The organism is Brucella sp. NBRC 12953, from assembly GCF_040369775.1.
In the GTDB taxonomy this organism is placed as follows: Bacteria; Pseudomonadota; Alphaproteobacteria; order Rhizobiales; family Rhizobiaceae; genus Brucella; species Brucella pseudogrignonensis.
Genome location: NZ_BAABSV010000001.1, coordinates 225,665 through 281,275 on the forward strand (window position 1 = coordinate 225,665; position 55,611 = coordinate 281,275).

A 55,611-nucleotide genomic window follows, 5' to 3' on the forward strand; every position below is an offset into this window, starting at 1 on the left:
TTCGTCCAGTGCGCGTAAAGGTGAGAGGCTCTCACCGGATCGTCAGGAGCGGGGAGTGGAACCATCATGCATGAAGCCGCGATAAGACGATATGCGGCGCTTGCCGTTCCCCGCTATACATCGTTCCCAACTGCTGTGGATTTCACGCCTATCACACCTGACAGCACAAAGCGCTGGCTGCGTCAGATCGGTCCGGAAGAAAGCGTCTCGCTTTATATCCATGTGCCGTACTGCAAAGAGATCTGCCACTATTGCGGTTGTCATTCCAAGATGGCGATCCGCGAAGACGTCATCGAAAATTTCGTCGTAGCTCTGTTGAGCGAGATTGAAACTGTAAGCGCAAGTCTGACGGCTTGTCCGCAAGTCGTGCATCTGCATTGGGGCGGGGGCACCCCTTCTATTCTGCATGCCACGCAGTTCAAGCGTATCATGGCGGCTCTTCGCCTGTCGTTTGATTTCCATCCGGACATGGAACACGCCATTGAGCTTGATCCACGCACGGTCAATCCAATTCTGGCAAAGACCTTGTCGTTGATGGGCGTGAACCGTGCAAGCCTTGGTGTTCAGGATGTGGATGCTGATGTGCAGAAAGCAATTGGTCGCGTTCAGCCGATTGAAACGGTTATTCGTGCGGCAACTCTGCTGCGAGAAGTCGGCATAGATAAGCTAAACTTTGACCTTATCTATGGTCTGCCGCTGCAAACGATTGAGACGCTGCGTGAGACCTGCAAGCGGGTCGCTGAGCTTAAGCCTGATCGCGTTGCCTGCTTCGGTTATGCACACCTGCCGCAGCGTCGTGCCAATCAGCGGTTGATCGACGAGGACAGCCTGCCGGATGCCGACGAGCGTTTTGCGCAGGCAAGCACAGTTGCGGATAGTTTCATCGGCTTCGGCTATCAACCTGTTGGCATTGATCATTTCGCTCTACCTGACGACGCACTCGCTATTGCTGCGCGTGAAGGAGCGCTGCATCGCAACTTCCAGGGCTACACGACGGATCGCTGCCATACACTGATCGGCTTTGGGCCGTCATCGATTTCACAATATCCGGGTGGATACGCGCAGAATATTTCCGATGTTGGACAATATAGCAAGCGGGCAGTAGCGGGCGATCTTGCAACCGTGCGTGGTTATACAATGCGCGATACGGATCGCGTGCGGGCAGGGATCATTACCGCCCTCATGTGCAACTTCCGTGTCGATCTGAATCATGCCGCGCCGGATATGGAATTTTCCGATGAGATGGCACTGCTTCGTCCGCTGGTCGCTGATGGGCTGGTCGAGGTGGATAACGGGATAATTACTGCGACTGAAGATGGCAAGCCACTCATCCGCTTGGTGGCGGCAACATTCGACGAGTTTCGCAGGGAAAGTATGCACGGCTTCAGTTTCGCCGTGTAGCCAGAGCTACAATTTGCGCATTGCTGAAATATCATTCGCAATGTGCGCCAGAGCAAAGAAGTAGGGTGGTTTTCACTCTATTTTAGAGCTGCCGCTGCACCGGGCCGTCAAAAGGTCAGTGGCATTAGGGGCACCGTTCGTTGGGGGATGAACGGTGCCCCACTATTTTCAAACCATAAGCTGGTTTGGCTTATCGTGCCTTTTCCATCTTAGGGAGGAAGATCGTCAACAGGCCGAGAAGCGGAAGATACGAGCAGATCTGATAGACGAACTCGATGCTTGTGCGGTCGGCGACGATGCCGAGCGCTGCTGCTGCAATACCCGCAATGCCGAATGCGAGGCCGAAGAACAGGCCTGAAACCATGCCCACACGTCCCGGAAGCAGTTCTTGTGCGAACACGATGATGGCAGGGAAGGCAGATGCCAGCACGAAACCGATGATCACGGTGAGAACAGCTGTTACTTCAAGGTTTGCATAAGGCAAGGCGAGAGTGAAAGGAACGATACCGAGGATCGATACCCAGATCACAGTGCGCGTACCGATCTTGTCGCCGATAGGACCTCCGACGATCGTACCTGCTGCAACTGCACCGAGGAACACGAACAGCAGCAACTGCGATGCCTGTACGGTCACGCCGAAATGACTGATCGTATAGAAGGTGTAGTAGCTCGTAAGGCTGGCCATATAGACGTATTTGGTGAAGATCAGCATGGCGAGCACGGAGATCGACGCAATAACCTTCTTACGTGGCAGCGGCAGGGTTTTGTCGGGCTTTGGCTTGCTCTTATTGGCAAGATTATGCTGGTTGTACCAATTGCCAACATACCACAACAGAGCCATGCCGATCAGGGCTGCTATAGAGAACCACGACACGCTGGCTTGACCAAACGGCAGCACGATGAAAGCTGCAAGCAGCGGTCCAATCGATGAGCCGAAATTACCGCCTACCTGAAACAGCGACTGTGCAAAGCCGTGGCGGCCACCCGATGCAAGACGTGCAACGCGCGCGGCTTCCGGATGAAATACCGAAGAGCCGAAGCCGATGAAGGCCGCACCCAAAAGCAGGACCGAATAATGATGAGCCGTTGCAAGCAGGATCAGGCCGATCAGCGTGCAACCCATGCCGAAGGGTAGCGAGTAAGGCATCGGACGACGGTCGGTATAGATGCCGACGATCGGCTGTAGGATCGAAGCCGTTACCTGAAATGTGAAGGTTAGCAAGCCGATCTGCCAGAAAGACAGGCTGTAGTTGTCCTTGAGCATCGGATAGATGGCCGGAAGGAGCGACTGCATCATGTCGTTCAGGAAGTGGCCCATACTCGTGGCCAGAATAATGGCGAGAACCGTATTGTTCGCGCTACTGCTTGTTGGCTGCTCGGCAGCACTCATGCTCATAGTCCTACTCCGAAGATAATTTGGAACGGGATTTTCCCGCAAAGTGGTGAGGTCGGTCCGGAAACCCAATTCGTACGTTTACGAATATTTCTAACCTGACCATTTCATAATCATATTGTTTCGCGCCTGCTTTCGTGATTTGGTCCATTACCTTCGAGAGTGGGCCAAAGCCAATGAAGCCAAAATCGCCACCGGGGCTTTTATTACCAGGCAGTGAGGACCTGCAAAAGTTCCACGAACAACGCATCGCCATGTTGGAAAACATGGGCGGACCAGTCATTGCACTTCCAACAAAATATCCTGATGGCTATTTTGTTCCTCGACATAGTCATAGCCGTGCGCAGCTTTTATGCGCGTCACAGGGGGTGGTGCTGGTTACAACCGACGCAGGACGCTGGATGATCCCCGGTGATCACGCGATGTGGATTCCTGCAGGTGTCAAACATTCCGTCGAAATCGTTGGCGATGTGTTCATGCGCTCCATCTATATCGCTCTTGATGCAATTTCCGGTGTGCCAGACTATCTGCATGTGGTGGGGCTGACCGACCTGATGCGCTGTCTGATTATCGATGCAACCTCTGTCGATAGCATTCCCGAACCGGGAAGCCGCGATGCTTTGGTAATCGATCTCATTCTGAAAGACCTACACACCTTGCCGCAAAGGCCGCTGGGATTGCCATTTCCGGCAGACATACGCTTGCAAAAGCTGTGTCGGGAGTTCGTGACGAAGCCCTCGGCCCGCGCAACGATTGACGAATGGGCTGACCGTATGGCGATGAGTAGACGCTCATTTACCCGTCATTTTCAGCGAGAAACTGGTGTTAGCCTATCTGTCTGGCGGCAGCAGGCTTGCCTTTTTGCCGCTGTCCCACGCCTTACCGAAGGCGAAGCGGTTACAAGCGTGGCGCTTGATTTGGGCTACGATAGCGTTTCCGCCTTCACGACAATGTTTCGCCGTATGCTGGGTGTATCTCCGAAGTTCTATTTACCTCGTATGCAAACAGCCAACATCGAGGGCCACGAGAAGCTGTTATCGGGATTGGTAGCTCAATAATAACAATTGTCTCGGTGAGCAGAGAGCAGTATTAGAAGCCCATGTTGTTCCAACGTCGAAATCCGCCGAGCCGAAAAGAGCGCCTGAGGCTGCTCGTCTGGCCGCGCCGTTCCTTTGCTCGCTCATTCAAATATGGCGGCAAGCGAGTGCTGCGCATCACCGCCTCTCCACATGCGGTGGCTGCAGGCTTGGCCGTTGGCGTTTTTTCAGCTTTCACACCGTTTTTCGGATTTCACCTGATTATCGCAATCGTCCTGGCCTATTTTTTGGCTGGTAATATTGCCGCTGCAGCTCTTGGCACTACGCTTGCCAATCCGTTGACGCTTCCGTTTATCTGGGGAAGCACCTATGAGTTGGGCCGCTTTGTCATAAGCGGAGACCTGGAAAGCGCGCCGCCTTTACACCTGGGACATGCGCTTCAGACGATGAAATTCGGTGAAGTCTGGACGCCTCTGCTTAAGCCTATGTTGTTCGGATCGACGATTCTCGGTGCGGCTTTTGCGGTAGTCGCCTATTTCGTCACACGCTTTGCGGTAACTGCCTTTCGTCGGCGCCGGCTCGAGCGCCTTGCTGAGAAGCACAGTCTCTATCGGTCGCGGGAGCCGAAAAACATATGATCATTGGCATTGGCAGCGATCTGATTGATATACGCCGTATAGAGAAAACACTTGAAAAGCACGGCGATCGCTTCACCCAACGAGTATTTACCGAGATTGAACAGGCAAAATCCGACGGTCGTAAACAGCGTGCAGCCTCTTATGCAAAGCGTTTCGCTGCAAAAGAAGCCTGTTCAAAGGCGCTTGGTACCGGGCTTTCGAACGGTGTGTTCTGGCGGGATATGGGTGTCGTCAATACGCCTTCGGGCAAGCCGACGATGAAGCTTACGGGCGGAGCAGCAGAACAGTTGAAACGTATGCTGCCACAAGGCACGCGTGCTGCCATACATCTGACAATTACAGATGATTTTCCTCTCGCTCAGGCCTTCGTCATTATCGAAGCTCTTCCTTTAGCGGAATAATTGACGTTGCGGAAATGGTGAAAACTGGTTCCCCGACAAGGATATGAACGAAACAATTGCGATTGTGACAGGTAAACTCCTGCTCATAATCGTGCGAGAAACCGGTGATTGGATTGCCTCGGGCAATCTAAGCCGTTATTAGATCGCACATCGGCAAGCGGAGATACAATGAGCGTGTCCAGCAAAAGTGAGACTAAAAAATCGGGTGGCTTTGGCGAAACCATCAGCGTTATCGTGCAAGCACTGTTGCTGGCGCTGGTTATCCGTAGCCTGCTTTTCCAACCATTCAGTATTCCATCCGGCTCCATGCGCCCCACTTTGCTGGAAGGTGATTATCTGTTTGTGTCGAAATATGCCTACGGTTATTCGCGCTATTCGCTGCCTTTTGGTCTCGACCTTTTCTCAGGTCGTATCTGGGCCGCTGAGCCAAAACGTGGTGACGTTGTCGTCTTCAAGCTGCCAAGTGATACGAATGTCGATTACATCAAACGTGTGATCGGTCTGCCAGGTGATCGTGTGCAGATGCGAGGTGGTGTGCTTTACATCAACGATGTTGCGGTAAAGCGCGAACGCGTTGGCACCATCGATAATCCCGACGTGACGGAGGTCAATCGCCCGGTTGAAGTCTATCGCGAAACGCTGCCAAATGGTGTGACCTACGACACGCTTGATCTGGCGCCAAATTCCATTGGCGACGATACGCGCGTATTTGAGGTGCCAGCTGGCCATTATTTCATGATGGGTGACAACCGCGATAACTCGCTCGATAGCCGCTTTGGCGTCGGCTATGTGCCTTTTGAAAACCTTGTCGGTCGTGCAAACATCATCTTTTTTTCAATCGCCGATAAGTCAAGCCCGCTTGAAATCTGGAAATGGCCGTCTGATGTTCGTTTCAGCCGACTTATTTCATGGGTAAGTGGCGAGCCGCATACAGCTGTAACCGGAAACTAAAATGGTCTCCGCGAATAAAGCAGCAGAAATTCTGGAGGCGCGCACAGGATACCGTTTTCAAAATCTGAAACGGCTTGAACGTGCGCTCACCCATTCAAGTGTCCAGGCACCATCCCGTGCCAATTATGAACGCCTTGAGTTTCTTGGCGACCGCGTGCTTGGTCTCGTGGTAGCCGAAATGCTTTTTGAAGCATTTCCAGAGGCTCCAGAAGGCGAATTGTCGGTGCGCCTCAATGCGCTGGTCAATGCGGAAACCTGTGCCGCGATTGCGGACGAAATCGGGCTTGCCGATCTCATCCACACAGGTTCCGACATTAAATCGCTCAATGATAAGCGCTTGTTGAATGTGCGAGCGGATGTTGTCGAAGCGCTGATCGCCACGATGTATCTTGATGGTGGGCTGGAGGCTGCGCGCGGCTTCATAAAGCGCTACTGGCAGGAGCGTTCGCTTGAGACCGGAGCAGCTCGCCGTGATGCCAAGACTGAGTTGCAGGAATGGGCGCATCAGCAGGGCAATGTACATCCATCTTACAGCATTTTGAGCCGCAGTGGGCCGGACCACGACCCGCTTTTCACCGTTGAAGTGACAGTGAAAGGATTCGCACCCGAAACGGGTGAAGGTAGATCCAAGCGGATTGCCGAGCAAAGCGCTGCAGAAGCGATGCTTTATAGGGAATCTGTCTGGAAACGCGACACTTCCGGCTAATGCGGAAATCTGCATTCTTTTAAGCGAAATTCGGCTATAATCGGATCAATAGCGACAGTGGTGGGCTTGTCGCATGGGGCAGATTGGTTTTGGGCGAGGAGCCAGTCTCTGCCATCAATTTGAAATCGAGCAATTCCAGCGAAAGTGGGGACGGGACCGCGTCGGGAATTGCGCAAAACAAAATTGGAGTGCTTCCCACTTCTTGTGAAGTGGGTTGCTCCTAAAAGGATAAGCAATGAATAATCCGACGACGCCGACTTCCGGCGAAATTGAAACCGGGCAGACACGTTCTGGCTTTGTAGCGCTGATTGGGGCGCCAAACGCCGGAAAGTCCACGCTGGTTAACCAGTTGGTGGGAACCAAGGTTTCAATCGTCACGCATAAGGTACAGACCACGCGCGCGCTGGTTCGTGGTATCTTCATCGAGAACAATGCGCAGATCGTACTTGTCGATACACCCGGTATTTTCCGTCCAAAGCGCAGGCTGGACCGTGCGATGGTCACGACCGCATGGGGCGGCGCGAAAGATGCCGACATCATCCTCGTTCTACTGGATGCACAGGGTGGTCTCAACGAGAATGCAGAAGCGCTTCTGGAAAGCATGAAAAACGTGCGCCAGAAGAAGGTGCTGGTGCTCAACAAAGTTGATCGCGTTGATCCCCCGGTTCTGCTGGATCTGGCAAAGAAGGCCAATGAGCTTGTCACCTTTGATCAGACTTTCATGATCTCTGCGCTGAACGGTTCGGGCTGCAAGGATCTCGCAAAATTCCTGGCGGAAACCGTTCCAAATGGCCCTTGGTATTATCCGGAAGATCAGATTTCCGACATGCCGATGCGGCAGCTTGCAGCGGAAATCACCCGTGAAAAGCTGTATCTGCGCCTGCATGAAGAACTGCCTTATTCCTCGACGGTAGAAACCGAGCGCTGGGAAGAGCGTAAGGACGGCTCGGTACGTATCGAGCAGGTCATTTATGTCGAGCGCGAAAGCCAGAAGAAGATCGTACTTGGCCATAAGGGCGAAACGATCAAGGCTATCGGTCAGGCTGCGCGTAAAGAGATCAGCGAAATTCTTGAACAGAACGCGCATCTCTTTCTGTTTGTAAAAGTTCGCGAAAACTGGGGCAACGATCCTGAGCGTTATCGTGAAATGGGTCTGGACTTCCCGACTTAAGGTACATCTGGCTGCTCCATGGAATGGCGCGATGAAGGCATAGTTCTCGGCACACGACGACATGGCGAAACAAGCGCCATTGTCGAAGTGATGACCCGTGAACATGGGCGTCATATGGGCATGGTACGCGGCGGGCGCTCCCGCCGCATGCAGCCTCTCCTTCAGCCGGGCAATCATGTCGATCTATCATGGTGGGCAAGGCTTGATGAGCATATGGGCAGCTTTACCATTGAGCCGCTTGGCTTTGCGGCGGCGCGGCTCATTGAAACGCCCGTGGCGCTTTACGGTATTCAGCTTGCTGCCGCCCATCTGCGCTTATTGCCAGAGCGTGATTCCCATCGTGGCTTATACGAAACGCTCCGCCTCATTATCGAGCATTTTGACGATCCGCTCGCCTCAGGTGAACTATTGCTTCGGTTTGAAGTGATGATGCTTGAAGAACTCGGCTTTGGCCTGGACCTGAAAGAATGTGCCGCAACAGGTGTCCGTGAAAACCTGATCTATGTATCGCCCAAGTCAGGACGTGCGGTCTGCGGCGATGCCGGCGCTCCCTGGGCCGATAAAATGTTGCCGTTGCCTGCATTCGTCAACAGCACATCAGTGCGTCCGTCCTGCTATGACGACCTCAATGATGCATTCAGAATGACGGGCTTCTTCTTTTTGCGACATGTGTGGGAACCGCGCGCGCAAACGCCTCCCGATGCACGCGGGGGCTTTCTGAATGCGGTATCGCGAAGCATCAACCTGCAACAGGTAAGCTAAAGACTTCGCCCTCAAAAGTATCTTTTCCGCGCTCGATTGCCCTGATCGCTTCAATCATGCGACCGTTTCTCGTCAATATCTGATCCGCAAGTGCGATGAGTCGAATATTCGGGGTAGCTGATGGTGAAAGCTTTCGCAGCTTTTGTGCAAGAGCTACTTCATCCAGTGCCGGATTGAGCGCAAGTGCTATAATGTAAGCGCTTGCGGTAGAGCGTGAGACGCCAGCATAGCAGTGAATGAGCATTGGCCTGGAGCGCTCCCAATCCCTTGCGAAGGCCAGTATCTGGTGAACATGACTATCGTCAGGCATGATCAGCCCTTCGCGCGGCTCAACGATATCGTTGAAGGTAAGGCTAAGCCTCTTGGCTTGACTCGGCATCGATGGAAGATCGCTGCTGCTCAATGACAAGATGTGACTTGGGCGATGCAGAGCTATTTGGGCTTCAAGCTTCGAAAGCGGGCTGACCACAATATGCGTCATGGCTTATTTCTTTCGCGCCTGTTCCAATGTTGCAAAGCGCGCCAGAAAATCATTTTGAACGCTTTGTGTCGGACGGGGCGTCAGGTCTAGCCCTGACGGATCGAAACTGCGCGGACGGCCAAAATATTTGGTCGCTTCTGTTTCGCTGAAACCGGCAAGTCGTGTTGCCTCAAAAAAAGCTGCGACCTGATCGGCACGCTTGATCAGTTTTTTTAGAGACACGGAAATGGAAGCTGGCAGCGAAAACCGAACGTGAACTGCACTCTCAAGACGCGCTTCGATCAGTTTGTAATTCCCGCCCATCACAGCTTTGAAGGGCGAAATCATGTCGCCAATGACATATTCAGGCGCATCGTGCAGGAGCGTCAACATTTGCCATTCGATGCTCGCATCAGGCACAAGCCGGTTGAAAATCTGTTCAACCAGCAACGAGTGCTGGGCAACCGAATAGGCGTGTTCGCAGATGGTCTGCCCATTCCAGCGGGCGACACGCGCAAGACCATGCGCGATGTCTTCAATCTCTACATCAAGGGGCGATGGATCAAGAAGATCCAGTCTGCGGCCTGACAACATGCGCTGCCAGGCGCGATCTTTGCCCGATGACCGGTCAGCGGCTGCCATCAGGCTTTGTCCGCGTCGGCAGTCGGAAATGTGAAGCGTACATGCGGGGGAAGGGCGAGCGTAATTTCGGCCTCACCAGCTAGAATCGGTGTGCCGGAATCAAGCGCATCCTGCACCCGGTCAATGCGCACAAGCGCCAGACCGAGTTTGCCGGACGAACTGCCAAGGGTTCCGATATCGCGCCCACCGACCGTAACCGACGTACCCATTGCGGGCAGGGGCGCGTCAGATTTTGCCACGAGGACGCGTCGACGCGGCGTGCCGCGATGATGCATACGCGAGACGACTTCCTGCCCGATGAAGCAGCCTTTCGGGAAAGTCACGCCGCCAGTCTGATCGAAATTAATGTCGTGAGGAAACACATCATTATAGGCGAAGTCGGCTTCACCTTCGGCAATGCCATATTCAGCGCGAAGAGCAATCCATGCACTTTCATCGCTGATTTCACCGGCTTGTCCGTAAATGCGAATAACATTCAGCTCTTCAGGGAACCGGGTATCGCGCTTAATTGAATCGCTTTCTGAGGCAGCGGAATCATTCTGCCAGCAAACGCTCACAAGTGATTCTGGCAATTGGCTAATTTCTGCTTTGGCGCGCAGACGATAGAGCGTCATCCGCTTAGCAAAATCAGCTGCAATGCCAGCAGGCATGTCGAATCGCAGCCCGTCTTCAATGCGCGACACAAGGAAGTCGAACATGATCTTGCCCTGCGGTGTCAACAGCGCGCCGGGTTTCAGATCATCAACGCCAAGCTTGTCGAGATTGGTTGTGATCACGGCCTGCACGAATTTTTCCGCGTCTTCGCCTGTAATGTGAACCAGTGCTCTGTTGGAAAGATTGATCGTTTCCGCTACCGTCGCCATCGCTTCTTCCTTGCCTTTATAACCATCGTTACGTAAGCCGCATTGAAAAGGCTCGCAAGTCCCATTCAGCCAGCAGGAGACAACAATGGCCCAAACGTTCGACACAATCCTGAAAGGTGCAACCATCGTCAATCACGACGGTATAGGTCAGCTGGACATTGGTATTCGTAACGGGCGCATCGAGGCGATTGGCTCGCTTGCAGCAGGTTCTGCCGGTGAAGTCATCGATTGTACCGGTCTGCATATTTTGCCCGGCGTTGTTGACAGTCAGGTGCATTTTCGTGAGCCGGGGCTGGAGCACAAGGAAGATCTGGAAACAGGTTCGCTTGCTGCGGTTCTGGGTGGTGTGACATCGGTTTTCGAAATGCCGAACACCAAACCACTGACGACTTCCGCTGAAACGCTTGAAGACAAGATTCGCCGTGGCCGTCATCGTATGCATTGCGATTTTGCCTTCTGGGTCGGCGGAACGCGGGACAATGCAAAAGACGTTGCCGAGCTTGAGCGCCTGCCAGGTGCGGCTGGCATCAAGGTGTTCATGGGATCTTCGACAGGCAATCTGCTGGTTGAGGACGATGAAGGCGTCCGTTCGATCCTGAAAAATACGCGTCGCCGCGCCGCCTTCCATTCGGAAGACGAATTCCGCCTTAAGGAGCGCGAAAATCTCCGTGTTGAAGGCGATCCATCGAGCCATCCCGTCTGGCGCGATGTTACCACTGCACTGCAATGCACCGAACGCCTTGTCGGTATCGCCCGCGAAACCGGCGCACGTATTCACGTCCTGCATATCTCTACAGCCGAAGAAATCGATTTCCTTCAAGGTCACAAGGATGTGGCAACCTGTGAAGCCACTCCGCATCACCTTACGTTGTCGGCGGATGAATATGCGACGCTTGGCAATCTTATCCAGATGAACCCACCGGTGCGTGAAAAGCGCCATCGCGATGGTGTTTGGAAGGGCGTTGATCAGGGCATTATCGATGTACTCGGCTCCGACCATGCACCACATACGCTGGACGAAAAGCAGAAGTCTTACCCGGCTTCGCCGTCTGGAATGACCGGCGTTCAGACGCTGGTGCCAATCATGCTCGATCACGTCAATGCGGGTAAGCTTTCGCTGGAGCGCTTTGTCGATCTGTCGAGCCACGGCCCCAACCGCATTTTCGGTATGGCTCGCAAAGGTCGCATTGCTGTTGGCTATGATGCCGATCTCACCATCGTCGATATGAAACGCCGCGAAACCATCACGCATGAACAGGCTGGCTCAAAGGCTGGCTGGACGCCTTATCATGGCAAGACTGTCACTGGCTGGCCGGTTGGTACTTTCGTGCGCGGTATTAAAGTCATGTGGGAAGCGGAAATCGTCAATCCGAACAAGGGCGAGCCAGTCGAGTTTTTGGAAGCTTTGCCTCGTTCGTGAAAATAACTCCAAGAAACGGTGCCCCCATTCTTGGTTGAGGTGCAGGGTAGATAAAATGCTAAAGTGCGTCGCGTGAATGAGTTTAGACGCGATGCTCTTTACGAAGGGCACTTCATGGAGTGGCCTGATGTTCATTGTTAACCTGACATATATAAAGCCTCTGAATGAAGTTGAAAAACATATCGCTACACATCGGGAGTTTCTCGATAGGCAGTATGCAAGTGGGGCGTTTCTGGCATCCGGACCGAAGAATCCGCGGGATGGAGGTATCATTCTTGCGAGTGGAAGCATAACCCGGGATGAGCTTGAAACGATCCTGGCTCACGATCCTTTCAAGAATCAGGGGCTTGCGGAGTATCAAATCACCGAATTTGCGCCGGTGAAGCACACAGCCGCTTGGGCTGATAATCTTTAGATTAATTTCAGAGTTTGTAGTTGGCGCAATCTGTCCCATCTTTGTCCGAAGTTAATCTTTCGGCCTGAATTGTCGGGAGTATTGTGTTCTTGTATAAATTTACAAGGAGCACAAAATGTCCGCCAACGACACAGCCTTGCTGGTTATCGATGTTCAGGAATCTTTTCGGCATCGACCTTACTATCGAGAAGAAGAGGTTGCCGCTTACATTGAGCGGCAGCAGGCTTTGATTGACGGTGCCAAGCGCAAAGGCATTCCGGTCGTGCAAATCTTTCATGTTGAGAATGAGGGACCGTTTTCGGAGGCATCAGGTCTTGTGAAGGCGCTTGCACCGATCAGGATCGAGCCGGATGCCGTTTTCCGTAAGCGTCGCCATAGCGCATTGGTGGGCTCGGGTCTCGATGTCTGGCTGATTTCTAACAACATCAAACGGGTTATCGTTTCAGGTATCCGCACCGAGCAGTGCTGCGAGACCACCACGCGTCATGCATCTGACCTTGGCTTTGATGTCGATTATGTCGGCGAAGCCACGCTGACTTTCCCCATGACTGACATAAGTGGTAACGTGTGGAGTGCTGCGGAAATTCGCGCGCGTACCGAGCTGGTACTTGCGGATCGCTTTGCAAGGATAACAACGGTGGAACAGGCTCTTGCAGGCAGCGCAGAACGGAAAGCTGCATGAACCAAACCGTCGACAGCCATAAAACTGTCCGGGTCTTTGTCGTCATTCCGCCGCGCACGCTTTTGCTTGACGTGGCGGGGCCGATGGAGGTTTTGCGCAAGGCTAATCTGGAGCAAAATAGGGTGCAGTTTGAAGTGACGTTTATCGGGCCTTCCGAAACGACGCTCAGCTCCATCGGTCTCACGCTTGCCAATATTGAGCCTCTACCCGATCACCTGCCAGATGATGCGCTTGTGGTGATATCCGGCTCGGCTGACATCCCGCTTGGGTCTGCTGTCGTTAATCGCGACGAAGATATAGCGCTTGAAACGCAAATCGTGAGCTGGATGCGTCGTACGATCCGTCCGGGTATCAAATTGGTTTCAATCTGTTCTGGTGCACTTCTAGCAGCACGCGCGGGTTTGCTTGAGGGGTATGACTGCACCACGCATCATATGGCGATTGATGAGCTGCATCGACTCGCACCGACCGCCCATGTTCTGCAAAACCGTTTGTTTGTGGAGGATCGCGACAGGCTGACCAGTGCGGGCATTACTGCCGGAATTGATCTAATGCTGCATATTCTGGCCGAGATGGCAGGGCATGCACTGGCTCTATCAGTGGCGCGTTATCTTGTGGTTTATCTGCGTCGCAGCGGTGGCGATCCGCAGCTTTCGCCATGGCTTGAAGGCCGCAATCACATGCATCCTGTGGTGCATCGTGCGCAGGATGCTGTGGCTGCAAATCCGGCTGAAAACTGGTCTGTCGAGAAACTCGCTGAAGCCAGCGGGGCAAGCCCGCGCAATCTTTCACGCCTGTTCAATGAACATGCAGGCATGAGCGTGATTGATTATGCCAATCGGCTGAAAATAAGCCTTGCTCGCGAAATGCTGCTGAATTCGGCTCTCGATATGGAGAATATTGCTGAGCGAGCAGGGTTCGCGTCAGCAAGACAGTTCCGCAGAGTGTGGGAGCGGATATACAATACGCCGCCTAGTCGTATGCGGGTATTTGCGACGGATAACTCTGCCTACTGAAGAACACGATCCTGCAGGAAGGTGCCTGCAATAATCTGTTCGCGCATTTTCTCGATAAGTTCGAGTGCGCTGTCTTCGCCTGTTGAACGCATAAGTTCTGTAAGGGCTGTCGTGAAAGCAGCTTCCGCCAGAATTTCTGGCTCAATTCCTTCGGAAATGCCGTCTGCCCAGGCTTCATTCTGGTATTCAATCGCAACAAGCTTCTTTTCGCGGGCGATCATCTCGTCCAGATCTGCTGGCATATATTCCATAGACTTCATCCCGGCTTGCGCCCTTCTTGCTGTATCAGCTGATTTCTCACCATTGGGAGCACAATCACCTGCAGCCTGACTGTCACGTTTAAGACAGTGTTAACAGATTAAAGCGGATTTGAATGAGGCAATTTCTGCCCATCCGCACAAGACTGAATAATTGGTTAATTCCCATAGCGCGAGATAAGCTCGTTGGACAAGCTTTCTCCTTCCTTCATGTACCGATCAATCGCCGCAAGAGCCGAGGGTGTGCAACGAACATAATTGTCGCTGAAAACGCGGTATCCATGGTTGAAGCTTGAAACAAGACGCACTCGCTCGGCTTCATCGGGCTTTTCGGCAGCAATTATGGCATCCATGCGCTCGCGCCATTCGTTGCTGGTTTCTCCGCAAAGGTTGCGCAGATAGTGAAGCGAGCCAAGCACTTCCGCAATTCTGAGCATTTTGCCCTCATAAGGAGCATCCTGGGCAGAAAGGGCCGGGGACAGAATGCCCAGCCAGAATGCTATCACCAATATGGAAAGCCGTTTTTCCTGCAATATACGCCCCTCTGAAGAAAGAAATTCCTGAATGAGAAACGGGGCCACTTCAAGGCGATACGGAATGCGCGCCTGAAGCATCCTCAATTTCAGCGACAGAGCGCGCCACATCCAGCGTACTATCCGTCACATTTGCATGGGCCATTTCTTCGATGCTGAGCCAGTGTATTGCGGCTGCATCGTCACCGGCCTGTTCCTCGCCTGAAATCTCAAACGCACGATAGACTGACAGGAAGTAGCTCTTTGAATAGGCATTGCCTTCGAGTGCCAGATCAACTGTGATAACATGGCGGAGAGAACCCGCATCCAGTGCAGTTTCTTCTTTCAGTTCTCGAATGGCAGCTTCTTCCGGCGTTTCCCCAGCTTCGATACTGCCTCCCGGAAAAGCCAGCCAGCCTTTCCATGGTTCCTTGCCGCGTTCGACCAGCAAGAAGCGGCCATCACGGCGACATATGAGAGAAACACCGTGTATCTGAACGGGGGCAGGGATGACGGGAACTGTAACCATGCACAAGCTATGATGCGGCAAACCGCTTTTGGCAACAGCAAAGCCCGCTTGACGATTACCTCAAAAGTCTGAACATGGCCGCTATGTGTGGACGTTTTTCTCTGACTGCCAGCCGCGAAGAAGTTGAAGCCCTGCTCGGTGCTATGATCGAGGAGGATTTTCCTCCGCGCTACAATATTGCACCAACGCAGCCGATACTCTCTATTCTGGCAGGCGAAACGCCGCCTCCAGGAAGCAACAGGCCCGACCGTATCGGCATGTTGGTGCGCTGGGGGTTTGTGCCGTCGTGGGTCAAGGATCCCAACGACTGGAATCTTGTCTTCAACATTCGTTCTGAAACGGCGGCCGAGAAAAATTCTTTCCGTGCGGCACTCAATCATCGGCGTGCGCTGATTCCCGCTTCCGGCTTTTACGAATGGCGGCGCGAGGGAAAGAACAAAGCGCAGGCTTATTGGATCAGGCCGCGCAACGGCGGTATTGTGGCTTTTGGTGCGCTCGTTGAAACATGGAGCAGCGCTGACGGCTCGCAAATCGATACAGCGGGTATTCTGACCACAAGTGCAAACGGATTTCTCCGTCCCATCCACGAGCGTATGCCGGTGGTGGTGAAGCCAGAGGATTATGCCCGCTGGCTTAACTGCAAGACCCTGCTTCCGCGAGAGGTGGCCGACATCATGCGGCCAGTTCAGGATGACTTTTTTGAAGCCATTCCGGTGTCGGACAAGGTCAACAAAGTTACCAATACCTCTCCTGACGTTCAGGCGAGAGTAGAGGAAAATCTTGTGGCGCTATCACTGGATCAGGCCAAAAGAAAGAAAAAGCCTGGGCCGGGTGATGAGCCCGACGGTCAGCTTTCCATGTTCTGACGAGCCGGACGCTGACGACGCGATGAAGCGGATCAGCCTGTCTTTTTGACTGCCAGAATTGAGCGGCGCGTATTGTCGTTGCGACCTTTGCTTTCGCGATTGGTCTTGCTCATCAACGCTGCAACCAGCACAGCCGGTCCGATTTCGCGGTACTGGTCAATGAGCTTGTCTTGTCGTGGTTGCAGTTCATTTTTAGGCATTGGTCCATCCTCTTCCAAATTACACTCACCATTTTGTGATTGATTGGGACGGAATGAAGGCTGTTTAGAGCCGGTTTTGAGGAATTCCGGTTAACATCAACGGGATAAGGATGAAGGGGGAGTGGGGTTGCCGAAATGCAACAGCGATTTTGACGAGGCCGGCTTCATATAAGCCTGTCAGGCACTCCAGCTTCACCAGTCTGAGGGAAATACTTTATTTCTATTGAACTTTTTCAAAAGCTCTTGACGTGATTGAGGTCGAGAGAGATAAGTAGCGTCATGAAAACGCCGACCACGATCATTTGTACTGGTTCGATTATTATTGGCTAGCAGCTTGCTGGCCCGGCCGTTTTCGTCTCCCCTACCATGAAACAGGATGATAACGCCCCGGCCAGACGGCTGCGGTCTTTCGTGCCCGTATTTTCAGGTCCTTTGGGGAAATAAAATGGCTGATGCGCCGCAACTACGCCTATACAATACTGCCACTCGCACGAAGGAGGATTTCACCCCCATCGATGCAAATAATGTGCGCATGTATGTCTGCGGACCGACCGTTTATGACTTCGCCCATATCGGCAACGCACGTCCGGTTATCGTCTTTGACGTTCTTTTCCGCCTGCTGCGCCATTTCTATGGCACGGAAAAAGTCACTTATGCGCGTAACATCACCGATGTTGACGACAAGATCAACGCGCGTGCTGCTACTGAATATCCCAACCTTCCGCTCAATGAAGCAATCCGCCGGGTGACCGAAGGCACAAACAACCAGTTTCAAGCTGATATCAAGGCTCTGGCAAATCTGGAGCCGTCGAGCCAGCCGCGTGCAACCGAGCATCTCGACGACATGCGTAATATTATTGAGAAGCTGATCGAGCGCGGCGTTGCCTATGTTGCAGATGAGCATGTGCTGTTTTCCCCGTCAGCGATGAACGCTTTGGGTGGGGCACGCTATGGCGCGCTTTCCCACCGTCCATTCGATGAGATGCTGGCCGGCGCTCGCGTCGATGTTGCATCCTATAAGCGCGATGAAATGGATTTTGTGCTGTGGAAGCCATCGCGCAATGGTGAACCCGGTTGGCCTTCACCGGCAGGTATTGAAACGCTTGGTCGCCCCGGCTGGCATATCGAGTGCTCGGCCATGTCTATGGCCAAGCTGCTGGCGCCTTTTGGCGGCGGTTTGAAGTGTGATGATCCGTATAAGAACCAGTTTGACATTCATGGCGGTGGCATCGATCTGGTGTTCCCGCATCATGAAAACGAGCTTGCGCAATCATGCTGCGCATTCGGAACTGAGCGTATGGCCAACATCTGGATGCATAATGGTTTCCTTCAGGTTGAAGGGCAGAAGATGTCGAAGTCGCTTGGCAACTTCATAACCATTCGCAATGTGCTGAACGATGGTTTGCCGCAGCTTGGTGTCTGGGATGACAAGGATGCTCGCGATCGCTGGGTCGGTCTGGCTGCTCGTCTTTCTATGCTGCAAACGCATTACCGCGAGCCGATCAACTGGACGGCGCAGCGTCTGGCAGAATCTGCCGAAGAGCTGCATCGGTGGTATGGTTTGTTGCGCGATGCAGACTTTGCTGCGCCTTCTGCACTTTCCGTTGTTGAAGAAGTCGCTGACGCATTGTCGGACGATCTCAACACCTGGTCTGCTATCACGGCTCTACGCAAAGCATTCAAGGCCAAGGACGTTGCAGCTTTGGGCGAGGGCATGGCGCTATTAGGCTTGCTCGACCCTTACTTTGTGACAGCACAGGATGTGCCGGTATTTGCAAAGGCAGATGTTGATACAGCTGCAATCGATGCATTGATTGCCGAGCGCCTGAATTTCATAGCTGGCAAGAACTGGGCAGAAGCAGATCGTATTCGCGATGAACTTCTGGCGCAGGGCGTGCAGTTGAAGGACGGCAAACATCCTGACACCGGCGAACGCATCACGACATGGGAAGTGGTAAGCTGACGATCGTTTAGTTTCTGGGAGGAAGCCATGACGCTTGATAATAAGCCGCTCTATAGCGGGGGATGCCAGTGTGGTGCGGTGCGCTTTCGGGTTGAAGGCGCACTCGGCTCGGCTTCGATCTGTCATTGTCGCATGTGCCAGAAGGCCTTTGGCAATTTCTATGCGCCGCTGGTCTCGGTGGGTGAAGCAAAGCTTATCTGGACTCGCGATGAGCCAAAGCGTTTTCAGTCGTCGAATCACGTCAAGCGTGGGTTCTGTGCTGAATGCGGAACTCCGCTGACTTACGAGGCGCCGGATGGTGTGGCGCTTTCCATAGGCACTTTCGATGCGCCGGAAGAGATTGAACCCACAATTCAATGGGGTGTCGAAGTCAAGCTTCCCTATGTCGACGACCTCGCAAAACTGCCCGGTTTCGAGACCGAACGAGATCCGGAAAGTATCGAGTTTGTGAGAACCATGGTGTCCTACCAGCACCCCGACCACGATACTGAGAACTGAAAAGCCATAAATTATAACGGCATCACCCACCGACAGGCAGGCAAAATGGCACGCGAACGCATCTATATCTACGACACGACCTTGCGGGACGGACAGCAGACTCCCGGCATTGACTTCTCTGTCGAAGACAAAAAAGCGATTGTCATTCTGCTTGAAGAACTGGGTGTCGATTATGTGGAAGGCGGCTATCCGGGTGCAAATCCAACGGATACGGCCTTCTTCAAGAAGCGGCAGACCTTACGGGCCAAGTTTGCAGCTTTTGGCATGACCAAGCGTGCAGGCGTTTCGGCATCGAATGATCCGGGATTGACTGCACTTCTGCAGGCTTCGAGCGATGCAGTCTGTTTCGTTGCCAAAAGCTGGGATTACCATGTGCGGATCGCTCTCGGTTGCACCAATGAGGAAAATCTGGAATCGATTACTGCATCGGTGACAGCTGTTCGTATGGCTGGTCGTGAGGCGCTGGTTGATTGCGAGCATTTCTTCGATGGATACAAAGCCAACCCTGAATATGCATTGTCTTGTGCGAAGGCTGCCTATGAGGCAGGCGCTCGTTGGGTCGTGCTTTGCGATACCAATGGCGGAACACAGCCATCGGAAGTGGCTGAAATCATCAATGCGGTCAAAACTGTTGTTCCGGGCGAAAGCCTTGGCATTCATGCTCACAACGATACCGAGCAGGCCGTCGCCGTTTCGCTTGCCGCAATCGATGCAGGTGTGCGGCACGTGCAGGGAACACTGAATGGGATCGGTGAGCGTTGCGGTAATGCGAACCTCGTTTCTCTTATTCCGACACTGGCATTGAAGCCTTATTGGGCTGATCGCTTTGAACTTGGTGTCAAGCCTGATGCGCTGAAAGCAATCACCCGCATTTCACGCGCCTTCGATGATATTCTGAATCGTGCGCCGACCGAGCAGGCGCCCTATACAGGTACGTCCGCCTTTGCGACCAAGGCAGGCATTCATGCCTCAGCACTGCTTAAAGACCCGCAGACTTATGAGCACGTTCCGCCTGAAACCGTTGGCAATCGCCGTCGCGTCATGGTTTCGGATCAGGGTGGTAAGTCGAACTTTATCGCCGAACTGGAGCGTCGCGGCATTCGCGTTGCCAAGGACGATGTGCGACTGGATACGTTGATTGCGCTGGTCAAAGAGCGCGAAGCAGAAGGCTATGCTTATGAAGGTGCTGATGCGAGTTTCGAGCTGTTGGCGAGAGCCATGCTCAACCCGCAGCCAGAATTCTTCAAAGTCGACTCTTTCCGCTGTCTTGTTGAACGTCGGTTCGATGCCAATGGTTCATTGAAAACTGTTTCGGAAGCCGTGGTGAAGGTCGAAGTCGACGGTGAAATGCATATGTCGGTTGCCGAAGGTCATGGTCCGGTCAACGCTCTCGATATTGCGCTGCGCAAGGATCTTGGCCGCTATCAGGATGAAATCGAAGATCTCGAACTGGTGGATTTCAAGGTGCGTATCCTCAATGGTGGTACGGCAGCTATCACCCGCGTTTTGATTGAATCCGGTGATGCCACGGGCGCTCGTTGGCGCACGGTTGGTGTCTCCGACAATATCATCGATGCATCATTTCAGGCGCTGATGGATTCGGTCAATTATAAATTGATGAAAAACCGTTCTTTAGCTGGTCTGGTGGCTGCTGAATAAGCCGCTTCTTTCACGAAGATTGATGCTTTGATCAGTTTAATTGAATAGATTTTATGGATTGATCAGCGCATAGCAGTCTGACTAACTCGAAAAAGTTCGTAGCTTTTTCGAGCCTACACTTAATTCGGAGATGGAAATGACCGAGCAAACCTTATCCGGAGGCCAGCTTTCAGATGGAAGCCGTGGCTTCATGATGGCTATGGGGGCTTATGGTCTTTGGGCTATTTTGCCTTTTTATCTCAAGGCTTTGTCACATCTCCCCGCACTTGAAATTGTTGCACATCGCGTAATCTGGTCGGTGCCTGTTGCTGCGATTTTGCTACTCTTCATCGGACAATTTCGCACGATCCTTGATGCTCTGCGCAAGCCGCGAATGCTTGCAATGGCTGCACTGACCGCTGCACTTATCACTGTAAACTGGTCGGTTTATGTTTGGGCTGTTGCGCATGACCAGATTATCGGCGCCGCACTCGGATACTATATCAATCCACTATTCAATGTGGTTTTGGGCGGGCTGTTTCTCGGTGAGCGGCTGACAAAAGTGCAGTATGTTGCAGTAGGCTTTGCATTTGCCGCTGTTCTCGTTCTGACTCTCAATGCTGGTGGCCTGCCTTGGGTTTCACTGGTGCTACCGCTGACATTTGGCCTTTACGGATTTTTCCGCAAGTCTTTGCCTATGCCACCTTTGCAGGGCTTTACGCTTGAAGTGGTTATCCTTTCGATCCCGGCGCTTGGCTATGTTTTCTGGTTGATGGCCAATGGTCAGGATCATTTCTTCTCAGGCACTATGTCAAACGTTTCGCTGCTGTTGCTTGCAGGACCGTTCACGGCAATTCCGCTGATTCTATATGCGGGCGGTGCAAAGCTGCTGCGTTATACGACGCTTGGCCTTATGCAGTATCTGACGCCTACGCTGCTGTTTATCTTCGCAATTTTCATTTTCCACGAGCCATTTTCCAATGCGCAGCTCGTAGCTTTTGTTCTCATCTGGACAGGCCTGATTATCTACACATGGTCGTCTTTGTCGGCGCATCGTAAGGCACGCGCCAGAGCCTGATAAATTTAACTTGAGCGTTTGAGCTTCTATCTCTGGTGGATTATGGCCACCGGAGCCATAATTTGGCCGTGCTCTGGCCCTCTGGTCCGTTTGTCATTTCAGATGGAATTTGGAGCCGCTCACTGCATGCTGTTTCGTGCTGCCCGCAGAGATAAGCAGATTCACGTTGTTGTATCGCCAGATCTCATGATCCGGTCCAACGACGCGCATACTGCTGCTTTGGCTGGGCATACGAAATTGCCTCCGCTTTCGCGGCGTGCTCTCAAGCCACTAGAACGCGTACGCTTTTCCATTCACACACATCGACGCGCCTGTATTGCGCTGGCGTCAGCCACGCTTCTGGCGGGTGGTGCAATGGCTTTCGTGACGGGAGGTTTGGTGCGACATGGACATGCTTCACAGCCTGTGATGATGGATCCCACCACGCTGGTTCACAGTCATGCGGCCATGAAAGAAGCGAGGCTGGTTCCTCAGAATGAAGTTGATGAGAACCGACGCATTGCCAAGCGCATCGATATTGCCGAAGGTACCGACGATGGAGAAGCGACACTCTTTACCTATCAGCATGTCATCCTTGATTTGAAGAATGAAGGAAGCGGGCAGGGTCTGCTCGATCTGGCATCGGTACGAGGTAAACGGCGAGGGGAGAAAACCTCTGATCAGCCAGATGAAATTTCAGCGCTTGCCAATCAGAAAGGTGTGCCGCTGAATGTAAGCTTTGCGAAGCCAGCGGATACGCCTCATAAAAAGGCGCACGAAATTGTTCTCGCTCCACAATCGCGCGAGAAGGTGGGTGTACTCATGCAGGCGGCGGATGTATCCGCTGACGATGCAGCACATCTGGAACAGGCGCTTGGTCGAAAAGACCTCGTTCCTGGTGATAATCTGGTTCTGCTACTCGATCAGTCGCAGGGCAAGCCAGCGCATATAACCATGGCACGGTTCAGGCATGGTAATGCATCAGATTCCGTGTATGGACGGACAGACGATGGTGTTTTCCGCGCGAATGATAATCAGCGGCTTTTTGCACGTCTTTCTCATGATGCCATGCTCTCGGCAACACGTCAGCCAGCCAAAATCCGGGCAGATGGGTCTGTTCAGTCACAACTGATTGCAGCCGGGGCGCCCCGCGCCGTTGCGGATAATGTGAAGAAGCTCGCCGTTGAAAACAATGTGTCGCTTCAGAAGGGAAGTAACGGAGTTGATAAAATCGACCTCCTGTTCCGTGAGAGCGTGGATGCCGATCCTGAGCTGGTGTTTGTGGAGTTTACAACAAACGGTCAGGCCAAGCGTCTTTACAGGCATGAAGTCGAGGGAAACGCTGACTATTTCAACGAAGACGGCTCCTCGATGACCAAATACCTCATGCACAAGCCGCTACCAAATGGCCGATTGAATGATGGTTTTGGCTGGCGTGTGCATCCGGTTTTGCATGTCCGCAAACATCATAATGGCGTGGATTATGATGCGCCAATCGGCTCGCCTATTGTCGCTGCGGGAGATGGAACGGTTGAGCTGATTTCGTCACAAAAGGGCTATGGCAAGTATGTGCGCATTCGCCACCAGGGCGGCTACAGTACCACCTATGCTCATCTCTCCGGAGAAGCGAAGGGGCTGAAAGTCGGCCAGCATGTGAAGCAGGGTGAAGTGATCGCTTATGTGGGATCAACCGGCTACTCGACCGGACCGCATTTGTATTATGAGCTCAAAGTCGGTGATCATTATGTCGACCCGCTCAAAGCACAGCTCAATGCGGGTGAAAAGCTGACAGGTTCATCCATGTCGAGCTTCCGCTCGGAAATGGATCATGTCGATAAGGTTTTCAAGCAGATGAATTTGGCGCCACTGACAAGTGACGCCAAAGATGGTTCAAAGATGAATTGAATCACACTGGCCGGTAAGCATTGGCCAGTGCAACAAATTCTTCGACGCTTAGCGTTTCGGCGCGCCGGGTACCATCGATTCCGGTCTTTTCCAGAAGTTGTGCGCCACCGACAGGCTTGAGGCTCTGACGCAGCATTTTGCGACGTTGCCCGAAGGCTGCCTGCGTAATCTGGCCCAAAGCATCCGCGCGACATGGGAGCGGCTCTTCACGCGGCGTGATATGGACGACCGACGACATGACTTTCGGCGGAGGCGTAAACGCCTGTGGGGGCACGTCGAAAGCAATTTTCGAATGCGTACGCCAACCTGCCAGAACGCCGAGGCGCCCATAATGATCCGTATCAGGTGCGGCCACAATACGCTCGCCAACTTCACGTTGAAACATCAGGGTCATCGAGGAATAAAAGGGTGGCCAAGGCTCTGTCAGAAGCCAGTTGAGCAGCAATTGTGTTCCCACATTATAAGGCAGATTAGCCACGATGCGTGGCTTCGGGCCATCCGGAAAGAGAGCTTGGAAATCCTGCTCCAATGCATCACCGGAAATAATGCGCAAACGTCCCGGATAGTGCGCCTCGATTTCTGCAAGAGCATCAAGACACCGTTCATCGCGCTCAATTGCGGTAACATAAGCACCTTGAGCAAGCAGAGCGCGTGTCAGGCCACCTGGGCCGGGACCGACCTCGATAACCGGCTGATCTTGCAGATTGCCTGCCTGTCGAGCGATCTTCGATGTCAGGTTCAGATCGAACAGAAAGTTCTGTCCAAGCGATTTTTTAGGCATCAGGTCATGGCGTTCGATGACCTCACGCAGTGGCGGAAGATTGTCGATGCTCATGATTTCCGCCTTGCTTCGTTTTCGGCGAGTTCTTGCGCCAACCTTATGGATGCGATGAGACTGTCAGGGCGCGCTATGCCTTTTCCTGCAATGTCGAAGGCCGTTCCATGATCAGGGGACGTCCGGATAAATGGAAGCCCGAGGGTAACATTGACCGTCTCGTCAAAAGCGAGAGCCTTCGCCGGAATAAGCGCCTGATCGTGATACATGCAAATGGCGACATCATAAGTCACGCGTGCTTGTGCATGGAACATGGTGTCAGCAGGCAATGGTCCCCAGGCATTGATGCCCTCACGCTGCAATTCTTCGACTGCTGGCCGAATAATAGCATCATCTTCCTTGCCCAGTGCACCCCCTTCACCCGCATGAGGATTGAGGCCGGAAATCGCAATACGAGGTGCTGCTATGCCAAAACGATCCGTCAGTTCCTGCGCCGTGATGTAAGCCACTTCCAGAATATCATCCTTGGTCAGTAAGCGCGGGACGTCGACGAGAGGGATGTGGATTGTGACTGGAACAGCACGTAGTTCGGGGCCAGCCAGCATCATTACCGGAATGACTGTGCGTCCGAGATGTTTGCTGGCGAGTTCGGCGAGAAACTCCGTGTGTCCGGGATGTTTGAAACCTGCATCGTAAAGCGGCTTTTTGGCAATCGGGCAGGTGACAACGGCTGATGTTTCGCCACTCAATGTCAGCACAACGGCGCGTTCTATTGCTTCAATAACACCTGCTGCGTTTTCCGGCAAAGGCTTGCCGGGGCTTTCCTTATGCGTGTTTTTCAATGGCAAAACGGGCAGTTTTACATCAAAGACGTCGCAAGCATCGGCAGGGGTGCTAATCGTTGCGATTGGCACATTCAGGCCAAGATGCTGCGCGCGTGCTGAAAGCTGCGCCGGATCGGCAATGAGCAGAAACGTTGGCAGAGAAAGCTCTTTGCGCTGCAACCATGCGCTAAGAGCAACATCAGCTCCAACACCTGAGGGGTCGCCAATGCTGACGGCGAGCGGAGGAACCGGGTGAATAGTCATAGCTGTTTATCTCGGCTGATGAAATAAGGGGGCAGACGCCCCCTCAAATTATACGGTCAGTTTAGTACTGCCAAGGCTCTGGAGCGAAACTCAACGATTTACAATCGTTGCCTTTTCGCGCAGCTCAGCAAGATACTTCTTGCTCAGATCATCAGCCTTCTTTTCCTGTCCCGCTTCGGAATCAGTGCCTTCCATGGAGAAGACAAGCTGTGCGACTCGGTCATCGGAAACTTGACGCGTCGAGCACACGGCTAGAATTTCAACACCCTTTTCGGTGTCATGTGGAGGAGTTGCGCGGTTTACACCAGCAGCTTTGACGTCTTTGGCCCATTCACCCGGAAGCTGCTGTTCGATAACCCGACCGAGATCGCGAACTGTAACGTCGATCATGCCCTTGGTTAGCTGACGGGTAGTGTCGCAGCTCTGGAAGCGCGAGCGCAATGCATTTGCTTCCTGGCGACGCTTGCCGAGCAGAGCAGGCGAACGCTTTGCATTTGGAACGACGAAAATAACCTGCTGCAGATGGTATTCAGTTGAGACAGGCTTTTTGCCGCCGTCTTTCAGCATACGCTGAACAGCGTCCTGCTCGCTAACCATACCAGTGGCGCGGAAGCGCGCGCTGACGAGGCGACCCCAGCCCATCTGAACCATGATGTATTTCTTGAAATGATCAGGCGTAATGCCAGCCTGATTCATCAGCTGATTAAGCTGAGCGACGCTCATCTTGTTACGGGTCGCAAAGCCTGCATAGGCCTGATCGACTTCCTGATCGGAAATGTTAATGCCGCGCGATTTCATTTCGACGCGCTTCAGCATTTCTTCAGTCAGTTCTTCACGAGCAACCTGATTAAGATTGCCGCCTTTACGCTGCAGTTTCAGAAATGCGGCACGGCGCTGAATATCGCCGTTGGTGATTGCATTGCCGGAGACAATGACCTTGACCTCCGTTCCGCCGGCGGCAAATGCCGGTGTCAAAGTCGCAGCCGTTCCAAGCGCCGTCACACATACGGCAGCGCCCAGCAGGGAGGCGAATAGAGGTCTTGCAAACATCATCTTTATTTCCCGATTTCCTTCAGGTCGGCGAATGACAAATTTCACCGGATGTGTCCAATCTTACTAGTCATCTGACGCAAGTTCAAACTGAACAAGCATATCAGAGGCCAGACATATTATGATGCCTGTATAGAGGAGCCAAAGCGGCGAAACAATGACCCTTTAGCAATTTACGAGGTAATTAAAGGTACTTAACTGAATAAAATCGATAAAAAAGCGAACGTTATTTGAAATGATTAAGTGATGCTGCGGCATAAAAGGAAGAGCGGAAACAAGTTGGATTGTTTCCGCTCTTTCGAAGTTTAGAAGGTTTGAGCGCCGCTGCCAATGTCGCCGAGTGTTCTGAACGATATATTGAATCCAACACTATGAGATGCCTTGTCCTCACCCGGATTACGGGTTTGAACGTAAGCCATCGAGTAGGTGAAGCATTCATCGTCATAGGCAAGACCAGAGGATGCGCGAACAAGTGTATCCGACACAAGGTCATAAGTGCCTGAACCGAAGACACGCCAATTAGCATCTAAACGTGCAGTAGCGGCACCCGTAACTTCCTGCCGGAGCTCTGAATAACCATAAGCCGGTTGCGGAGCGATGTAAGCATACTGAGCTGAAACCGACAGCTTCTGCCAGTTTTGCTGTACTTCGAGTTCGCCACGCTTAACGTCTAGGTTATCCTTGTCAAAACGTCCGCGTGCAGCCAGTGCAAGACCGGTCGAATTAGAGGTGCCGATCATTGCAACATAATCGGAGCGTGCATCCTGAAGACCGGAGTCTGCTCCTACATTCAGGAAATCACTTGTGCCATACGAATTCACGCCACCGAGTTGGAATGATTGCCCTGCGAGAGCATACAAGCCCCAGTCGCTATTGCTGAAGTTGCCCGAATAGCGAAGACCGAGATTGGCGCGAGTGCCGCCTTCCACACGGTCATAGCCAGAGAACTTGTCACGCGAGAACAGGTTCGTAGCATCAAATACGAAGCTCTGTGCATCTTCGTTCGGAAGTTCGCCCGCGTAACGTTCGTTGTTGCGCATATAGATCTGCGCAATCGGCTCAAGAATATGTGTTGAGCTGGTGCTTGAGAACAGGATCGGCCAACGCAATTCAAGACCAGCCGTCGCCATTGCGCGCAATGCTTCGGAGCGAACTATGGCGTCGGTGTAACCCGCAACAGCTGGATCAAAGTTCGTATTGGCACTGATAGCATCACCGCGCAGCGCCAAAAGCGGCGTAATTACCAAACCAGATGGCGTGATAAATGTACGCTTCCACTCAGCTTCCGTCGTAAGACGCGCATTTGTGCCGCTGAAACCAGGGATGCGTGGGTAATAGATCGAATTATTACCTGGATTGAGCGTATAATTCGCATTCTGACGATACAGAACCTGCGCATTGGTAGTGATGTTAAGTTCACCACCATAAACAGGATCAGGCACTGTGTAAGAATAGTCGAGACTTGGGAAAACCCAAGGCTGCTTCGAATGCATTTCCACGTCTTTATACGTAGAAGTGAGCGGATAAGATTCCTGCACATTGAAGCGATAGAAGTTGAGGTCGAAGTAATTCCGGTTATTGATGCCGGTTAAATAGATCTTTGAAACCTGAGTTTGTGCGTTATAGCCCTCAAGATTGTAGGTACGGCTAAAATTGCGATCGGTCTGGGCCATTACATCCCAGCCAAACTTCCAACGCGAATTGATATCGAAGTCGCCTTTGGATGCGACCATGCCGCGGTTATCTTCACCGCGATCTAGCGTATTGGTGCTGAACTCACCCGGCTTCATCTGATGAATGCCAGCAATCTGAAGATTATAGGAGCCGTTTTCGAGACGATGACGCCATTCGGCCTGCGTTAGGAAGCCTTGCTTCGTGTAAGCAGTTGTCGAAAGCGTCAGATCGTAATTCGGTGCTAGAGCCCAGAAATAAGAGTTCTTGATGCCGAACCCAAGATCGTCTTTATAGCTGAAACCTGGAAACAGAAAGCCGCTCTTACGCTTGACTGTCGGGTCGGCCATTTCGAAGGCTGGGAAGTAAGCCAACGGAATGCCGAGCAGCTCAAACTTGCCACGTTCAAAACGCACGGTCTTAGTCGCGCTGTTCCAAATGATCTTGCGTGCCTTGATCTGCCAAAGCACAGGCTTGTCCGGATCTTTTTCGCAAGCCTGACAGGCCGTGTACACACCATTATTAAAGGTGGTGATCTCACCGTTGCTACGCTCCGCGCTTTCGGCGGCAAAACGGGTGTTGTCGGTGGTCTCAACGCGAAGGCCATTCACAAAGCCGTCGCGGAAACTATCCGTCACATCAAGATGGTCGGAGTAAATCTTGTTGCCATCGCGCTCTACAATTTCAACGTTCCCAGTCGCAGTCATGCGACGGGTCTGCTGATTATAGGTTACTTTATCCGCGACGAGGCGATTGCCGTCATATTCAATGCGAACTTTACCCTGAGCGGTAACGACGTTCACATCGCGATCATACACAAGCTCATCTGCCTGCAGAAGCATACGCGCATTAGGATCGCTCTGGTAATTTGCTCCCAGAGCATCCTGCGCCTGTACCTGCGAAGGAAGGATTGCGACTGAAATGAAAGGTATAGCAAGGGCGCACACCAAAGCAGTCCCGCGTGCAAGACGCGTGAATGAATGGGGCAATACCATGCGGGCGTTACTCGAACCCACTAACCATCCTCCTTATGCAACAAAAAGGAGACACCAAAAAATGTCGCAATAATTACAGGAACCCATGCTGCAACGAATGGAGGAACGAATCCTGCATTGCCGAATGCCTTCACCAGTACCGAAACGACATAAAGCATGAAGCCGGCGACAACGCCACCCAGAATCATCGCTCCGGACTGACCAAACCGCACAAATTTCAGGGACACTGTTGCAGCAATGAGAGTCATGGCCATCAGCAATGCGGGCAATGCCAGAAGTGACTGGTATTGCATGTCAAATGCGTTTGCTGAATAACCGAAAGAACGCGCAACTTCGATCTTGTGACGCAGCTGCGTGAATGGAATTGTATCAGGGGAGGCGAGCTTTTCTTCCACATATTCCGGACGCAACTGCGTAGGAATATTGACGCTCTCCAGTTTGCGCGGTTCCTCACCACGCGAAAATCTCGTTACGTCCGTTAATTCCCAATGACCGTCCATGAGTTTCGCGGTGCGAGCATCATAGCGATCTCTGATTTTCTTCTTATCATCAAACTGAATGAAGGTAGCGTCGGCAAGCGTTGCCCCGCGATCAAGGATGCTCTTGGCGCCGATGATGGTTTCGCCATCGTCGGTCTTTTGGCGAAGCCAAGGATCACGGAGCGCGGAAACGTCGGTTACCTTGCCGCTCTTCCAGGTCGAAGCGATCTCGTCAGCTTTGGAAAAGCCATAGGCCGCAAACGGATTGAGAATGAAGATGGTGGCGAGGCCAAACAGCAATGCGCCGAAACATGCCGGAAGCAGAAACTGCCAAGCCGAAACGCCAACGGAACGTGCGACAACCAACTCATATTTGCGATTAAGCGAGATGAGTGTCGCCATTGCAGAGAAGAGCGCGACGAAGGGAATCATCTGCTGCATGATGAATGGGACGCGCATCGCAGAGATACCTAGCGCAGCCCATACCGTGTAACCAGGCAGATTGGCGAGTTTGCTGGCGTTCTCGGTAAAGTCGAGCAAAAGTGCCAAAGCAAAGATACCGAGCAGAAAATACAGTGTAATCTGCACATATCGCATGAAAAAGTAACGACCGAGAGTCCAGCCAATCATGCTCGTCCCCCCGTATCTTTGCGGGATCGCCCAAGTAGACGATCTGAAGTAGCTGTTATATTTCGTTTCAATCGGTCGAAGCTATCAAGTATCCGATCGTTCCACTTGTCTGGGAGCCCGACACGCCGTCCTGTTAACAGAGCAAAGCCGGTGACAAGCATTACACCAATCGGCACAAGATACATCATGACGATATATGTCTCGTCCTTATCAGCCCGGTCGGCCGAGAAATAACCCGCCCAGTAAACCAGAAGTGCCGTGCTGATCGCGGAGAAAGAAGCGGATACGCGCGCTTCACGATGGGAGCGGGAGTCGCCGGCAAAAGCGAGCGCTATCAGAGCAAAAACAACTGGATACAGCCATTCGGTCAAGCGGCGGTGCAGCTCAGCCTTGTAGCGCAGAGGGCGCGTCTGCAAGATCGGGTCGTTCGGATCCGGATTCAGCAAATAAGTAAGCGGCCGATCTTTCGCATAGATCACAAAATCATCGCCAGCTGACGTGAATTGGCTCAGATCGAAGGCATAGGAGTTGAACTTGATAATCGAAACCGTGCCGTCTGAAACATCGCGGCGCTGGACTTCACCATCCTTCATCAGCAGCATGTCACCTGCGGGCGTGCTCGCGATGTTGCCATCAGCTGCATAGTAAATCAGATCAAGCGTTGGATCGCGAGAATCTGCAATAAACAGGCCGCCGATGCTGCCATCACCACGGCGCTCGGCGATCTGAATATAGAGATTGTCCGCAAGTTTGCGGAAGCTACCTTCCTGAACAACCACATTCAGCAAATCAGCGCTGGCATTGGCGATCATAGCACGCATGTTCATGCGCGCATAAGGGTCGACATAGTTAGCGACGAGAAAGGAAACGACAGAGATAATCGCTGCGAGCATGAGTATCGGACGCATTACCGCGCTGCGAGGCGCGCCGGATGCATTGATGACAACGAGCTCGGAATCCTGGTTCATTGTCGAAAGCGTCTGCGTAATTGCAATGATCAACGCAAAAGGCATGACAAGAGGAATTGCGGACGGAATCAGCAGCGAACTGAACTGAATGATTGTCTGAATTGATTGACCGCTTGTGGTGAGAAAGTCGACACGCTGCAGTACCTGCACAGTCCACGTAATGCCCACTGCGGCGCCCAACACCGCAAAGAACATAATCGCCACGCGGCGGAGGATGTACAACTCAATCAATTTCATAGGTGGAGTTTACATCCCGGTTCCGTTGAAGGAGCCTGTCCCTAAAGAAACAACGCTCGTAAATGAATATTCAGTCTAACTGCACTTGGCTAAAATTAGCCGAACAAATTTGGTTAACAGATTACTAAAGATTTTCAGCCGAAGCTAGCGCTCGCTTCTCTAAAGGGAGAGCGTGGCTGGTTGCAACCTGTTTTTGCTGAACATAGGTGGGTACGGAAACGGAGCTTGGCAAGTTGTCACCGAAGTTAACGCAAAACTGATTTTCATGATGCGGCGGACTTGCCGTTTCGCCATATTCGTCTCACATGAGTAGGGAAAAGTCGCGACACAATCGTGTCATCTCATTGTCTGGTCTTTGTTTGGAGTTGTTATGTCGAAACGTCCTTCCATTTCTTTCAGTGAATTTTCAGCACCGCAAAAAGGCGTAAGCATTGTTCTGGTCGCCAAGGGCGGCGGCTTCGCAGAAGAAGCAGGCCACGCGGCAGGCGGAGCCGAAAAAATCACTCGAATCGCCGAAATTGCAGGCTTTACAGGTGCTTTGGGCAAGACTGCAGAAGCGATTGACACCTCGGAAGGCGGCGTAGACAAGGTCGTTTTGGTTGGCGTCGGCGACCCCGGCGAACTTGGTAATGATGATTGGATTAAGATTGGCGGCGCAGCTTTTTCGCGAATCGGCAAGGCCGAACGCGCGACCCTAACGCTGGCTCTGCCTGAAACGACAATTGCGGGCGATGAAGCAGGCGACGTTGCTCTGGGTATGATTCTCCGCTCATACGAGTTCAATCGCTACAAGACCCGCAAGAGCGAAGAAAACGCCGAACCGAAGCACGCAGCAAAAATTCATATTCAGACGGCAGATGTTCACAGTGCCAAAAGAGCGCTTGAAGTTGCCGAGGCTGTGGCCGACGGTGTTCTTAAGGCGCGCGACCTCGTCAATGAGCCTGCCAATATTCTCGGTCCTGTAGAATTTGCAGAAGAAGCCGAAAAGCTTGAAAAGCTTGGCGTAAAGGTCGAAGTTCTCGGCGAAAAAGAAATGAAGAAGCTCGGTATGGGCTCGCTTCTGGGTGTTTCACAGGGCTCGGTTCGTCCACCACGTCTGGTCATCATGGAATGGCAGGGTGCCAAGTCCAAGGAGAAGCCGGTTGCCTTCGTGGGCAAGGGCGTTGTTTTCGATACTGGCGGCATCTCGATCAAGCCTGCTGCTGGTATGGAAGAAATGAAAGGCGACATGGGCGGCGCTGCAGCCGTTACCGGCTTGATGCGCGCTCTTGCTGGTCGCAAGGCGAAGGTCAATGCTATCGGCGTGATCGGTCTTGTTGAGAATATGCCGGATGGCAATGCTCAGCGTCCGGGTGATATCGTTACATCGATGTCTGGCCAGACAATCGAAGTGATCAACACCGATGCTGAAGGCCGCCTCGTGCTGGCAGATGCACTCTACTACACCAATGATCGTTTCAAGCCGCAGTTCATGATCAATCTCGCTACCTTGACCGGCGCGATCATGGTTGCACTCGGCACGCATCATGCTGGTCTGTTCTCGAACGATGACGAGCTTGCTGATCAGCTTTATGAAGCAGGTCAGGCAACTGGTGAAAAGCTGTGGCGTATGCCGCTCGGCAAGGAATACGACAAGATGATCGATTCCAAGTTTGCCGATATGAAGAACAGCTCAGGCCGCTATGCAGGCTCGATCACCGCGGCGCAGTTCCTCAAGCGTTTCGTGGGCGATACGCCATGGGCGCATCTCGATGTGGCCGGAACAGCTATGGGATCGCCAACAAACGAGTATAGCCAATCGTGGGCTTCGGGTTACGGCGTTCGTCTTCTCGACCGTCTTGTCCGCGATAATTTCGAAAGCTGAATTCGATTCAGGAACAATATGTTGGGGCGAGGAGGTGAATCACTTTCTTCGCCCCCATCAATAATTTAAAGAGAGCGCATGGCTGAAATTCTCTTTTACCACCTGACAGAATCGACACTGGATGAAGCCCTGCCGGGGCTTGTAGAACGCTCCCTCGGGCGCGGTTGGCGTGTGACGATTCAGGCCGTGAGTGATGAAAGACGGGATGCGCTCGATAGTCTGCTTTGGACATTCTCTGACACATCTTTCGTGGCTCATGGCACCGACAAGGAACCGCACCCTGAACAGCAGCCGGTGCTACTGACAACCTCTGAAGCCAATCCAAACGCAGCAACGGTTCGCTTTCTCGTGGAAGGTGCTGCATTGGAACAAGCGGGCGGCTACGAGCGACTTGTTGTCATGTTTGACGGGCATGATCAGGATCAACTCGAACATGCTCGCGCGCAGTGGAAAGCCTTCAAGACGGAGAACCACGATTTGACCTACTGGCAACAGACACCAGATCGTCGTTGGGAGCGCAAAGCCTGATGCGTGCAATTTTCGTTGCGATGATTATTGCGGGTTTTGGTCTCGCCCTTGGTTATCCCTGGTATGTGCGTCACTTCACTGGTGACGAGATTGGCCGTTGGCCAATTCTGGAAAGTCGTCAGGGTGGCTTCATCACACAAGAAATCAAGCTTGAGGCGAGCGACGCGCCTGTACGTATTTTCCTCGATGCAGTGCCGCTGCCTGGCTATGTGCCTGCCGAGCGCCGCTCGGCCGTAACGCTGGCCGTGAGCCGGAATGGAGTTCCCGTTCTGTCGCAAGGTCTCGATTTCGCTTCGACCAGTAGCTCTATCAACACAGATCGCCCGCAGGATGGCAGCGTGTTGCGCCAGAGTGCAGGCGATATTGATCCGGTTTTATCCGGCACTTATGCTTTCCGCGCCGTGCAGGGCAATACGGATGGCCTGCAACTCTCCAAAGTCGAAGTGGTGCTGAGGCGAGGGGCTGAAGAAGCTGATGAGACCTACACCACGATTGGCCTCATCATTGGCGTGCTTGGCGTTTATGCGCTTATGCGGACGCGTATTCGCCGCCCGCAAGTTTAATCAGCCATTGCCTCTTCATATTCGGAAGACATTTCAAGCCATTTGTCTTCCGCATCGGCAAGCGCTGATTTCGCTTCGCTCATCTCTTTATTGATCCGGATCGCTTTCTGTGGTTCCTTTTCATAAAGAGCGGGGTCTTCCAGCTGCGATGTGAAACCGTGAATCTGTTTCTGCAGTTTCTGCATCAAGCTCTCGGTTTCCTTGATCTTTTTGAGCAGGGGGGCCAGTGTTTCGCGCTTCTGGGCGGCAAGTTTACGCTGTTCCGCCTTATTGACCTTCGGACCTTCTTCGCGCTCTGAAGCCTGTTCACCCTTGGCATCGGCGAGAACAATCTGGCGGTATTCGTCCAGATCGCCATCAAATGCTTTTACGCCACCCTCACGCACCAGCCATAGCCGTTCCATGGTCGCTTCGATCAGGTGACGATCATGCGCGATCAGAATAACGGCGCCGTTGAAGGCGTTGAGAGCGTGAACCAGCTCCTCGCGGCTATCAATATCAAGGTGGTTGGTCGGTTCGTCGAGGATCAGCAGGTTTGGGCCATGGAAAGTCGCAAGGCCCATTAGCAGGCGTGCCTTTTCACCACCTGAAAGATCCTTAGCGGGCGTCAACATTTTCTCAGTCGAAAGCCCCATCTGGGCAACGCGTGCACGAACTTTGGCTTCAGGTTCAAGCGGCATCAGCTTGCGCACATGCTCAATCGCGTTGTCTTCCGGTATCAGATCATCCATCTGATGTTGGGCAAAGAACGCAACTTTCAGATTGGGCGAAAGCGTGAGATTGCCTTTTTCGGGCTGCAACCGTCCGGCAATCAGCTTGGCAAGCGTTGACTTACCATTACCGTTGGAGCCGAGCAGTGCAATGCGATCATCATTGTCGATGCGCAGCGTGACGTTTCGCAACACAGGCTTACCCGGCACATAGCCGACATCGGCATGGTCAAGCGCGATGATCGGCGAGGCGGCTTTTTTTTCCGCGTCAGGGAAGCGGAATGGCTGCACATTGCTTTCGATGTAAAGGTCTATCGGCTTCAGCTTCTCCAAGGCCTTCATACGCGATTGCGCCTGTCTGGCCTTCGACGCCTTGGCACGGAAGCGTTCCACAAAAGCTTCCATGTGTTTGCGATGTGCTTCCTGTTTCACATGGGCTTTTTGCTGAAGCTCCAGCATTTCATGACGTTGCCGCTCGAACTGATCATAGTTGCCACGCCAGAAGCTGATTTTCTTCTGATCAAGATGCATGATTGATGACGTGGCAGAATTCAGCAGATCGCGATCATGGCTGATGATGATGACGGTATGCGGATAGCGCTTCACATAATCAACAAGCCACAACACGCCTTCAAGATCGAGATAGTTGGTTGGCTCATCGAGCAACAGCAAATCCGGCTCAGCAAAAAGCACGGCTGCGAGTGCCACGCGCATACGCCAGCCGCCCGAGAAAGCGGATGCGGGGCGGCGTTGTGCTTCTGTGTTGAAACCGAGACCGGACAGGATCGCGCCTGCGCGTGATTCCGCCGAATGTGCATTGATATCGGCCAGTCGGGTATGAATTTCGGCAATGCGATGCGCATCGGTCGCTGTTTCAGCTTCTTCGAGAAGTGCTGTTCGTTCCTTGTCCGCCTTCATGACGATTTCAATCAGCGCATCTTCCGTGCCGGGAGCTTCCTGAGCCACCTGACCGATGCGTGTGTTCTTCGGCAGAGAAATGCTGCCGGTCTCGGAAGCCATATCACCGGTAATCACGCGGAAAAGCGTGGATTTTCCAGTGCCGTTGCGGCCAACAAAACCCGTCTTCGATCCCGCAGGCAGTGTGACACTGGCGTGGTCGATCAGAAGGCGTCCGGCGATGCGTACAGAGATATCGTCAAGAATAAGCATGGTGAGAAGGCTTTTGCACGGCTTGAGAAATTTCCGCAAGTATCATCTGAACCAATATCAGGCGAAGCGGCGTCCTGCTTCAGTGCGCTGAAACTGAATGAGATCAAGTGACGGCGCATCCGCACTCAAACGCGTGAGTGCTGAATGAATTTGCCCGCGATGGTGCGTCTGATGATTAAAGAGATGAGCGAGTGCTGGCGCGACGCGTTGGCTGATGGTGCGCACATTGGTTGCCGTCATATAGGTGAAGCGTCCTGCGAGCTGTGCGGCATTCATGCTTTCAACATAGTTGCAGATACGTTCGTCTTCTGCCTTCCTCATATCCCGTAGCTTGATGAAATCGTCGGTTATAATGGCATCAAGCTGGTTGGGGTGATCACCTTCGCCGGTGAAGCGCTTCATCCAGATGCGATCCGTCACCAGAAGATGATTGAAAGTACGATGGATCGAGCCGAAGAAAAGGCCGAGGTCGAGCCTGTAATCCACATCGCTCAGATCGGCCGCTGCGGAATAGAGCAGTTCATTGGCCCAGCGATTATAATAGGCGAACATTTGAAAGTGCTGTTCCATCTTTTCCCCGCATGTGAATCGAATTTACACATCTATGCAGTCAATTTTCTGCCGTCTCAAGATGATAAGAGGCAAGGCTGAGGGGGCTACCCCTTGGCAATTGAGGCTATCAACGCTATAGAGCCTCACTTTTCAAATTTTCCATCAAACAAGGTGTCATAATGGCAATCGAACGTACCTTCTCCATGATCAAGCCTGATGCGACCCGCCGCAACCTGACCGGTGCTATCACCGCTAAGCTCGAAGAAGCTGGTCTGCGCGTTGTCGCTTCCAAGCGCGTATGGATGAGCCTGCGTGAAGCTGAAGGCTTCTACGCTGTTCACAAGGAACGCCCTTTCTTTGGCGAACTGACTGAATTCATGTCTTCCGGCCCAACCATTGTTCAGGTTCTCGAAGGCGAAAACGCAATTGCCAAGAACCGTGAAGTCATGGGCGCAACCAACCCTGCAAACGCAGACGCTGGTACGATCCGCAAGGAATTCGCTCTGTCGATCGGCGAAAACTCGGTTCACGGTTCGGACGCTCCTGAAACAGCTGCTGAAGAAATCGCTTACTGGTTCTCGGGCACTGAAATCGTCGGCTAATTGCTGATAGATGAATTGAAAAAGCCCGGTCTCGCGACCGGGCTTTTTTATTTAAGCATTGAGGCGATCAAAGGCTTTGTGCAAGCCTTGCCAACTCGTCACCACCTTCATCGATCAGGACGAGTTTTCCAGAATCCATTTTATATGAACGCGTCTTGCCAAGCACATCGAGGAATTTGCGTTCCTGATTCATCAGCGCAGGCGGGCATTGCATATAGGTGGAGCCAATCTCGGCGAATGAAATATTGCTGCCCGAGATCGTCGCCTTGCTCATGAAGCGGTTGCAGCCACCCGAGCCGCTGACAGTGCCGTTTGAATCAACCAGAAGGGTGGTCTGGGCAGTATCGACTACGCCGCCGCCTTGAATGTCTTCTGCGAGCCAATCCTTGCCTTCAATACCAATGGCAACCGATTCATCCGCGCTTTTACGAACCATTACGACTTTAAGTTCAATTGGTTCCTGAGGGTTTTTCGGGTCAACTGTGTAACGTTCGTCGGTTACAAACCAAAGCGTATCACCTGCAACAATGCGCGCCTGAAGGGCATAGGTGTGTTGCGGCTCGATCTCATCAGTATCGAAATTGATTGCAAAAGGGATTGGCGATCCCTGTGGTGCTTCTATCCGCGTTTCGCCGATGGTCTTGGATGGCGCATCGGCAAGAGATACATCGGTGAGCTGCACAACAAGGTGCGCTTCTGGTGGGAGAGCGATGCGCTCGCGATAAACAACCTTACCGCTGATTGTTTTGTCAGCGGCAATACTGGCAGTCGGCATGGACGTCGTAAAAAACATGGCAGCACCGCCGAGCACACCAATACCCGCAGTGAGCGCTGCCACGATTGAAAGAGTTTTCGTCAGTCCTTTTAGCATCGCCAAATCCGAAACTTCCGTTCCCCGCATTTGTTGTCATGTGCTTTGAGCGGCGCTAACAATCTGTCGATTGGTTCATTGGCCCAAGCTCAATGGCATCAAGATTCATGAGGCAGACAATAAACGCCGCTTCATGTGAAAATTGTGGCAGCGCGGTAACACGCTATCCAAAATACCCTATATTCTAGTGGCTTAAATAGTTAATTCGCCATTAAATAGCGCGAGCGAAATTCTTTCCAATGTAAAAAAGAATTTCATCTGCGACAACTTGCCCAAAAGAAGAAGCGTTCAGTGCTTCTGCCAGCGTTCTCGACTTTGGTCGTCTTCAGCCTTTGATTCGACCCAGCTGCCGGTGCCGCCGTCAATCAAATGCTCGCGTTTCCAGAACGGCGCTCCAGTTTTCATGAAGTCCATCAGGAATGACGCGGCTTCAAAAGCGGCCTGACGATGAGCTGATGCCGTGACGACCAGGACAATGTTTTCGCCAGGTTTAACAAGACCATAGCGATGGATGATAGAAATACCCGATAAAGGCCAGCGACTGATCGCTTCATCGACAATACGACGAATCTCTGCTTCCGCCATGCCGGGATAGTGTTCCAGTTCAAGCGCGGAAAGTTTTCCGCCTTCATCACGACAAAGGCCGGTAAACGTAACGATCGCACCAATATCCTTGCGACCTTCGCCAAGCTTGCGGATTTCTTCAGCAACATCGAAATCCTCGGGGCGCACGCTCACAAAAAGCGGGCATGTCGCTTGTCTGGACATTTCAACCACCCGTCATGGGTGGGAAAAGCGCTACTTCATTGCCGTCTTTGACGAGTTCGTCATGTTCGGCATGTTCCTGATTGATGGCCGCACGAATGACTGTCTCATGCTCGAAAGCAGCTTCATACTCTTCGCCGAGGTTTTTGAGGTGAGAAATCAGCTCCCCAACACTGATGGTCTGGGAAGGAAGTTCGATAACCTCTTCTCCCTTGCCGATCTTCTCGCGCACCCAGGCGAAATAGATGAGATTTACGCGCATAGTTTTAGTCCATGACGTGTTTGAGGCCAGCGCGGAAATAATCCCAACCGGTGTAAAGAGTCAGGATCGCAGAAATCCACAGCAGGCCAATGCCCATTTCAGTCGTATATGGTAGGACTTTGTCCCCGGCAGGGCCAGCAAGAAGGAATGCAAGTGCTACCATCTGTGCAGTGGTCTTCCACTTTGCCAGCTGAGAAACCGGAACGCTAACCTTCAGCTCAGCGAGATACTCGCGCAGGCCAGATACCAGAATTTCACGGCAAAGAATGATGATGGCTGCCCAGAGCGTCCATCCAGCAATTGTTCCATCGGCTGCAAGCAACAGCAGGCAAGCGGAAACAAGAAGTTTGTCAGCAATCGGATCAAGCATACGGCCGATCGTTGATGTCTGCTGCCAGATACGAGCCAAATAGCCATCGAAGAAATCTGTGATGCTGGCGATGGCGAAAATTGCAAGCGCCGTCCAGCGAGACGTATCACTGGATTGCAGACGTCCCTCCACGAAGAAGCACAAAACGACAAGCGGAACGGCGATAATCCGTCCGTAAGTCAGAATGTTAGGTAGGGAGAGAGTGTGATTTTTCCGCATAGCACCGCCGCATTCGTTATGGGAGCACATCAACAGGGATGACAAAGAAAATCAACACCTGTGGACGTGTTCTACCGGGGCGTAATGACGCCTGTGGAAGATTAGCTGCCCAAACCCGGACAAAATTACGTCAACGGTCATGAAAATGATCGTGAATGGTCTTCGCCATGGCTTCAGAGATGCCATCAATCTGCATCAGATCTTCAACTGCAGCACGAGATACCGCTTTCGCGGTTCCGAAGTGATGCAAAAGTGCTCGCTTTCTTGAGGGACCGATTCCCGAAATCTCATCCAGCGGATTGGCGACCATTTCCTTCTTGCGACGCGCGCGATGTGTGCCGATGGCAAAACGGTGTGCTTCGTCGCGCATACGCTGAACGAAATAAAGAACGGGATCGCGTGGCGGCAGTGTGAAAGGTGGTTTGCCCTCGATAAAGAAACGTTCGCGCCCAGCTTCGCGGTCAACGCCCTTGGCAATGCCAATGGCTGTCACAAGATGGCTTATGCCAAGTTCGCCCAAAATCTGGCGAACGGCTCCAACCTGTCCCTGACCGCCATCGATAAGAATAAGGTCGGGCCAGGCAGGGAAAGCATCGTTGATGGCTTCCGGGCTTTCCGCATCCATTACTGGCTCCGGCGCAGCATGTTCTTTAACCAGTCGCGAGAATCGGCGCTCGATCACTTCGCGCATCATGCCAAAGTCATCGCCGGGCGTGATGTCGGTCGATTTAATATTGAACTTGCGATACTGATTCTTGACGAAGCCTTCAGGGCCGGCAACGATCATGCCGCCGACTGCATTCGTACCCATGATATGCGAGTTATCGTAAACTTCGACACGGCGTGGCGCATTGGGCAAACCGAATGCCTCGGCCAGTCCTTTGAGCAGTCTTGCCTGCGAGGATGTTTCTGCCAGACGACGTCCCAGCGCTTCGCGGGCATTGGTCAGGGCGTGGTTGACCAACTCCACCTTTTCGCCGCGTTGTGGAACATTGACCTGAACGCGATGTCCCGCGCGCGATGAAAGTGCTTCAGCGAGAAGCGACTGATCTTCGACTTCTTCTGAAAGAAGAACGAGCTTCGGGCAGGGCTTGTCATCATAAAATTGCGACAGGAAAGCGCCGAGAACTTCCGCTGCTCCTAGCGAGCTGTCGGCTTTCGGAAAATAGGCGCGATTGCCCCAATTCTGACCGGTACGGAAGAAGAAGACCTGAATACAGGTCATGCCACCTTCCTGATGGATTGCGAAAACGTCGGCTTCTTCAACCGTCTGCGGGTTGATGCCCTGATGCGATTGCACATGGGAAAGTGCGGCAAGACGATCACGATAGACCGCCGCGTGTTCAAAATCGAGATCGGCGGACGCCGCCTGCATGGCCGCTGCCAGATGATCCTTCACCCTCTGGCTCTTGCCGGAAAGGAAGGCCTTGGCCTCACTGACAAGCTCTGCATAATCCTCGTCGCTGACCTCATGCGTACAAGGGCCGGAACAGCGCTTGATTTGATAAAGCAGGCAGGGACGGGTGCGCGTTTCAAAAACTGAATCCGTGCAGGTGCGCAGCAGGAACGCGCGCTGAAGCGCATTGATCGTGCGACCAACGGCACCCGCAGAAGCAAAAGGGCCGAAATACTCGCCTTTGCGCGAGCGTGCACCACGATGCTTGAAAATGCCGGGCGCGCGATGTCCGCCACTCAGCAGAATATAAGGAAACGATTTGTCGTCACGCAGCAGAACGTTAAAGCGTGGGCGCAAGCGTTTGATAAGATTCGCTTCCAGCAGCAGCGCTTCGGTCTCTGTACGCGTAACAACGAATTCCATCGTCGCCGTTTCGCCGATCATACGCGTGATACGGTTGGAATGTCCGATGCCGCGCGCATAGTTAGAGACGCGTTTCTTGAGGCTGCGGGCTTTGCCGACATAAAGCACGTCACCATCGCTATTGAACATGCGATAGACGCCGGGATTATTTGGCAAACGCTTGACGAAAGCATTGATAATGTCTGCGCCGCTCAAGCCTTTTGTATCTGGAAGACCATCTGACGAATCCCACTGAATGGAATCGGCCGCCGAGGCAACAGCAGGCGTTTCCTCGATTGCATCATCGTCGTCATCGTTCTCTGCATCGCCCATGATAATGCCCGCCACATCCTGCTCATCATCCGATGGCAGGCGTGAAATAGGATCATCATTGGGTTTGCGTGGTCCAGTCATTCTTTAATTCCTGCTATATCCGGCGTTTCCCATGCCAGATGCTGACCGCCATCAAGCGCAATCATCTGGCCAGTTACGGAACGGCTTTCCCAGAAATAGCGAATAGTGCGTCCAAATTCGGACAAATCAGGTGCGCGCTGCAATGGCAGATGGCTCACCTGTAACTTAAAGTCACTGATATCCTGACGCTCGCTGGGCAGCGTGGGGCCGGGAGCAATGGCATTGACACGAATACGTGGTGCAAGTGCCTGCGCAAGCGTACGCGTCGCATTCCAGAGCGCCGTCTTCGACAACGTATATGAAAAGAAGTGCGGGTTCAGCTTCCAGACACGCTGGTCGATGACATTCACAATAAGGCCGTCTTTACCTTCCGGCAGAGCCTTGGCCAATTCTTCAGCAAGGATCACTGGTGTTTTCAGATGAATCGCAAAATGGCGATCCCAAAGCTGCATATCAAGATTACCGATGCGATCGTCTTCAAACAACGAAGCATTGTTGACCAGCAAACGAATCGGTCCCAATTGCGCTTCTGCCTGTTGCAGCAAGCCACGAACATCATTTTCATTCGCCAGATCAGCCTGCACAACACCGGCTTTTCCGCCGTTAGCCACGATTTTGGCCGCCAGTGCCTGACCTTCCGCAACTGAGCGGTTACAATGAATAGCTACCGGAAAGCCGTGTGCTGCCAGATCTTCGACAATGGCTTTTCCTATGCGTCTTGCGCCTCCCGTCACCAGAACAGGGCAATTTGCAAGCAGGTTGGTTTCCGGATTTTCCAACAGGGTAAACACTTTCTTATCGTGATTCATCGCTTCGATTCATGCCATTTTGCCGGAAAAAATACAGCTAAAAATAGGGGGGATGCCGATTACTGCTGACAAAAACCTAGCAAATTCAGTAGTTTCGATTTGGCCCAACTTTTTCTGTCCCAAAATAGTGGCTCTCTATTTTCCTATATAAGCGCCTGAAACGAGCGTTGCGAGAATGCAACATCGCAATTTTGCCACCTTCTCGTCAGGTTCTCTCCACAGAAGGGGGCAGATCGTGCCGCAATTACCGACGATATGTCAGTCCTGTCAGCGCGGCATGAGCGGTTCACTCCCGAAATTGCTGCTCACCCGATAAGGGACCGCGCTAAAGGTAATTTAGTCAAGGAGAATGCTATGCGCACTCTTAAGTCTCTCGTAATCGCCTCGGCTGCGCTGCTGCCGTTCTCTGCAACTGCTTTCGCTGCTGACGCCATCATGGAACAGCCTCCTGTTCCAGCTCCTGTTGAGATGGCTCCACAGTACAGCTGGGCTGGTGGTTACACCGGTCTGTACCTCGGCTACGGCTGGAACAAGGTAAAGACCAACACCGACGGCGCAATCAAGCCTGACGATCTGAAGGCTGGCGCATATGCTGGCTGGAACTTCCAGCAGGACCAGTTCGTATACGGTGTTGAAGGTGACGCAGGTTACTCTTGGGCCAAGAAGTCCAAGAATGGTCTTGAAGCCAAGCAGGGCTTCGAAGGCTCGCTCCGTGGCCGTCTTGGTTACGACCTGAACCCAGTTATGCCTTACATCACCGCTGGTGTTGCTGGCTCGCAGGTTAAGCTCGACAACGGCGTTGAAGACGAAAGCAAGTTCCGCGTTGGTTGGACTGCTGGTGCCGGTCTCGAAGCTAAGCTGACCGACAACATCCTTGGTCGCGTTGAATACCGCTACACCCAGTTCGGTAACAAGACCTACGACCTCGGAACCGAATCGGTTCGCAACAAGCTCGACACCCACGACATCCGCGTCGGCGTTGGCTACAAGTTCTAATTACTACGTAATTGAACGAAAAAACCGGGTAGGAAACTACCCGGTTTTTTTTATTGCCTGATTTTCTATGGCATTCAGCGAACGAGAGTGAACGATCGTACGCGAAACGCGCTACAGCATAATTCCCTAAAACTGAATCAGTTTAAGGTAAAATTGTGCTGTAAACATAAAGTGTTAGAGCGACCTTTGTGCGCCCAGTAGGGTGAGCGGCGCTTTATGCGTGTGGCAGAAGTTTTGAAAGCTCAGGATGCAGCTCTTCAAATCGCTTCATCCAGCGCTTGAGCTTCGGACGACCGCGCTCCCATTTTCCTTCAAAGCGCAGACCCAGATAACCAAGGGTGGCAGCCACCGCCAGATGACCGCCATGCAGCTTGCCAGCAAGGCGCGGTGGAGCTTCATTTAGAAGATCGAGTGCGCGTTCGGCCTTACGCCATTGCAGATCCAGCCATGGCTGATGCACTTTTTCTTCCGGGCGCATACGACGCTCGTAAACATGGGCGAGCAGAACGTCAGCCAAACCGTCTGCAATCGCTTCAAAACGCTCAGCATCCGTACGCTTTTCGGCATTGCGCGGAAAAAGCTTGTTCCCCGATACGCGGTTCAAATATTGCATGATCGCGCGGCTATCGAAGACGGACTTGCCATCATCTGTAAGCAAGGTCGGGATTTTACCCAATGGATTGGCGCTGACGAGGTTATCCGGTTCTGCCGAGGTGGTAACGACCACGCTTTCAAACGGGATGCCTGCATGGGCTGCTGCCATACGCACCTTGGCGCTATACGGCGAGGCGGGCGAATAAAGGATCTGAGTCATCACGATTCCTGAGGTTTAGGACTATCTTGTCGCGGGCATCATAACGGATCGGCTGCGACATGCATTGGCGTTAACCTGTTCGCAGGCACGAAACTTCAGGTCTTTCGTCATGCAGATGCGCACTTCCTGAAGGTAATTTCTATTGCAGGCGACCGATATTCCGTCCGGCTTCATTCCCGGATTGGCGGTTATAAACGCTTTTTCAACAAGCATCGGATCAACACGACGGTTTCCAGCCATGCTCCGAAGGCTCGGAGGGATGTTCACATGCTGATAGGCTTGACGGACGGTTGCGAAATATTCGTTCTGAGGAAGGCCGGAGCAGCTTCCATGCTTGCGCCATTGATGCGCGACCAGCCCTGTGGACGGCATGATATCCGAAATGCTTGAAACGATTTGTCGGGGAACAAAACTGCCACGGCTGCGAGCATTGTCGAACTGACAATTGGCCGGATAGCCCCATTCGTTTTGTGGCCAAAGCCCATGAACGACAAAACTGAAAGGGCGATTGGTCCCGCATTGCTGCCTGTTTGCTCTCGGACCTTCCGAAGCGCAATAGCTTGGCGACCATGAAAGAGACAGCACATAGAAATCAAATTTACCGGGGCTGCTGTTGCCCCGGTCTTGCGCCACTGCGGGTAGCGCTGCAAAGGAAGTGGCAAGAAGGGCGGCTGAGATCGCCGCCAGTTTGCGCAGCATTGCCTATCCTATCAACGTAGGACGCGGCATTTTGCGTCGTACACGGCCCAGCGATCAAAGCCATCTACGCAAAATTCGACATTCTTGCCGACGCCTGCAAAGCCCTGACCTTCTTCAACCATGTACCAGACCGAACGATTCTGGCCATCGCTGAGAACAGCCGTTGCCTTGCAATAGGTGCGCTCGATCTGGGCCGGATTGTTCTTTGGCTCATAGCGGGTCAGGCGAACATCGCTCATTGCAGAAATGCCAACCTGTGGAAGGTTTGGTACGTTGCGAACCTGATAGCCGAAATCAGAAACGACGCTGCGCAGAATGCTCTGCTGACTGCAAAGACCGGCATCACCAACGGCTGTCGGTGCTGATGTCAGATAATCTGCAGCATTTGCGGGCAGGGAAGCGAACGTCAGGGGAAGAACCGATGCAGCCAGAAGTGCTGCACGAGAAAACTGTCCGATGCGATCCAACTTGCGTTGCATATCTCTATCCTGTCTCACAATTCGAGCGTGATGCTCGTTTTATTAAATTGGCTGAGTTGCAGTTTCTTTCAGCAACGGGCAGCGGTCAAGTGCGATCCGTCTCGCTGCGTATCCATTGAATGCTGAAATTGCTCCCCTTTTCTTCACTAAGCAACTTGGTAAGGCAGGGAAGCAGGGTTTGCATCTCACTTTCCAGTGTATAGGGCGGATTGACGACAATCATTCCAGTGCCATCAAGCCTCGGCTCAAGCGATGGTGCGCGAATCGCAAGTTCAATGCGCATGATCTTCGGAATTTCGGTTTCCCGCAGACGCTTTGAGAACCGTTCCGTCTCTTTACGGTCCTTGACTGGATACCAGAGCGCATAAGTACCGCCGGGAAAACGCTTGTAAGCCTTAACCAGCCCGTCAACGAGGCGATCAAATTCGCCTTCTATTTCAAACGGCGGATCAACCAGCACCAGACCGCGTTTCTCCTTAGGCGGCATATGTGCGCCGAGCGAAAGCCAGCCATCAAGCTCAATGACGCGCGCCTGATAATCGCCGTCAAACAGCTTCGCCAGCTTTTTGGCATCCTGCGGATGAAGTTCCAGTGCCGACAAGCGATCCTGTTTGCGTAAAAGATGACGGGTCAGAAGCGGCGAGCCGGGGTAATGCCGCAGATCTTTACCATTGTTCACCGCGCGCACCACGTCGAGATAAGGCTGCAACAATTCAATGGCGGCTGCTGGGATTTCGTCTTTTTCGACTGCATCGAAAACACGGCTGATCCCGCCGGTCCATTCGCTGGTTTTGCCAGCTTCGGTGCCGCGCAGATCGTAAAGGCCGATACCCGCATGGGTATCGATCACGCGAAAGGCTTGATCCTTGCGCTTGAGATATTCAACAATGCGGGAAAGGATGACGTGCTTGACAACATCGGCAAAATTCCCGGCGTGATAGGCGTGACGATAATTCATGTTCGCGCTTGTTTCATGCCTCGTCGCTTTCGGCAATATCCCTGCTTCACCAAATGTGACATATAACTGTCATCATCCGCTCTCATCCGAGTCGAGTCTTCCATGTCTGGTAGCGTACTGCTGATTGTCCTTTGTGGCGCGTTTTTCCACGCAAGCTGGAATGCTATCGTCAAAGGAGGCAGTGACAAATTTTTCGCAGCCGCCTGCATCACCGGTGCTGCTGGTCTGATTTCACTGTTTTTCCTGCCTTTTTTGCCACTGCCGCATCCATCGAGCTGGATTTTCATAGGCCTCTCGACCATAACGCAGATATTCTACATGTCTCTGGTCGCAGCTGCCTATAAATCGGGTGACATGAGTGAAGCATATCCGATCATGCGCGGCACGCCACCTTTGCTGGTGGCACTTGTCAGCGCACCTTTGATTGGTGAAGCCATTGGCTGGGGCGGCTGGGTAGGCATTATCCTGATCTGTAGCGGCGTTCTTGCAATGGCGCTCGAAGCGCGACGTCGTAACGGCGGCACATCGAGCAAAACCGCTTTGCTTGCGCTTGCCAATGCAGGTTTCATTGCAACTTATACCATCATTGATGGCGTCGGCGTACGGGCATCGGGTAACACGCTGTCCTATACGCTGTGGCTGTTTCTGATAAACGCTTTTCCGCTCGGGTGCTGGGCGCTTTATCGTGAGCCGGATCGTTTTCTCAATTATGTTCGTAACCGATGGCGCACGTCGCTGATTGGCGGAATTGGCACTTTGGCCTCTTACGGCTTGGCACTGTGGGCAATGACAATGGCTCCAATCGCGGTCGTCGCAGCTTTGAGAGAGACGGCAATCCTGTTTGGTGTTCTCATTTCAGCACTTATTCTCAAAGAGAAAGTGGGCCTGCCACGTTTTCTGGCTGCGGGCTTCATTGTGCTCGGTGCCATTACCTTGAGACTTTCTTGAAAATCTATTTCGTCGCAGGTAGTTCAATACGTCAGAAATTCGTTTCTGTGGAACTTCGCTTGCGCTAAAAAGCGCTATGAACCAGCCATCCCCCAGATCAAATATCAAAATCGGACATTCTGCCTGTCCGCATGACTGCCCTTCCACCTGTGCGCTTGATGTCGAGCTGCTGGATGAGCGTACAATCGGCCGCGTCCGTGGTGCGAAGGACAACAGCTATACCGCGGGTGTGATCTGCGCCAAGGTTGCCCGCTATGCGGAGCGTGTTCATCACCCGGATCGCCTGAAACATCCGCTCATTCGCGCCGGCCGTAAGGGTGACGGCGAGTGGAAGCAGGCATCCTGGGAAGCCGCGCTTGATCTGATCGCCGAACGCTTCATAAAGGCCGAACAGACCTATGGCAGCGAAACTGTCTGGCCATATTACTATGCTGGCACAATGGGGCTGGTGCAGCGCGATTCCATCAATCGCCTGCGCTATGCCAAACGCTATTCGAACCAGTTTGACAGTTTCTGCACCAATATGGCGTGGACCGGCTATTTTGCTGGCACCGGCAGCCTGACAGGCCCAGACCCGCGTGAGATGGCAAAGGCGGATGTGGTGGTCATCTGGGGGACCAACGCCGCAGCCACGCAGGTCAATGTAATGACCCATGCGGTGCGAGCACGAAAAGATCGCGGCGCCAAGATCGTTGTCATCGACATTTACGCCAATGCGACCGTGCGACAGGCGGATATGGGCATTGTGCTTAAGCCCGGAACGGATGGCGCTTTTGCCTGCGCTGTCATGCATGTCCTGTTTCGTGATGGTCTTGCGGACTGGGATTATCTCAATCGCTACACCGATGATCCGAAAGGGCTGGAAGCTCATCTTGAGACCCGCACACCGGAATGGGCGGCTGAAATCACGGGCCTGAGTGTCGAGGAAATCGAAGCTTTTGCACATCTGGTGGGTCAGACCAAGCGCACCTATTTCCGGCTTGGCTACGGCTTTACGCGCCAGCGGAATGGCGCTGTGAATATGCACGCCGCAGCATCGATTGCTTGTGTGACGGGCGCGTTTTTACACGAGGGCGGCGGCGCGTTTCATTCCAATTCCGGCATCTTCAAGATGGATAAGCGCGAGATTGAAGGCAGCGCAATGCAGGATAAAAGCCTGCGTTTCCTCGATCAGTCGAAGATCGGACGTATTCTTACCGGCGATAGCGAAGCGCTATATGGTGGCCCGCCCGTAACAGCGATGCTGATCCAGAACACCAATCCAATGAATGTGACGCCAGAGCAGCGTCTGGTGCGTCAGGGCTTTGCCCGTGAAGACCTGTTTGTTGCCGTGCATGAGCAATTCATGACTGATACGGCCAAAATGGCCGATGTACTTTTGCCAGCGACCACATTTCTTGAACATGACGATATTTACCGTGGCGGCGGACAGCAGCATGTGGTGCTGGGGCCGAAGTTGATCGAACCTCTTGCAGATGCTCGCCCGAATATCTTTGTTATCAACGAGTTGGCTGAGCGTCTGGGCGTCGCACATCTGCCGGGCTTTAACGTCGATGAGCGTACGTTGATCGACAACATGAATGCCAACAGCACTCTTCCGCATTTCGATGACTTGAAGGAAAAGAGATTTGTCGATTTGCAGCCTCCATTTGAGGAAGCACATTACATCAATGGCTTTAAATGGCCGGATGGAAAGTTCCGCTTCCGTCCCGACTGGACCGGCAGCCCGTCACCAAACAAACCACCGGAAGTCATGGGCCTGCAAGGGCCACATCACTCCATTCCAGAGTTTCCGGACTATTGGAATGTGATTGAGGCTGTGGATGCCGAGCATCCATTCCGTCTCGCCACATCGCCTGCCCATAATTTCCTGAATTCGACATTTGCGGAAACACCGACATCTCTCACGAAGGAAATCCGGCCAGAGCTTCTCATCCACCCGGATGATGCGGCTCAACTGGATATCGCAGATGGTGAGCGGATTGAAATCGGCAATCATCGTGGTGAAGTAGTGCTTCATGCAGTGTTGCGCGCTGGTCAAAAGCGCGGTGTCGTTGTGTCCGAAGGTATTTTTCCGAACTCTACGTTCGAGCGGGGTGAGGGGATTAATACGCTGATCGGAGCGGAGCCTGCGGCGCCGTATGGCGGTCTGGCAGTTCACGACACCAAAATCTGGATCAGAAAACTTTGATGAAATAAAAAAACCGCGCTTAATTTAAATTAAGCACGGTTTTTGATTGTATCAGGCCGGATTAGCCTGCGTAATTCAGCTTGAGCTTGGAGAGGCCAACAGCTGCGTTGAGGCCTTTCTGGCCCTGAACCGAAATTGGCTGCAGTGAAATTGTCTTCCACGAGCCGCCGGTCAGGATGTTGGTGCCCGCGCCAATGCCGATTGAGGCATTTGCCGATGCGCCGACATAGCGGCCCTTGAGCGCGCCTTCAGGGCGAACGGTTGGAGCCCAGACAGCCCATGCAACGGTGCCGCCATTGATGAAGCCGATATCTACGCCGATTTTTGTGATGTTGCCGGTGTAACGCTCTACCGGGCCGCGACCGCGAACAGGGCTGAACACACAATCCACGTCCTGCTGGCTGCCGATAATGACGCCGATTGCAGGGGAAATATCACAAGTAAGAGTGCCAACTTCCGAACGCGGCTGGGTGCGACCTGAGCCGGGAGGCGCTACGAAGTCAGCAGCAAGAGCAGGGGCAGTGATAGCAATGCCCGAAACGACGGCCATAGCCGACAGGAAGGAAGTCGAAAAACGGAGAGACATGATGTTGTCCTCTAATAAACACATACTGAAAGAGACGCTTATGCGACTCTCACGGGTTGCCGAAGCAGCTTCCCTTACGAACCTGAATTAGGGCATTTTCGCGAGAATTAAAGTTTTGTTAACGAAAAAATTCGGGTGTGATTAATTTGTCGCGTTTAATCGCGCTTTTGTAAGTCAGGCGCTGATCACCATCGCATCTTGCGACAGGCCTGTTTCCGCGTCACCACTGGCAAATTTGCTGAGCGCAAGCGCGTAAATCTTATGCTCTGCTTTCAAAACGCGCGCAGCAAGACTGCTTTCCGTGTCGCCTTCGACGATAGGCACAGCGGCCTGTGCCAAAATCGGACCTTCATCCATGCCTTCTGTCACCAGATGCACGGTGCAGCCTGCAAGTTTCATGCCTGCGTCAAGCGCACGCTGATGCGTGTGAAGGCCTGCGAAAAGCGGCAACAGCGAAGGATGAATGTTGAGGATACGACCTTCATAAGGCGCAATAAACTTAGCTGACAACAGCCGCATGTAACCTGCAAGGCAGATAATATCCGGGTTGAGCAGCGCAAGCGCCTCAAGGATTGCATCTTCATGCGCATCCTTGGAGGCATAATCTTTGCGGGTAAACACCTGCGTCGCGATGCCAGCGGCCTGTGCTTTGGCTAGTCCGCCTGCATCTGACTTGTCTGAAAAGACCGAAATGACTTCAGCCGGAAAATCGGGCGTCTGAGCAGCGCGGATCAGCGCCTCCATATTGGAGCCGCCGCCCGAGATGAAAATGACGACCCGTTTGCGGCTCATAGTTTCAGCGTGCCCTGATAGACGACGCCTTCGCCTTCACGCTTGACCATGCGGCCGAGTGTTGTGACGTTTTCGCCTTCTTTGGTCAAAGCTGCAATCACTTCGTCCACCTTGTCTGGTGTGACAACAGCGATCATGCCGATGCCGCAGTTGAAGGTGCGCAGCATTTCGAGTGGTTCGACACCGCCGGTCTTTGCAAGCCATGAGAATACGGCAGGAACATCGATTGCATCGAGATTGATTTCAGCCGCAAGACCTTCTGGCAGCACGCGCGGGATATTGTCCGGGAAACCACCGCCAGTAATATGGGCCAATGCCTTGATACCATCCGAAGCACGGATAGCGGCAAGCAACGGCTTCACATAAATGCGGGTTGGCTCCAGCAGCGCTTCACCAAGCGTTGCACCTTCCTTGAACGGCGCATCAGACTTCCAGCCAAGGCCGGACATTTCGACAATACGACGAACCAGAGAGAAGCCGTTGGAGTGAACGCCCGACGACGAAAGGCCGATAATGATGTCGCCTTCCGAAACATCGCCGCGCGGCAGCAGACGGTTGCGTTCAGCAGCGCCAACCGCAAAACCAGCCAGATCGTAATCGCCATCGCGATACATGCCGGGCATTTCAGCGGTTTCACCGCCAATCAGCGCACAACCAGCCTGAAGGCAACCTTCCGCAATACCGGAGACGATAGCTACGCCCTGATCAGGCGACAGCTTGCCGGTTGCGAAATAATCAAGAAAGAACAGTGGCTCTGCACCCTGAACGACGAGATCGTTCACGCACATGGCAACAAGATCGATACCAACAGTGTCGTGCTTGTCTGCATCGATTGCAATTTTGAGCTTTGTGCCAACGCCATCATTGGCTGCAACCAGCACCGGATCGGTGAAACCTGCCGCTTTGAGATCGAAGAGACCACCAAAACCACCAATTTCGCCATCTGCGCCGGGACGACGCGTGGAGCGAACAAGTGGCTTGATCTTGTCGACCATCAGATTGCCGGCATCGATATCGACGCCCGCTTCAGCATAAGTCAGTCCATTTTTTCTGGCGGGGTTATTTTCCGTGGTCATCACCTGCTCCTGAAACTGGCCTGAAACGGGGCTGTGCCCCTAGTGGGGAATAATGAGGGCGCAATGACATGAGATTGCGTGTCCTGCAAGGCCAGAAGGCCGGAAAAGCGCAAAACATCGCAGGAATCTGCTGAAATTTTCGCGATTGTGGATTTGCAGTAACCTGTCGATGCATAGCGAGTGCCGCGCTCATAACCATTGCAATCTTTTTGCTACGATCTAACTATCTCTATCTGCCCGCGCTTACGAGAATAGTAACGCCGACGTATTATAGCTGAGACGCGGGAAATATCTTTGCAGAGAATGGATCAAAATGGCCAAGAAACCAGCGCCTGCGCGTGACACGACGACCAAGACGATACAGCAGGCTGAGGCTGTAGCGCGGGATGGCGATATTCACGTCAATGTGGAAGTCGGCGGCTTTACAGGTTCTGTTGTTCGTCGTCAGGCCATGTTCTGGACCTGTACTGCGGCGATATTCCTTCTGTTTCTGGTGATTTTCAGCCCGGTTCTTCTGCCCTTTGTGGCAGGCATGGCGCTGGCATATTTTCTTGATCCTGTTGCAGACCGTCTGGAACGGCTGGGTCTGTCGCGACTGGCTGCAACGATTGTCATTCTGCTGGTCTTCCTGATGATACTCGTCGTCGGGCTGATGATCATCATACCGGTGCTTGCGACACAGCTCGCAGACTTCATATCCAAGCTACCGGATTACATTTCACAGTTGCAGGCGCTTCTTGCCAATGAGAATTCGAGTTGGCTGAAACGCTATATCGGTATCGATAGTTCGGTCATTCAGGAAAACCTCAGCACGCTCCTGCAACAGGGCGCCGGTTTCCTCTCCACATTGCTCCAGTCCCTGTGGAATTCGGGGAAATCTCTCATTGATATTGCGGGCCTTTTCATCGTTACGCCGGTGGTTGCGTTCTACATGCTGCTCGACTGGGATCGCATGGTTGATCGCATCGATTCATGGGTTCCGCGCAGGCAGCTTTATACCGTCCGCGGCATTGCTCGTGACATGGACGCAGCGGTGGCGGGCTTCGTGCGCGGGCAGGGTACTTTGTGTCTCATTCTCGGCACCTATTACGCTATCGGCCTGACCCTGACCGGACTTAACTTTGGCCTGCTTATCGGCTTTTTTGCGGGGCTTATCAGCTTCATTCCCTATATCGGTTCCTTCGTTGGTCTGACGCTTGCAATCGGTGTTGCGCTGGTCCAGTTCTGGCCGGATTGGATCATGATTGTGGCTGTTGCCGCGGTGTTTTTCCTGGGCCAGTTTGTTGAAGGAAACATCCTCCAGCCAAAGCTCGTCGGATCGTCCGTGGGCCTGCATCCGGTCTGGCTGATGTTCGCTCTGTTCGCCTTCGGTTCTCTGTTTGGCTTCACTGGAATGCTGGTTGCAGTGCCAGCTGCGGCAGCGGTCGGGGTGCTTGTGCGTTTTGCCCTGAATCGCTATCTCCATTCTCCGATGTATGACCCTGCTTACAAGCGTTCGCATTCAGATGTCGGACCGCTGATAGAGGCGGGCGAGAATACAGGCAAAGAGAAATGAAATTGAAACGTAACCGGGCCAGATTTTCAGGAGCCAGACATTCTGGAGGCAGCGATGAGTGACGCGCCGCGTCAGATTCCGCTCGCCCTTGAGCATCAGCCCGGCTATCACCGCGAAGACATCATGGTCACGGGGTCGAACCGTGCGGCGGTGGACCTTATCGACCGTTGGCCGAACTGGGTTGCTCCGGTGGTTATTCTTGCCGGGCCGACGGGCGCGGGTAAAACACATCTTGCAGAAGTGTGGCGTGCAGCAACAGGTGCGTTGCTGGCTGATCCAAAATCTATCAGCGAGCGCGTAGTGCATGGTGCTGCGGAATATCCTGTGCTGATTGATAATATCGGTGGCGCACGTTTTGACGAAACAGGCCTGTTTCATCTCATTAACAGCGTTCGGCAGAATGCAGCCCTTGGTCCGGGGCCATCGCTGCTGATGACTTCGCGTCTTCTGCCCGCAAACTGGAAAGTCAAACTTCCCGATCTTGCATCGCGCCTCAAGGCGGCGACAGTGGTGGAAATTGCCGAACCGGACGACATGCTGCTGGGTGGTGTTATTCACAAGCTCTTTGCTGATCGGCAGATCAGCGTTGAACCGCATGTGGTGAGCTATCTGGTCAGCCGCATTGAACGCTCGCTTCTGTCAGCGATCCAGATTGTCGATCGTCTTGATAACGCCGCTATGGAGCAGAAAACGCGCATAACGCGCACGCTTGCCGCGCAGGTTTTGTCCGAAGCTGGTCACGGTGAGGGATGAAGGTCGCTGTCACTGGAGCTGGCGGATTTATCGGAAGTGCTGTTCTGCGCGAGCTGGCCGGCAATGGACACGAAACGCTCGCTCTTTCACGCGATGCTCTTTTGGCGCCAGACTTTGACGGCGTCGATGCTGTCATTCATTGTGCCGCTCTGGCTCATCGAACTGGTGCCGAACGCCCGCAGGCGGATGAGTTTGACGCTGTCAATCATCGCCTGACAGTCGAGCTCGCGGAAAAAGCCAGACAGGCCGGTGTACGCCGTTTTATCTTCGTCTCAACAATCTACACGATTGCAGGCAATCCATCGCCGTTAATGCCGGATATGCCGTTTTCACCGCGTGATGATTACGGCGATGCCAAAGCGAAGGCCGAAGCAGCATTGCTTGCGATGCTTGGTATTGAGGTGGTTATTGCGCGTCCGGTACTCGTTTATGGCCCAGATGCACGGGCCAATCTGCGCGCTTTAATGAAGCTTTGCGACACAGGACTACCGCTTCCCTTTGGTTTGGCCGACAACCGGCGCAGTTTTGTCTCGCTGGAGAATGTGGCGCGTGCGTTGGTGTTTCTCGTCAATGCACAAAAAGATCAGGTTTCAGGCCAAATTTTCCATCTCGCTGAGCCAGAACCCCGCTCAACCCGCGAACTTGTCTCAAAAGCCCGCAAAGCAATGGGCCGTTCGTCACGGTTGCTGCCGGTGCCAGCCTTTCTTATGAAGGTTTTGCTGACGCTTGTGGGCAGACAGACGCTTTATGAGCAGCTGTTCGGCGACATGGTCGCCGATACCTCGTCGCTGCTCGCAATTGGCTTTGACTATCTGCCGGGTGATCCGCAAATCGCGGCCATGGCAACAGCCGGACAGAAAATCTAATTTTTCTGTCCAACGGCCATTGGCGGCTGAATGCGTGCCTTCTGCACGACGGGTGCCGCTGGAGTTGGTGCTTGCGTCTTCTTGGCAATCGAGCCGGTGGTCATCATCTGTGCGCTGTCGGGCTT

The 55,611-nt window shown here is 53.0% G+C and carries 58 protein-coding genes (1 of these 58 running past the window's edge); 28 read left to right on the forward strand and 30 right to left on the reverse strand.

Features of this window, described 5'->3' with window-relative positions; all coding sequences use genetic code 11:
- Positions 1-66 precede the first annotated feature (66 nt).
- Positions 67-1,401: an oxygen-independent coproporphyrinogen III oxidase gene (hemN, locus tag ABWV94_RS01125; RefSeq protein ID WP_113498213.1), complete on the forward strand. Its 1,335-nt coding sequence runs from the start codon at positions 67-69 to the stop codon at positions 1,399-1,401.
- 190 nt (positions 1,402-1,591) lie between these two features.
- Here the strand turns inward: hemN and ABWV94_RS01130 are convergent, their stop codons facing one another.
- A complete protein-coding gene (locus tag ABWV94_RS01130) occupies positions 1,592-2,797 on the reverse strand; it encodes an MFS transporter (protein WP_007874284.1) in 1,206 nt (401 codons plus the stop codon).
- Positions 2,798-2,970: 173 nt separating this feature from the next.
- Here ABWV94_RS01130 and ABWV94_RS01135 point away from each other — a divergent pair, with 173 nt between their 5' ends.
- From ABWV94_RS01135 to recO, 7 genes are all read left to right on the forward strand, one after another.
- Positions 2,971-3,852: an AraC family transcriptional regulator gene (locus tag ABWV94_RS01135; protein ID WP_064320380.1), complete on the forward strand. Its 882-nt coding sequence runs from the start codon at positions 2,971-2,973 to the stop codon at positions 3,850-3,852.
- A 41-nt stretch (positions 3,853-3,893) separates the two neighbouring features.
- Positions 3,894-4,469 (forward strand): type IV secretion system effector BspA, encoded by a 576-nt coding sequence (gene bspA / locus ABWV94_RS01140; RefSeq protein WP_039859616.1) that lies wholly within the window; start codon positions 3,894-3,896, stop codon positions 4,467-4,469.
- Positions 4,466-4,870, forward strand: a complete 405-nt coding sequence (acpS, locus tag ABWV94_RS01145) for a holo-ACP synthase (protein WP_064320381.1) — start codon at positions 4,466-4,468, stop codon at positions 4,868-4,870. Before bspA ends, acpS begins: the two co-directional genes overlap by 4 nt.
- Positions 4,871-5,038: 168 nt before the next feature.
- A complete protein-coding gene (lepB, locus tag ABWV94_RS01150) occupies positions 5,039-5,821 on the forward strand; it encodes a signal peptidase I (protein ID WP_007874290.1) in 783 nt (260 codons plus the stop codon).
- A 1-nt stretch (position 5,822) separates the two neighbouring features.
- Positions 5,823-6,527 (forward strand): ribonuclease III, encoded by a 705-nt coding sequence (rnc, locus tag ABWV94_RS01155; protein WP_007874291.1) that lies wholly within the window; start codon positions 5,823-5,825, stop codon positions 6,525-6,527.
- 235 nt (positions 6,528-6,762) lie between these two features.
- On the forward strand, positions 6,763-7,698 hold the full coding sequence (era, locus tag ABWV94_RS01160; protein WP_007874292.1) for a GTPase Era: 936 nt from the start codon (positions 6,763-6,765) through the stop codon (positions 7,696-7,698).
- 18 nt (positions 7,699-7,716) lie between these two features.
- The gene (recO, locus tag ABWV94_RS01165; RefSeq protein WP_064320384.1) at positions 7,717-8,460 is read left to right on the forward strand and encodes a DNA repair protein RecO; all 744 of its coding nucleotides are present in this window, start codon (positions 7,717-7,719) and stop codon (positions 8,458-8,460) included.
- On the opposite strand, the gene ABWV94_RS01170 is transcribed toward recO, so the two are convergent.
- Genes ABWV94_RS01170 through ygfZ form a run of 3 tightly spaced genes read right to left on the reverse strand, consistent with a single transcriptional unit; the run spans position 8,438 to position 10,425 of the window.
- Positions 8,438-8,941: a tyrosine phosphatase family protein gene (locus ABWV94_RS01170; RefSeq protein ID WP_113498211.1), complete on the reverse strand. Its 504-nt coding sequence runs from the start codon at positions 8,939-8,941 to the stop codon at positions 8,438-8,440. The two genes, recO and ABWV94_RS01170, sit on opposite strands and share 23 nt — an antisense overlap.
- Positions 8,942-8,944: 3 nt before the next feature.
- The gene (locus ABWV94_RS01175) at positions 8,945-9,562 is read right to left on the reverse strand and encodes a YfbR-like 5'-deoxynucleotidase (protein ID WP_353412485.1); all 618 of its coding nucleotides are present in this window, start codon (positions 9,560-9,562) and stop codon (positions 8,945-8,947) included.
- Entirely contained in the window at positions 9,562-10,425 is an 864-nt protein-coding gene (gene ygfZ / locus ABWV94_RS01180) for a CAF17-like 4Fe-4S cluster assembly/insertion protein YgfZ (RefSeq protein ID WP_113498209.1), read from the reverse strand. The genes ABWV94_RS01175 and ygfZ overlap by 1 nt, the downstream gene beginning before the upstream one ends.
- An 85-nt stretch (positions 10,426-10,510) precedes the next feature.
- On the opposite strand from ygfZ, the gene ABWV94_RS01185 reads away from it, so the two are divergent.
- From ABWV94_RS01185 to ABWV94_RS01200, 4 genes are all read left to right on the forward strand, one after another.
- Positions 10,511-11,845, forward strand: coding sequence for a dihydroorotase (locus ABWV94_RS01185; RefSeq protein WP_113498207.1), 1,335 nt, complete (start codon positions 10,511-10,513; stop codon positions 11,843-11,845).
- Positions 11,846-11,972: 127 nt separating this feature from the next.
- Positions 11,973-12,260: a YciI family protein gene (locus ABWV94_RS01190; protein ID WP_113498414.1), complete on the forward strand. Its 288-nt coding sequence runs from the start codon at positions 11,973-11,975 to the stop codon at positions 12,258-12,260.
- A gap of 115 nt (positions 12,261-12,375) precedes the next feature.
- A complete protein-coding gene (locus ABWV94_RS01195; protein ID WP_113498205.1) occupies positions 12,376-12,942 on the forward strand; it encodes an isochorismatase family protein in 567 nt (188 codons plus the stop codon).
- Positions 12,939-13,958, forward strand: a complete 1,020-nt coding sequence (locus tag ABWV94_RS01200) for a GlxA family transcriptional regulator (protein ID WP_113498203.1) — start codon at positions 12,939-12,941, stop codon at positions 13,956-13,958. The genes ABWV94_RS01195 and ABWV94_RS01200 overlap by 4 nt, the downstream gene beginning before the upstream one ends.
- Here the strand turns inward: ABWV94_RS01200 and ABWV94_RS01205 are convergent.
- From ABWV94_RS01205 to ABWV94_RS01215, 3 genes are all read right to left on the reverse strand, one after another.
- A complete protein-coding gene (locus ABWV94_RS01205) occupies positions 13,952-14,209 on the reverse strand; it encodes a hypothetical protein (RefSeq protein WP_171379961.1) in 258 nt (85 codons plus the stop codon). The two genes, ABWV94_RS01200 and ABWV94_RS01205, sit on opposite strands and share 7 nt — an antisense overlap.
- A gap of 164 nt (positions 14,210-14,373) precedes the next feature.
- Positions 14,374-14,751, reverse strand: a complete 378-nt coding sequence (locus ABWV94_RS01210) for a TIGR02301 family protein (RefSeq protein ID WP_079212554.1) — start codon at positions 14,749-14,751, stop codon at positions 14,374-14,376.
- A gap of 46 nt (positions 14,752-14,797) precedes the next feature.
- Positions 14,798-15,256 carry an NUDIX hydrolase gene (locus tag ABWV94_RS01215; protein ID WP_113498201.1) on the reverse strand — a complete coding sequence of 153 codons (459 nt, stop codon included), beginning with the start codon at positions 15,254-15,256 and terminating at the stop codon, positions 14,798-14,800.
- Positions 15,257-15,339: 83 nt separating this feature from the next.
- Here ABWV94_RS01215 and ABWV94_RS01220 point away from each other — a divergent pair, with 83 nt between their 5' ends.
- Complete coding sequence (locus tag ABWV94_RS01220) at positions 15,340-16,122, forward strand: SOS response-associated peptidase (protein WP_079211701.1); 783 nt, start codon at positions 15,340-15,342, stop codon at positions 16,120-16,122.
- 32 nt (positions 16,123-16,154) lie between these two features.
- Here the strand turns inward: ABWV94_RS01220 and ABWV94_RS01225 are convergent, their stop codons facing one another.
- Positions 16,155-16,322 (reverse strand): hypothetical protein, encoded by a 168-nt coding sequence (locus ABWV94_RS01225; RefSeq protein ID WP_007874312.1) that lies wholly within the window; start codon positions 16,320-16,322, stop codon positions 16,155-16,157.
- A 445-nt stretch (positions 16,323-16,767) separates the two neighbouring features.
- On the opposite strand from ABWV94_RS01225, the gene cysS reads away from it, so the two are divergent.
- The 5 genes from cysS (at position 16,768) to ABWV94_RS01250 (ending at position 23,383) form a co-directional block, all read left to right on the forward strand.
- Positions 16,768-18,285, forward strand: a complete 1,518-nt coding sequence (gene cysS / locus ABWV94_RS01230; RefSeq protein ID WP_113498199.1) for a cysteine--tRNA ligase — start codon at positions 16,768-16,770, stop codon at positions 18,283-18,285.
- 27 nt (positions 18,286-18,312) lie between these two features.
- Positions 18,313-18,783: a GFA family protein gene (locus ABWV94_RS01235; RefSeq protein ID WP_353412489.1), complete on the forward strand. Its 471-nt coding sequence runs from the start codon at positions 18,313-18,315 to the stop codon at positions 18,781-18,783.
- 45 nt (positions 18,784-18,828) lie between these two features.
- The gene (gene cimA / locus ABWV94_RS01240) at positions 18,829-20,442 is read left to right on the forward strand and encodes a citramalate synthase (protein WP_113498197.1); all 1,614 of its coding nucleotides are present in this window, start codon (positions 18,829-18,831) and stop codon (positions 20,440-20,442) included.
- A gap of 136 nt (positions 20,443-20,578) precedes the next feature.
- Positions 20,579-21,499, forward strand: coding sequence for an EamA family transporter RarD (gene rarD / locus ABWV94_RS01245; protein WP_064320396.1), 921 nt, complete (start codon positions 20,579-20,581; stop codon positions 21,497-21,499).
- 126 nt (positions 21,500-21,625) lie between these two features.
- The gene (locus tag ABWV94_RS01250; protein WP_113498195.1) at positions 21,626-23,383 is read left to right on the forward strand and encodes a M23 family metallopeptidase; all 1,758 of its coding nucleotides are present in this window, start codon (positions 21,626-21,628) and stop codon (positions 23,381-23,383) included.
- Between the two features lies 1 nt (position 23,384).
- Here the strand turns inward: ABWV94_RS01250 and rsmA are convergent, their stop codons facing one another.
- The 6 genes from rsmA to lptF form a co-directional block, all read right to left on the reverse strand.
- Positions 23,385-24,218, reverse strand: coding sequence for a 16S rRNA (adenine(1518)-N(6)/adenine(1519)-N(6))-dimethyltransferase RsmA (gene rsmA / locus ABWV94_RS01255; RefSeq protein WP_113498193.1), 834 nt, complete (start codon positions 24,216-24,218; stop codon positions 23,385-23,387).
- A complete protein-coding gene (pdxA, locus tag ABWV94_RS01260) occupies positions 24,215-25,246 on the reverse strand; it encodes a 4-hydroxythreonine-4-phosphate dehydrogenase PdxA (protein ID WP_113498191.1) in 1,032 nt (343 codons plus the stop codon). The genes rsmA and pdxA overlap by 4 nt, the downstream gene beginning before the upstream one ends.
- Before the next feature lie 90 nt (positions 25,247-25,336).
- A complete protein-coding gene (locus ABWV94_RS01265; RefSeq protein WP_007874325.1) occupies positions 25,337-26,299 on the reverse strand; it encodes a SurA N-terminal domain-containing protein in 963 nt (320 codons plus the stop codon).
- A gap of 302 nt (positions 26,300-26,601) precedes the next feature.
- Positions 26,602-28,962, reverse strand: a complete 2,361-nt coding sequence (locus ABWV94_RS01270; protein WP_007874326.1) for an LPS-assembly protein LptD — start codon at positions 28,960-28,962, stop codon at positions 26,602-26,604.
- 20 nt (positions 28,963-28,982) lie between these two features.
- The gene (gene lptG, locus ABWV94_RS01275) at positions 28,983-30,071 is read right to left on the reverse strand and encodes an LPS export ABC transporter permease LptG (RefSeq protein ID WP_112805023.1); all 1,089 of its coding nucleotides are present in this window, start codon (positions 30,069-30,071) and stop codon (positions 28,983-28,985) included.
- Positions 30,068-31,276: an LPS export ABC transporter permease LptF gene (gene lptF, locus ABWV94_RS01280; protein WP_007874331.1), complete on the reverse strand. Its 1,209-nt coding sequence runs from the start codon at positions 31,274-31,276 to the stop codon at positions 30,068-30,070. Before lptF ends, lptG begins: the two co-directional genes overlap by 4 nt.
- 370 nt (positions 31,277-31,646) lie before the next feature.
- Here lptF and ABWV94_RS01285 point away from each other — a divergent pair, with 370 nt between their 5' ends.
- The 3 genes from ABWV94_RS01285 (at position 31,647) to bspB (ending at position 34,231) form a co-directional block, all read left to right on the forward strand.
- Positions 31,647-33,140 carry a leucyl aminopeptidase gene (locus ABWV94_RS01285; protein ID WP_113159080.1) on the forward strand — a complete coding sequence of 498 codons (1,494 nt, stop codon included), beginning with the start codon at positions 31,647-31,649 and terminating at the stop codon, positions 33,138-33,140.
- Positions 33,141-33,218: 78 nt separating this feature from the next.
- A complete protein-coding gene (locus ABWV94_RS01290) occupies positions 33,219-33,668 on the forward strand; it encodes a DNA polymerase III subunit chi (RefSeq protein ID WP_353412494.1) in 450 nt (149 codons plus the stop codon).
- Positions 33,668-34,231, forward strand: a complete 564-nt coding sequence (bspB, locus tag ABWV94_RS01295; protein ID WP_113498189.1) for a type IV secretion system effector BspB — start codon at positions 33,668-33,670, stop codon at positions 34,229-34,231. Before ABWV94_RS01290 ends, bspB begins: the two co-directional genes overlap by 1 nt.
- Here bspB and ABWV94_RS01300 read toward each other — a convergent pair.
- A complete protein-coding gene (locus tag ABWV94_RS01300; protein WP_113498187.1) occupies positions 34,228-36,111 on the reverse strand; it encodes an ABC-F family ATP-binding cassette domain-containing protein in 1,884 nt (627 codons plus the stop codon). The two genes, bspB and ABWV94_RS01300, sit on opposite strands and share 4 nt — an antisense overlap.
- A 57-nt stretch (positions 36,112-36,168) precedes the next feature.
- Entirely contained in the window at positions 36,169-36,681 is a 513-nt protein-coding gene (locus ABWV94_RS01305; protein ID WP_007874340.1) for a DinB family protein, read from the reverse strand.
- 161 nt (positions 36,682-36,842) lie between these two features.
- Between ABWV94_RS01305 and ndk the strand changes: the two genes are divergently transcribed.
- Entirely contained in the window at positions 36,843-37,265 is a 423-nt protein-coding gene (gene ndk / locus ABWV94_RS01310) for a nucleoside-diphosphate kinase (protein WP_007874342.1), read from the forward strand.
- Between the two features lie 67 nt (positions 37,266-37,332).
- On the opposite strand, the gene ABWV94_RS01315 is transcribed toward ndk, so the two are convergent.
- From ABWV94_RS01315 to ABWV94_RS01340, 6 genes are all read right to left on the reverse strand, one after another.
- Positions 37,333-38,136: a YbaY family lipoprotein gene (locus ABWV94_RS01315; protein WP_007874349.1), complete on the reverse strand. Its 804-nt coding sequence runs from the start codon at positions 38,134-38,136 to the stop codon at positions 37,333-37,335.
- A 288-nt stretch (positions 38,137-38,424) separates the two neighbouring features.
- Complete coding sequence (locus ABWV94_RS01320) at positions 38,425-38,904, reverse strand: molybdenum cofactor biosynthesis protein MoaE (RefSeq protein WP_113498185.1); 480 nt, start codon at positions 38,902-38,904, stop codon at positions 38,425-38,427.
- A gap of 1 nt (position 38,905) precedes the next feature.
- A complete protein-coding gene (gene moaD / locus ABWV94_RS01325) occupies positions 38,906-39,163 on the reverse strand; it encodes a molybdopterin converting factor subunit 1 (protein WP_113498183.1) in 258 nt (85 codons plus the stop codon).
- A gap of 4 nt (positions 39,164-39,167) precedes the next feature.
- Positions 39,168-39,752 carry a CDP-diacylglycerol--glycerol-3-phosphate 3-phosphatidyltransferase gene (gene pgsA / locus ABWV94_RS01330; protein ID WP_007874352.1) on the reverse strand — a complete coding sequence of 195 codons (585 nt, stop codon included), beginning with the start codon at positions 39,750-39,752 and terminating at the stop codon, positions 39,168-39,170.
- Between the two features lie 130 nt (positions 39,753-39,882).
- Positions 39,883-41,964 (reverse strand): excinuclease ABC subunit UvrC, encoded by a 2,082-nt coding sequence (uvrC, locus tag ABWV94_RS01335; protein ID WP_105518346.1) that lies wholly within the window; start codon positions 41,962-41,964, stop codon positions 39,883-39,885.
- Positions 41,961-42,773 (reverse strand): SDR family oxidoreductase, encoded by an 813-nt coding sequence (locus tag ABWV94_RS01340; RefSeq protein WP_113498181.1) that lies wholly within the window; start codon positions 42,771-42,773, stop codon positions 41,961-41,963. The genes uvrC and ABWV94_RS01340 overlap by 4 nt, the downstream gene beginning before the upstream one ends.
- A 354-nt stretch (positions 42,774-43,127) precedes the next feature.
- On the opposite strand from ABWV94_RS01340, the gene omp25 reads away from it, so the two are divergent.
- Entirely contained in the window at positions 43,128-43,769 is a 642-nt protein-coding gene (gene omp25, locus ABWV94_RS01345; protein ID WP_007874355.1) for an outer membrane protein Omp25, read from the forward strand.
- A 214-nt stretch (positions 43,770-43,983) separates the two neighbouring features.
- On the opposite strand, the gene ABWV94_RS01350 is transcribed toward omp25, so the two are convergent.
- From ABWV94_RS01350 to ABWV94_RS01365, 4 genes are all read right to left on the reverse strand, one after another.
- On the reverse strand, positions 43,984-44,583 hold the full coding sequence (locus ABWV94_RS01350) for a glutathione S-transferase (protein WP_113498179.1): 600 nt from the start codon (positions 44,581-44,583) through the stop codon (positions 43,984-43,986).
- 21 nt (positions 44,584-44,604) lie between these two features.
- Complete coding sequence (locus tag ABWV94_RS01355) at positions 44,605-45,282, reverse strand: ribonuclease T2 family protein (protein ID WP_113498177.1); 678 nt, start codon at positions 45,280-45,282, stop codon at positions 44,605-44,607.
- Positions 45,283-45,293: 11 nt separating this feature from the next.
- Positions 45,294-45,761 (reverse strand): hypothetical protein, encoded by a 468-nt coding sequence (locus ABWV94_RS01360; RefSeq protein ID WP_007874362.1) that lies wholly within the window; start codon positions 45,759-45,761, stop codon positions 45,294-45,296.
- A gap of 85 nt (positions 45,762-45,846) precedes the next feature.
- Entirely contained in the window at positions 45,847-46,719 is an 873-nt protein-coding gene (locus ABWV94_RS01365; protein WP_113498175.1) for a 23S rRNA (adenine(2030)-N(6))-methyltransferase RlmJ, read from the reverse strand.
- A gap of 102 nt (positions 46,720-46,821) precedes the next feature.
- Here ABWV94_RS01365 and ABWV94_RS01370 point away from each other — a divergent pair, with 102 nt between their 5' ends.
- Positions 46,822-47,667 (forward strand): EamA family transporter, encoded by an 846-nt coding sequence (locus ABWV94_RS01370; protein ID WP_113498173.1) that lies wholly within the window; start codon positions 46,822-46,824, stop codon positions 47,665-47,667.
- A gap of 76 nt (positions 47,668-47,743) precedes the next feature.
- Positions 47,744-49,858: a molybdopterin oxidoreductase family protein gene (locus tag ABWV94_RS01375; protein ID WP_113498171.1), complete on the forward strand. Its 2,115-nt coding sequence runs from the start codon at positions 47,744-47,746 to the stop codon at positions 49,856-49,858.
- Between the two features lie 61 nt (positions 49,859-49,919).
- Here the strand turns inward: ABWV94_RS01375 and ABWV94_RS01380 are convergent, their stop codons facing one another.
- The 3 genes from ABWV94_RS01380 to purM form a co-directional block, all read right to left on the reverse strand.
- Entirely contained in the window at positions 49,920-50,444 is a 525-nt protein-coding gene (locus ABWV94_RS01380; RefSeq protein WP_105518354.1) for a DUF992 domain-containing protein, read from the reverse strand.
- 174 nt (positions 50,445-50,618) lie between these two features.
- The gene (gene purN / locus ABWV94_RS01385) at positions 50,619-51,236 is read right to left on the reverse strand and encodes a phosphoribosylglycinamide formyltransferase (protein WP_113498169.1); all 618 of its coding nucleotides are present in this window, start codon (positions 51,234-51,236) and stop codon (positions 50,619-50,621) included.
- Entirely contained in the window at positions 51,233-52,312 is a 1,080-nt protein-coding gene (purM, locus tag ABWV94_RS01390) for a phosphoribosylformylglycinamidine cyclo-ligase (RefSeq protein WP_064320417.1), read from the reverse strand. The genes purN and purM overlap by 4 nt, the downstream gene beginning before the upstream one ends.
- A 313-nt stretch (positions 52,313-52,625) precedes the next feature.
- Here purM and ABWV94_RS01395 point away from each other — a divergent pair, with 313 nt between their 5' ends.
- From ABWV94_RS01395 to ABWV94_RS01405, 3 genes are read left to right on the forward strand one after another with little or no spacing between them, the layout of a single operon-like run.
- Positions 52,626-53,867: an AI-2E family transporter gene (locus ABWV94_RS01395; protein ID WP_153223305.1), complete on the forward strand. Its 1,242-nt coding sequence runs from the start codon at positions 52,626-52,628 to the stop codon at positions 53,865-53,867.
- Between the two features lie 42 nt (positions 53,868-53,909).
- Positions 53,910-54,620 carry a DnaA regulatory inactivator HdaA gene (hdaA, locus tag ABWV94_RS01400; protein WP_171380035.1) on the forward strand — a complete coding sequence of 237 codons (711 nt, stop codon included), beginning with the start codon at positions 53,910-53,912 and terminating at the stop codon, positions 54,618-54,620.
- Positions 54,617-55,486, forward strand: a complete 870-nt coding sequence (locus ABWV94_RS01405) for an NAD-dependent epimerase/dehydratase family protein (protein ID WP_113498167.1) — start codon at positions 54,617-54,619, stop codon at positions 55,484-55,486. The genes hdaA and ABWV94_RS01405 overlap by 4 nt, the downstream gene beginning before the upstream one ends.
- Here the strand turns inward: ABWV94_RS01405 and ABWV94_RS01410 are convergent.
- Positions 55,483-55,611, reverse strand: the 3' end of a protein-coding gene (locus tag ABWV94_RS01410) for a hypothetical protein (RefSeq protein WP_113498165.1). The gene runs 681 nt beyond the window's last position; only the last 129 of its 810 coding nucleotides appear in the window; its start codon lies off the right edge, out of view; the stop codon is at positions 55,483-55,485. The genes ABWV94_RS01405 and ABWV94_RS01410 overlap by 4 nt on opposite strands.

What these genes read in the sequence shown, in the direction of transcription:
- ABWV94_RS01205 (WP_171379961.1), bottom strand. Translation starts at nt 14,209, where the DNA reads ATGGAATATATGCCAGCAGATCTGGACGAGATGATCGCCCGCGAAAAG.
- hemN (WP_113498213.1), top strand. Translation starts at nt 67, where the DNA reads ATGCATGAAGCCGCGATAAGACGATATGCGGCGCTTGCCGTTCCCCGC.
- ABWV94_RS01190 (WP_113498414.1), top strand. Translation starts at nt 11,973, where the DNA reads ATGTTCATTGTTAACCTGACATATATAAAGCCTCTGAATGAAGTTGAA.
- bspA (WP_039859616.1), top strand. Translation starts at nt 3,894, where the DNA reads ATGTTGTTCCAACGTCGAAATCCGCCGAGCCGAAAAGAGCGCCTGAGG.
- ABWV94_RS01360 (WP_007874362.1), bottom strand. Translation starts at nt 45,761, where the DNA reads ATGCAACGCAAGTTGGATCGCATCGGACAGTTTTCTCGTGCAGCACTT.
- ABWV94_RS01235 (WP_353412489.1), top strand. Translation starts at nt 18,313, where the DNA reads ATGACGCTTGATAATAAGCCGCTCTATAGCGGGGGATGCCAGTGTGGT.
- ABWV94_RS01220 (WP_079211701.1), top strand. Translation starts at nt 15,340, where the DNA reads ATGTGTGGACGTTTTTCTCTGACTGCCAGCCGCGAAGAAGTTGAAGCC.
- ndk (WP_007874342.1), top strand. Translation starts at nt 36,843, where the DNA reads ATGGCAATCGAACGTACCTTCTCCATGATCAAGCCTGATGCGACCCGC.
- ABWV94_RS01315 (WP_007874349.1), bottom strand. Translation starts at nt 38,136, where the DNA reads ATGCTAAAAGGACTGACGAAAACTCTTTCAATCGTGGCAGCGCTCACT.
- ABWV94_RS01355 (WP_113498177.1), bottom strand. Translation starts at nt 45,282, where the DNA reads ATGCTGCGCAAACTGGCGGCGATCTCAGCCGCCCTTCTTGCCACTTCC.
- ABWV94_RS01200 (WP_113498203.1), top strand. Translation starts at nt 12,939, where the DNA reads ATGAACCAAACCGTCGACAGCCATAAAACTGTCCGGGTCTTTGTCGTC.
- ABWV94_RS01375 (WP_113498171.1), top strand. Translation starts at nt 47,744, where the DNA reads ATGAACCAGCCATCCCCCAGATCAAATATCAAAATCGGACATTCTGCC.
- rarD (WP_064320396.1), top strand. Translation starts at nt 20,579, where the DNA reads ATGACCGAGCAAACCTTATCCGGAGGCCAGCTTTCAGATGGAAGCCGT.
- lptG (WP_112805023.1), bottom strand. Translation starts at nt 30,071, where the DNA reads ATGATTGGCTGGACTCTCGGTCGTTACTTTTTCATGCGATATGTGCAG.
- pgsA (WP_007874352.1), bottom strand. Translation starts at nt 39,752, where the DNA reads ATGCGGAAAAATCACACTCTCTCCCTACCTAACATTCTGACTTACGGA.
- ABWV94_RS01340 (WP_113498181.1), bottom strand. Translation starts at nt 42,773, where the DNA reads ATGAATCACGATAAGAAAGTGTTTACCCTGTTGGAAAATCCGGAAACC.
- ABWV94_RS01135 (WP_064320380.1), top strand. Translation starts at nt 2,971, where the DNA reads ATGAAGCCAAAATCGCCACCGGGGCTTTTATTACCAGGCAGTGAGGAC.
- acpS (WP_064320381.1), top strand. Translation starts at nt 4,466, where the DNA reads ATGATCATTGGCATTGGCAGCGATCTGATTGATATACGCCGTATAGAG.
- ABWV94_RS01250 (WP_113498195.1), top strand. Translation starts at nt 21,626, where the DNA reads ATGCTGTTTCGTGCTGCCCGCAGAGATAAGCAGATTCACGTTGTTGTA.
- ABWV94_RS01285 (WP_113159080.1), top strand. Translation starts at nt 31,647, where the DNA reads ATGTCGAAACGTCCTTCCATTTCTTTCAGTGAATTTTCAGCACCGCAA.
- cimA (WP_113498197.1), top strand. Translation starts at nt 18,829, where the DNA reads ATGGCACGCGAACGCATCTATATCTACGACACGACCTTGCGGGACGGA.
- recO (WP_064320384.1), top strand. Translation starts at nt 7,717, where the DNA reads ATGGAATGGCGCGATGAAGGCATAGTTCTCGGCACACGACGACATGGC.
- ABWV94_RS01175 (WP_353412485.1), bottom strand. Translation starts at nt 9,562, where the DNA reads ATGGCAGCCGCTGACCGGTCATCGGGCAAAGATCGCGCCTGGCAGCGC.
- era (WP_007874292.1), top strand. Translation starts at nt 6,763, where the DNA reads ATGAATAATCCGACGACGCCGACTTCCGGCGAAATTGAAACCGGGCAG.
- ABWV94_RS01185 (WP_113498207.1), top strand. Translation starts at nt 10,511, where the DNA reads ATGGCCCAAACGTTCGACACAATCCTGAAAGGTGCAACCATCGTCAAT.
- purN (WP_113498169.1), bottom strand. Translation starts at nt 51,236, where the DNA reads ATGAGCCGCAAACGGGTCGTCATTTTCATCTCGGGCGGCGGCTCCAAT.
- ABWV94_RS01130 (WP_007874284.1), bottom strand. Translation starts at nt 2,797, where the DNA reads ATGAGCATGAGTGCTGCCGAGCAGCCAACAAGCAGTAGCGCGAACAAT.
- ABWV94_RS01380 (WP_105518354.1), bottom strand. Translation starts at nt 50,444, where the DNA reads ATGTCTCTCCGTTTTTCGACTTCCTTCCTGTCGGCTATGGCCGTCGTT.
- lepB (WP_007874290.1), top strand. Translation starts at nt 5,039, where the DNA reads ATGAGCGTGTCCAGCAAAAGTGAGACTAAAAAATCGGGTGGCTTTGGC.
- ABWV94_RS01320 (WP_113498185.1), bottom strand. Translation starts at nt 38,904, where the DNA reads ATGTCCAGACAAGCGACATGCCCGCTTTTTGTGAGCGTGCGCCCCGAG.
- ABWV94_RS01370 (WP_113498173.1), top strand. Translation starts at nt 46,822, where the DNA reads ATGTCTGGTAGCGTACTGCTGATTGTCCTTTGTGGCGCGTTTTTCCAC.
- ABWV94_RS01290 (WP_353412494.1), top strand. Translation starts at nt 33,219, where the DNA reads ATGGCTGAAATTCTCTTTTACCACCTGACAGAATCGACACTGGATGAA.
- ygfZ (WP_113498209.1), bottom strand. Translation starts at nt 10,425, where the DNA reads ATGGCGACGGTAGCGGAAACGATCAATCTTTCCAACAGAGCACTGGTT.
- omp25 (WP_007874355.1), top strand. Translation starts at nt 43,128, where the DNA reads ATGCGCACTCTTAAGTCTCTCGTAATCGCCTCGGCTGCGCTGCTGCCG.
- moaD (WP_113498183.1), bottom strand. Translation starts at nt 39,163, where the DNA reads ATGCGCGTAAATCTCATCTATTTCGCCTGGGTGCGCGAGAAGATCGGC.
- bspB (WP_113498189.1), top strand. Translation starts at nt 33,668, where the DNA reads ATGCGTGCAATTTTCGTTGCGATGATTATTGCGGGTTTTGGTCTCGCC.
- ABWV94_RS01350 (WP_113498179.1), bottom strand. Translation starts at nt 44,583, where the DNA reads ATGACTCAGATCCTTTATTCGCCCGCCTCGCCGTATAGCGCCAAGGTG.
- ABWV94_RS01225 (WP_007874312.1), bottom strand. Translation starts at nt 16,322, where the DNA reads ATGCCTAAAAATGAACTGCAACCACGACAAGACAAGCTCATTGACCAG.
- purM (WP_064320417.1), bottom strand. Translation starts at nt 52,312, where the DNA reads ATGACCACGGAAAATAACCCCGCCAGAAAAAATGGACTGACTTATGCT.
- lptF (WP_007874331.1), bottom strand. Translation starts at nt 31,276, where the DNA reads ATGAAATTGATTGAGTTGTACATCCTCCGCCGCGTGGCGATTATGTTC.
- ABWV94_RS01170 (WP_113498211.1), bottom strand. Translation starts at nt 8,941, where the DNA reads ATGACGCATATTGTGGTCAGCCCGCTTTCGAAGCTTGAAGCCCAAATA.
- ABWV94_RS01270 (WP_007874326.1), bottom strand. Translation starts at nt 28,962, where the DNA reads ATGGTATTGCCCCATTCATTCACGCGTCTTGCACGCGGGACTGCTTTG.
- cysS (WP_113498199.1), top strand. Translation starts at nt 16,768, where the DNA reads ATGGCTGATGCGCCGCAACTACGCCTATACAATACTGCCACTCGCACG.
- ABWV94_RS01365 (WP_113498175.1), bottom strand. Translation starts at nt 46,719, where the DNA reads ATGAATTATCGTCACGCCTATCACGCCGGGAATTTTGCCGATGTTGTC.
- ABWV94_RS01195 (WP_113498205.1), top strand. Translation starts at nt 12,376, where the DNA reads ATGTCCGCCAACGACACAGCCTTGCTGGTTATCGATGTTCAGGAATCT.
- ABWV94_RS01405 (WP_113498167.1), top strand. Translation starts at nt 54,617, where the DNA reads ATGAAGGTCGCTGTCACTGGAGCTGGCGGATTTATCGGAAGTGCTGTT.
- ABWV94_RS01305 (WP_007874340.1), bottom strand. Translation starts at nt 36,681, where the DNA reads ATGGAACAGCACTTTCAAATGTTCGCCTATTATAATCGCTGGGCCAAT.
- rnc (WP_007874291.1), top strand. Translation starts at nt 5,823, where the DNA reads ATGGTCTCCGCGAATAAAGCAGCAGAAATTCTGGAGGCGCGCACAGGA.
- rsmA (WP_113498193.1), bottom strand. Translation starts at nt 24,218, where the DNA reads ATGAGCATCGACAATCTTCCGCCACTGCGTGAGGTCATCGAACGCCAT.
- ABWV94_RS01395 (WP_153223305.1), top strand. Translation starts at nt 52,626, where the DNA reads ATGGCCAAGAAACCAGCGCCTGCGCGTGACACGACGACCAAGACGATA.
- ABWV94_RS01265 (WP_007874325.1), bottom strand. Translation starts at nt 26,299, where the DNA reads ATGATGTTTGCAAGACCTCTATTCGCCTCCCTGCTGGGCGCTGCCGTA.
- pdxA (WP_113498191.1), bottom strand. Translation starts at nt 25,246, where the DNA reads ATGACTATTCACCCGGTTCCTCCGCTCGCCGTCAGCATTGGCGACCCC.
- ABWV94_RS01215 (WP_113498201.1), bottom strand. Translation starts at nt 15,256, where the DNA reads ATGGTTACAGTTCCCGTCATCCCTGCCCCCGTTCAGATACACGGTGTT.
- ABWV94_RS01300 (WP_113498187.1), bottom strand. Translation starts at nt 36,111, where the DNA reads ATGCTTATTCTTGACGATATCTCTGTACGCATCGCCGGACGCCTTCTG.
- uvrC (WP_105518346.1), bottom strand. Translation starts at nt 41,964, where the DNA reads ATGACTGGACCACGCAAACCCAATGATGATCCTATTTCACGCCTGCCA.